Origin of the sequence: Mesorhizobium sp. B2-3-5, from assembly GCF_006442395.1 — a bacterium.
In the GTDB taxonomy this organism is placed as follows: Bacteria; Pseudomonadota; Alphaproteobacteria; order Rhizobiales; family Rhizobiaceae; genus Mesorhizobium.
Genome location: NZ_VFVX01000019.1, coordinates 1 through 56746 on the forward strand (window position 1 = coordinate 1; position 56746 = coordinate 56746).

The 56746-nt window shown below is 64.1% G+C and carries 54 protein-coding genes and 1 tRNA gene (1 of these 55 cut by a window edge); 29 read left to right on the forward strand and 26 right to left on the reverse strand.

The genetic code is table 11. From position 1 onward, the window contains the following. Positions 1-86: 86 nt before the first annotated feature. Both FJ958_RS20410 and FJ958_RS20420 read right to left on the reverse strand, forming a co-directional pair. Positions 87-1178: an ISAs1 family transposase gene (locus FJ958_RS20410; protein ID WP_246679674.1), complete on the reverse strand. Its 1092-nt coding sequence runs from the start codon at positions 1176-1178 to the stop codon at positions 87-89. Positions 1179-1422: 244 nt separating this feature from the next. Next, positions 1423-2193 carry an IclR family transcriptional regulator C-terminal domain-containing protein gene (locus FJ958_RS20420; RefSeq protein WP_140744985.1) on the reverse strand — a complete coding sequence of 257 codons (771 nt, stop codon included), beginning with the start codon at positions 2191-2193 and terminating at the stop codon, positions 1423-1425. A gap of 117 nt (positions 2194-2310) precedes the next feature. Here FJ958_RS20420 and FJ958_RS20425 point away from each other — a divergent pair, with 117 nt between their 5' ends. The 7 genes from FJ958_RS20425 (at position 2311) to FJ958_RS20460 (ending at position 10363) form a co-directional block, all read left to right on the forward strand. Continuing rightward, positions 2311-3168 (forward strand): CoA transferase subunit A, encoded by an 858-nt coding sequence (locus FJ958_RS20425; protein ID WP_140744986.1) that lies wholly within the window; start codon positions 2311-2313, stop codon positions 3166-3168. Next, positions 3165-3965, forward strand: coding sequence for a CoA-transferase subunit beta (locus FJ958_RS20430; RefSeq protein ID WP_140744987.1), 801 nt, complete (start codon positions 3165-3167; stop codon positions 3963-3965). Before FJ958_RS20425 ends, FJ958_RS20430 begins: the two co-directional genes overlap by 4 nt. A gap of 1 nt (position 3966) precedes the next feature. Next, on the forward strand, positions 3967-5172 hold the full coding sequence (gene pcaF / locus FJ958_RS20435) for a 3-oxoadipyl-CoA thiolase (protein ID WP_140744988.1): 1206 nt from the start codon (positions 3967-3969) through the stop codon (positions 5170-5172). A gap of 150 nt (positions 5173-5322) precedes the next feature. Beyond that, positions 5323-6354, forward strand: coding sequence for a BMP family protein (locus tag FJ958_RS20440; RefSeq protein ID WP_140744989.1), 1032 nt, complete (start codon positions 5323-5325; stop codon positions 6352-6354). A 177-nt stretch (positions 6355-6531) separates the two neighbouring features. Then, entirely contained in the window at positions 6532-8043 is a 1512-nt protein-coding gene (locus FJ958_RS20445) for an ABC transporter ATP-binding protein (RefSeq protein ID WP_140744990.1), read from the forward strand. 323 nt (positions 8044-8366) lie between these two features. Next, on the forward strand, positions 8367-9422 hold the full coding sequence (locus FJ958_RS20455) for an ABC transporter permease (RefSeq protein ID WP_140744991.1): 1056 nt from the start codon (positions 8367-8369) through the stop codon (positions 9420-9422). After that, entirely contained in the window at positions 9419-10363 is a 945-nt protein-coding gene (locus tag FJ958_RS20460) for an ABC transporter permease (protein ID WP_140744992.1), read from the forward strand. Before FJ958_RS20455 ends, FJ958_RS20460 begins: the two co-directional genes overlap by 4 nt. Before the next feature lie 210 nt (positions 10364-10573). On the opposite strand, the gene FJ958_RS20465 is transcribed toward FJ958_RS20460, so the two are convergent. Next, complete coding sequence (locus tag FJ958_RS20465) at positions 10574-11341, reverse strand: SDR family oxidoreductase (RefSeq protein ID WP_140744993.1); 768 nt, start codon at positions 11339-11341, stop codon at positions 10574-10576. Between the two features lie 284 nt (positions 11342-11625). On the opposite strand from FJ958_RS20465, the gene FJ958_RS20470 reads away from it, so the two are divergent. Together FJ958_RS20470 and FJ958_RS20475 are read left to right on the forward strand one after the other, a co-directional pair. Beyond that, complete coding sequence (locus FJ958_RS20470) at positions 11626-11781, forward strand: hypothetical protein (protein ID WP_140744994.1); 156 nt, start codon at positions 11626-11628, stop codon at positions 11779-11781. Between the two features lie 130 nt (positions 11782-11911). Further along, positions 11912-12853, forward strand: a complete 942-nt coding sequence (locus FJ958_RS20475) for an LLM class flavin-dependent oxidoreductase (protein ID WP_140744995.1) — start codon at positions 11912-11914, stop codon at positions 12851-12853. A 7-nt stretch (positions 12854-12860) separates the two neighbouring features. Here FJ958_RS20475 and FJ958_RS20480 read toward each other — a convergent pair whose 3' ends face one another. Further along, positions 12861-13547 carry an isochorismatase family cysteine hydrolase gene (locus tag FJ958_RS20480; RefSeq protein WP_140744996.1) on the reverse strand — a complete coding sequence of 229 codons (687 nt, stop codon included), beginning with the start codon at positions 13545-13547 and terminating at the stop codon, positions 12861-12863. A 236-nt stretch (positions 13548-13783) separates the two neighbouring features. Between FJ958_RS20480 and exbB the strand changes: the two genes are divergently transcribed. From exbB to FJ958_RS20495, 3 genes are read left to right on the forward strand one after another with little or no spacing between them, the layout of a single operon-like run. Beyond that, positions 13784-14692 (forward strand): tonB-system energizer ExbB, encoded by a 909-nt coding sequence (gene exbB, locus FJ958_RS20485; protein ID WP_140744997.1) that lies wholly within the window; start codon positions 13784-13786, stop codon positions 14690-14692. Positions 14693-14704: 12 nt separating this feature from the next. Next, positions 14705-15172 (forward strand): TonB system transport protein ExbD, encoded by a 468-nt coding sequence (gene exbD / locus FJ958_RS20490; RefSeq protein WP_140744998.1) that lies wholly within the window; start codon positions 14705-14707, stop codon positions 15170-15172. Further along, entirely contained in the window at positions 15169-16107 is a 939-nt protein-coding gene (locus tag FJ958_RS20495) for an energy transducer TonB (protein ID WP_140744999.1), read from the forward strand. Before exbD ends, FJ958_RS20495 begins: the two co-directional genes overlap by 4 nt. Before the next feature lie 68 nt (positions 16108-16175). On the opposite strand, the gene FJ958_RS20500 is transcribed toward FJ958_RS20495, so the two are convergent. From FJ958_RS20500 to FJ958_RS20530, 6 genes are all read right to left on the reverse strand, one after another. Next, the gene (locus tag FJ958_RS20500) at positions 16176-16493 is read right to left on the reverse strand and encodes a hypothetical protein (RefSeq protein ID WP_140745000.1); all 318 of its coding nucleotides are present in this window, start codon (positions 16491-16493) and stop codon (positions 16176-16178) included. Positions 16494-16506: 13 nt separating this feature from the next. After that, positions 16507-16752, reverse strand: a complete 246-nt coding sequence (locus FJ958_RS20505) for a hypothetical protein (RefSeq protein ID WP_140745001.1) — start codon at positions 16750-16752, stop codon at positions 16507-16509. Positions 16753-16755: 3 nt separating this feature from the next. Further along, positions 16756-17004 carry a hypothetical protein gene (locus tag FJ958_RS20510; RefSeq protein ID WP_140745002.1) on the reverse strand — a complete coding sequence of 83 codons (249 nt, stop codon included), beginning with the start codon at positions 17002-17004 and terminating at the stop codon, positions 16756-16758. A 67-nt stretch (positions 17005-17071) separates the two neighbouring features. Next, complete coding sequence (locus FJ958_RS20515) at positions 17072-18130, reverse strand: SagB/ThcOx family dehydrogenase (RefSeq protein ID WP_246679675.1); 1059 nt, start codon at positions 18128-18130, stop codon at positions 17072-17074. Positions 18131-18557: 427 nt separating this feature from the next. Next, positions 18558-19307 (reverse strand): helix-turn-helix transcriptional regulator, encoded by a 750-nt coding sequence (locus FJ958_RS20525; RefSeq protein WP_140745004.1) that lies wholly within the window; start codon positions 19305-19307, stop codon positions 18558-18560. Positions 19308-19617: 310 nt separating this feature from the next. Further along, positions 19618-19693, reverse strand: a tRNA-Ala gene (locus FJ958_RS20530). A 146-nt stretch (positions 19694-19839) separates the two neighbouring features. Here FJ958_RS20530 and FJ958_RS20535 point away from each other — a divergent pair. Continuing rightward, positions 19840-20130 (forward strand): YggT family protein, encoded by a 291-nt coding sequence (locus tag FJ958_RS20535; protein ID WP_140745005.1) that lies wholly within the window; start codon positions 19840-19842, stop codon positions 20128-20130. Continuing rightward, positions 20127-20438 carry a DUF167 family protein gene (locus FJ958_RS20540; protein ID WP_140745006.1) on the forward strand — a complete coding sequence of 104 codons (312 nt, stop codon included), beginning with the start codon at positions 20127-20129 and terminating at the stop codon, positions 20436-20438. Before FJ958_RS20535 ends, FJ958_RS20540 begins: the two co-directional genes overlap by 4 nt. Positions 20439-20464: 26 nt before the next feature. Here FJ958_RS20540 and FJ958_RS20545 read toward each other — a convergent pair whose 3' ends face one another. The 3 genes from FJ958_RS20545 to FJ958_RS20555 are packed head-to-tail and all read right to left on the reverse strand — an operon-like array spanning position 20465 to position 23217. Continuing rightward, positions 20465-21346, reverse strand: coding sequence for a MurR/RpiR family transcriptional regulator (locus FJ958_RS20545; RefSeq protein ID WP_140745007.1), 882 nt, complete (start codon positions 21344-21346; stop codon positions 20465-20467). Positions 21347-21376: 30 nt separating this feature from the next. Further along, positions 21377-22444, reverse strand: coding sequence for a sn-glycerol-3-phosphate ABC transporter ATP-binding protein UgpC (gene ugpC, locus FJ958_RS20550; protein ID WP_140745008.1), 1068 nt, complete (start codon positions 22442-22444; stop codon positions 21377-21379). Between the two features lie 2 nt (positions 22445-22446). Then, entirely contained in the window at positions 22447-23217 is a 771-nt protein-coding gene (locus FJ958_RS20555) for an SDR family oxidoreductase (protein WP_140745009.1), read from the reverse strand. Positions 23218-23401: 184 nt separating this feature from the next. Here FJ958_RS20555 and FJ958_RS20560 point away from each other — a divergent pair, with 184 nt between their 5' ends. The 4 genes from FJ958_RS20560 (at position 23402) to FJ958_RS20580 (ending at position 28234) form a co-directional block, all read left to right on the forward strand. Continuing rightward, positions 23402-24637: a sugar ABC transporter substrate-binding protein gene (locus FJ958_RS20560; protein ID WP_140745010.1), complete on the forward strand. Its 1236-nt coding sequence runs from the start codon at positions 23402-23404 to the stop codon at positions 24635-24637. A gap of 389 nt (positions 24638-25026) precedes the next feature. After that, positions 25027-25896 (forward strand): sugar ABC transporter permease, encoded by an 870-nt coding sequence (locus FJ958_RS20570; protein WP_140745012.1) that lies wholly within the window; start codon positions 25027-25029, stop codon positions 25894-25896. An 11-nt stretch (positions 25897-25907) separates the two neighbouring features. Continuing rightward, positions 25908-26732, forward strand: a complete 825-nt coding sequence (locus FJ958_RS20575) for a carbohydrate ABC transporter permease (protein ID WP_140745094.1) — start codon at positions 25908-25910, stop codon at positions 26730-26732. Between the two features lie 26 nt (positions 26733-26758). Continuing rightward, positions 26759-28234, forward strand: coding sequence for a M81 family metallopeptidase (locus FJ958_RS20580; protein ID WP_140745013.1), 1476 nt, complete (start codon positions 26759-26761; stop codon positions 28232-28234). A gap of 163 nt (positions 28235-28397) precedes the next feature. On the opposite strand, the gene FJ958_RS20585 is transcribed toward FJ958_RS20580, so the two are convergent. The 6 genes from FJ958_RS20585 to FJ958_RS20610 form a co-directional block, all read right to left on the reverse strand. Further along, positions 28398-30452, reverse strand: coding sequence for a M3 family metallopeptidase (locus FJ958_RS20585; protein WP_140745014.1), 2055 nt, complete (start codon positions 30450-30452; stop codon positions 28398-28400). An 89-nt stretch (positions 30453-30541) separates the two neighbouring features. Beyond that, positions 30542-30976, reverse strand: a complete 435-nt coding sequence (locus FJ958_RS20590; RefSeq protein ID WP_140745015.1) for a nuclear transport factor 2 family protein — start codon at positions 30974-30976, stop codon at positions 30542-30544. Continuing rightward, the gene (locus FJ958_RS20595) at positions 30973-31617 is read right to left on the reverse strand and encodes a carbonic anhydrase (RefSeq protein WP_140745016.1); all 645 of its coding nucleotides are present in this window, start codon (positions 31615-31617) and stop codon (positions 30973-30975) included. The genes FJ958_RS20590 and FJ958_RS20595 overlap by 4 nt, the downstream gene beginning before the upstream one ends. 146 nt (positions 31618-31763) lie before the next feature. Beyond that, complete coding sequence (locus FJ958_RS20600) at positions 31764-32534, reverse strand: DUF429 domain-containing protein (RefSeq protein WP_140745017.1); 771 nt, start codon at positions 32532-32534, stop codon at positions 31764-31766. Further along, a complete protein-coding gene (pdxY, locus tag FJ958_RS20605; protein ID WP_140745018.1) occupies positions 32531-33415 on the reverse strand; it encodes a pyridoxal kinase PdxY in 885 nt (294 codons plus the stop codon). The genes FJ958_RS20600 and pdxY overlap by 4 nt, the downstream gene beginning before the upstream one ends. 13 nt (positions 33416-33428) lie before the next feature. Further along, the gene (locus FJ958_RS20610) at positions 33429-33680 is read right to left on the reverse strand and encodes a hypothetical protein (protein WP_140745019.1); all 252 of its coding nucleotides are present in this window, start codon (positions 33678-33680) and stop codon (positions 33429-33431) included. Positions 33681-33843: 163 nt separating this feature from the next. On the opposite strand from FJ958_RS20610, the gene FJ958_RS20615 reads away from it, so the two are divergent. The 5 genes from FJ958_RS20615 to ppa all read left to right on the forward strand — a co-directional run bounded on the left by FJ958_RS20615 (position 33844) and on the right by ppa (position 37563). Next, positions 33844-34482 (forward strand): LemA family protein, encoded by a 639-nt coding sequence (locus FJ958_RS20615; RefSeq protein WP_140745020.1) that lies wholly within the window; start codon positions 33844-33846, stop codon positions 34480-34482. A 169-nt stretch (positions 34483-34651) separates the two neighbouring features. Beyond that, positions 34652-35503, forward strand: a complete 852-nt coding sequence (locus FJ958_RS20625) for a YgcG family protein (protein ID WP_140745021.1) — start codon at positions 34652-34654, stop codon at positions 35501-35503. Positions 35504-35512: 9 nt separating this feature from the next. Next, positions 35513-36151 (forward strand): TPM domain-containing protein, encoded by a 639-nt coding sequence (locus tag FJ958_RS20630; protein WP_140745022.1) that lies wholly within the window; start codon positions 35513-35515, stop codon positions 36149-36151. 172 nt (positions 36152-36323) lie between these two features. Continuing rightward, positions 36324-36830: a GNAT family N-acetyltransferase gene (locus tag FJ958_RS20635; protein ID WP_140745023.1), complete on the forward strand. Its 507-nt coding sequence runs from the start codon at positions 36324-36326 to the stop codon at positions 36828-36830. 199 nt (positions 36831-37029) lie between these two features. Further along, a complete protein-coding gene (gene ppa, locus FJ958_RS20640) occupies positions 37030-37563 on the forward strand; it encodes an inorganic diphosphatase (protein ID WP_140698732.1) in 534 nt (177 codons plus the stop codon). A 296-nt stretch (positions 37564-37859) separates the two neighbouring features. Here ppa and FJ958_RS20645 read toward each other — a convergent pair whose 3' ends face one another. Further along, positions 37860-38477: a TetR/AcrR family transcriptional regulator gene (locus FJ958_RS20645; protein WP_140745024.1), complete on the reverse strand. Its 618-nt coding sequence runs from the start codon at positions 38475-38477 to the stop codon at positions 37860-37862. A 74-nt stretch (positions 38478-38551) separates the two neighbouring features. Here FJ958_RS20645 and FJ958_RS20650 point away from each other — a divergent pair, with 74 nt between their 5' ends. Next, positions 38552-39835, forward strand: a complete 1284-nt coding sequence (locus tag FJ958_RS20650; RefSeq protein ID WP_181176453.1) for an MFS transporter — start codon at positions 38552-38554, stop codon at positions 39833-39835. A gap of 255 nt (positions 39836-40090) precedes the next feature. Continuing rightward, on the forward strand, positions 40091-41665 hold the full coding sequence (locus FJ958_RS20655; RefSeq protein WP_140745026.1) for an alkaline phosphatase: 1575 nt from the start codon (positions 40091-40093) through the stop codon (positions 41663-41665). A 30-nt stretch (positions 41666-41695) separates the two neighbouring features. Here the strand turns inward: FJ958_RS20655 and FJ958_RS20660 are convergent, their stop codons facing one another. Further along, positions 41696-41977: a hypothetical protein gene (locus tag FJ958_RS20660; RefSeq protein ID WP_140745027.1), complete on the reverse strand. Its 282-nt coding sequence runs from the start codon at positions 41975-41977 to the stop codon at positions 41696-41698. 196 nt (positions 41978-42173) lie between these two features. Between FJ958_RS20660 and typA the strand changes: the two genes are divergently transcribed. Then, positions 42174-44003 (forward strand): translational GTPase TypA, encoded by a 1830-nt coding sequence (typA, locus tag FJ958_RS20665; protein ID WP_140745028.1) that lies wholly within the window; start codon positions 42174-42176, stop codon positions 44001-44003. A gap of 60 nt (positions 44004-44063) precedes the next feature. On the opposite strand, the gene FJ958_RS20670 is transcribed toward typA, so the two are convergent. Further along, entirely contained in the window at positions 44064-44690 is a 627-nt protein-coding gene (locus tag FJ958_RS20670; protein ID WP_140745029.1) for a DUF1062 domain-containing protein, read from the reverse strand. 439 nt (positions 44691-45129) lie between these two features. Here FJ958_RS20670 and FJ958_RS20675 point away from each other — a divergent pair, with 439 nt between their 5' ends. Next, complete coding sequence (locus tag FJ958_RS20675) at positions 45130-45744, forward strand: LysE family translocator (protein ID WP_140745030.1); 615 nt, start codon at positions 45130-45132, stop codon at positions 45742-45744. Positions 45745-45846: 102 nt separating this feature from the next. On the opposite strand, the gene FJ958_RS20680 is transcribed toward FJ958_RS20675, so the two are convergent. Next, positions 45847-46170, reverse strand: coding sequence for a YciI family protein (locus FJ958_RS20680; protein WP_140613560.1), 324 nt, complete (start codon positions 46168-46170; stop codon positions 45847-45849). A 132-nt stretch (positions 46171-46302) separates the two neighbouring features. Then, positions 46303-46866, reverse strand: coding sequence for a peroxidase-related enzyme (locus FJ958_RS20685; RefSeq protein ID WP_140745031.1), 564 nt, complete (start codon positions 46864-46866; stop codon positions 46303-46305). Between the two features lie 137 nt (positions 46867-47003). On the opposite strand from FJ958_RS20685, the gene FJ958_RS20690 reads away from it, so the two are divergent. Beyond that, the gene (locus FJ958_RS20690) at positions 47004-51794 is read left to right on the forward strand and encodes an NAD-glutamate dehydrogenase (RefSeq protein WP_140745032.1); all 4791 of its coding nucleotides are present in this window, start codon (positions 47004-47006) and stop codon (positions 51792-51794) included. Positions 51795-52048: 254 nt separating this feature from the next. Beyond that, positions 52049-53428 (forward strand): MFS transporter, encoded by a 1380-nt coding sequence (locus FJ958_RS20695; RefSeq protein ID WP_140745033.1) that lies wholly within the window; start codon positions 52049-52051, stop codon positions 53426-53428. 21 nt (positions 53429-53449) lie between these two features. Here FJ958_RS20695 and purH read toward each other — a convergent pair whose 3' ends face one another. Continuing rightward, entirely contained in the window at positions 53450-55066 is a 1617-nt protein-coding gene (purH, locus tag FJ958_RS20700; RefSeq protein WP_140745034.1) for a bifunctional phosphoribosylaminoimidazolecarboxamide formyltransferase/IMP cyclohydrolase, read from the reverse strand. A gap of 92 nt (positions 55067-55158) precedes the next feature. Then, positions 55159-56746, reverse strand: partial view of a heparinase II/III family protein gene (locus FJ958_RS20705; RefSeq protein ID WP_140745035.1) — the 3' portion only. Its footprint extends 137 nt past the window's final position; 1588 of the gene's 1725 nt are visible here — the last part of the coding sequence; its start codon lies beyond the right edge, outside the window; its stop codon occupies positions 55159-55161.

A 56746-nucleotide genomic window follows, 5' to 3' on the forward strand; every position in this document is an offset into this window, starting at 1 on the left:
CACAATCCTCAACGCCATGATCAGGGACCAAAAACCATGGCAACCCGCTTGAAATCCAAGACAGTCGCTCTCCCCGTATAGCAGGGCTATCGCATATGAGTGATCGCCTTGATGAGATAGTCGTCGTTCCAGGCGCATTTCTTGATGCGATGGCTGATGGGAACTTTGGCAGCATCGGCGGCCTGAAGGATGTTTCTAGCGAGGCGATTGAGAAGGGCTGTGTTGGCGGGAGCATTATCCTTGCGGGCACGGCTGAGATCCTCATCGAGATGGACATCGAGCATCCAATGCAGGCTGTTCTCGATCTGCCAATGAGCTCTGGTGAGGTCGAGCGCCCGCTGAGGCGACATGAGCGTGGAGGCCATGAACAGGCGCATCAACGGCTTGGCCTGATCGCGTCGGCTGGTGATGCGGATGAAGGCCAGGTGGCCGGGCATCAACGGCTCGGCCGCCGGCACGATCTCGGCTTGCCGCCATTCGTTGCGGCCGTGGCTGGTCTCGGTCCGCTCGGCAATGGAAGGGGTCGCGTCGGCCAGTTGCAGGTTGGCACGGCGCAGCCAATGACGCCGGTTGCCCTTCAGCGCAAGCAGGTAATCGCCACCTCTTTGGGTAATGGCCGCAGCCATGCGGGTATGGCAGTGGAGCGCGTCGGCGGTGACCAATCTACCCGTAAGATCAATGAGTTCGACGACTTTGAGCGCGGCCTCGACTTCGTTCTCACCATCACTCGGCGAGACTGCCGCCAGGCACAGCCGGGTCTCGACCGCGAAGGCCGACACCGTCAACGGCGGACTGGCTGCCAAGCCCTTCTCGTAGGCCCGCCGCAAAGCCTTGCCGTCAAGCGATACCACCTCGGGCGTCTCTCGGCTGGCTCGGGCGAAAGCTGCGGCAAAGGCGGCAAAGGCGCGACCGAAGGCCTCCGGGTCGAGCAGGCGCAGCAGCCGCGAGAAAGTGTCGTGGCTGGGAGCTGCGTCATAGTCGATCAGCCGCGACAGCGCTGGCTTGCGCTCCTGTGCGAACAAGGCAAATTCCGTCGCATTGCTGGCACCGCACAGGCTTGCCGCGATCATCATCACGATCAGGTCGCCAAGCCGGTGCGTGGCGTTGGGCGCGCGGGGATCAGGCACCGCGCCAAAGTAGCTCTCAAGGCAGGAAATGGCAGTCGCTCCTTCGCTCAACTGCCTCTCCAAAGAATCCTTTCTCAGCCTAAACTCAACCCCAAAAGTGCCATATGCGATTCCCCTGCCCCGTATAGGGACGGGGAGAGGGGCGCTGTCCCTATGATTTCGCCAACCGCTGGCGTTGCGGCCAGCTACTTTCTCCCCGTTCTACGGGGAGAAATGCCCGGCAGGGCAATGAGGGGCGGCGCCGACATCGAAGATTGGCATTCCGCACCATTGAAATGCCGATCCGCGGAAGCCTTTAGACGACAAAGAAATCCTCGATACGCTGCCTGGCCCCAAGCAGCGCGGGCAGGATTTCCCGTTCCATCTCGGCAACCGAGAACCGCGCCGACTGCGTCGACACATTGATGGCCGCGACCGTGTTTCCCGAGCGGTCGCGGATCGGCACGGCGATGGAGCGCAGGCCGAGTTCCAGCTCCTCGTCGACGATGGCGAAGCCGTTCTTCCTCGCTTTGGCGATGGCCTTCGCCAGCAGGGGCCTGTCGGTGATCGTCTTGGCCGTTCTTCTCTCGATCGACGCGCGGCTGAGAAAGGTGTCCAATTCTTCAGGCGTCAGCCCGGCGAGCAGCATGCGGCCCATCGAGGTGCAATAGGCCGGCAGCCTGGTGCCGACATCCAGCGAGACGCTGAGGATGCGGCGGCCAGGAATACGGGCGACGTAGACGACATCCTCGCCCGAGAGGATCGCCGCCGAACAGGCCTCGTTCAACTGCGCCGCCACCGCGCGCATGATGGGGGCCGCGAAGCTCCATAGCGAGGCGCCGCCGAGCCATGTGCGGGCAACGGTCAGCAGACGTGGCGACAGCGAAAACACGCGGCCGGCCTGTGTGGCATAACCGGTCGCGACCAAGGTCAGCAGGAATCGCCTGGCGCCAGCCCGGGTCAGGCCGGCTTCCTCCGCCATTTCGGTCAGCGTCATGCCCGAAGGGTGGCGGGCGAGGATCTCCATGACGACGAGTCCGCGCTCAAGCGAGCCGACGTGATCACGGGAAACAGCCCCTTCGTTCATCTGACCTCCATACCAAAGGCTACCGTCGCCCGGATTGACTCCCGGCTCCGGTCAGCATAAGTATCGCATACAATACATCTGTTCGCAATGCGAACTTTCTGGAATGGAGCGCTGGCGATGGTCAAGTTCCTGCCGCTCAAACAGGCGGTGGCCGCGAACCTCAATAATGGCGACAGCGTCGCGTTCGAAGGCTTCACCCATCTGATCCCAACGGCGGCGGCGCATGAGGCCATCCGCCAGGGGTTTCGCGATCTGACCCTGATCCGGATGACGCCGGACCTGATCTACGACCAGATGATCGGCATGGGCATGGCGAAGAAAATCATCTTTTCCTATGTCGGCAACCCCGGCGTCGGCCTGCTGCGGCGTGCTCGCGATTCGATCGAGAACGGCTTCCCCAGGTCGATCGAGATCGAGGAACACAGCCATGCCGGCATGGCCAACGCCTATGAGGCAGGGGCGGCCGGCCTGCCCTGCGCGGTGTTTCGCGGCTATCGCGGCGCCGGGCTGGCCGATGTCAATCCGAACATCAAATCGGTCACCTGTCCGTTCACTGGCGAGGTGCTGGCGGCTGTTCCCTCGATCCGGCCCGATGTCACCTTCATCCATGCACAGAAGGCCGACCGCAAAGGCAATGTGCTGGTCGAGGGCATCATCGGTATTCAGAAGGAAGCGGTGCTGGCGGCCAGGCGCGCGGTGGTGACGGTGGAGGAAGTGGTCGACAATTTCGACGATCTGCACCCCAATTTGACGGTGCTGCCGCGCTGGACGATCACGGCGATCTCGGTCGTGCCCGGTGGCTCTCACCCCTCCTACGCACATGGCTATTATGCGCGCGACAATGCCGCCTATCTCGAATGGGACGAGATCGCCGCTGACCGTAGCAAGTTCCAGGCGTGGATGCAGGCGAATGTCATCGGCAAGAGCGCCGGTGATTTCGCGGCCCGCGTCGAACATCTGAGGAAAGCGGCATGAGCGGGAATGCATTGGGTTTCACCCCCAACGAGATGATGACCATCGCCGCCAGCCGCGCGTTGAAGAACGACGATGTCTGTTTCGTCGGCATCGGTGCGCCCTCCGCCGCTTGCAACGTGGCGAGGCTGACGCATGCACCCGACATCACGCTGATCTATGAGAGCGGCACGATCGGCACCGCGCCGCAAGTGCTGCCGCTGTCGATCGGCGATGGCGAACTGTCCGAAACCGCGGTCACCACCGTCGCGGTGCCGGAAATGTTCCGCTACTGGCTGCAGGGTGGCCGCATCTCGATCGGTTTCCTCGGGGCTGCCCAACTCGATAAGTTCGGCAACATCAACACCACTGTTATCGGCGACTATTTCCACCCCAAGACCCGGCTTCCCGGCGGCGGCGGTGCACCCGAGATCGCGACCTCGTCGAAGGAGATCTACATCACCATGGCGCAGAGCAAGCGCGGCATGGTCGAAAAGATCGACTTCTTCACCTCCTTCGGCCATGGCGAGGGCGGCGACCATCGCAAGCGGCTCGGCATCGACACAGCTGGGCCGACCTTGCTGATCACCGACCTTGCCATCTGGAAGCCGGACCCGGTGACCAAGGAGTTCACCGTTGTGTCGCTGCATCCTGGCGTCACCCGCCAGCAGGTGCAGGACACCTGTGGCTGGGTGGTTAAGTTCGCCGAGGCGCTTGACGAGACGCCGGCGCCAAGCGAACTCGAACTCAATACATTGCGCGACCTGCAGGCCCGCACCAAGGCGGCGCATGAGGGGACCGGAAAAGCAAAGGCTGCATGACATGGCCGAGGCCTATATCTGTGACTACATCCGCACACCGATCGGCCGCTTCGGCGGTTCCTTGTCCTCGGTGCGTGCCGACGATCTCGGCGCTATCCCGCTGAAGGCGTTGGCCGAGCGCAATACCGGCATCGATTGGCAAGCGGTCGACGATCTCGTCTATGGCTGCGCCAACCAGGCGGGCGAGGACAACCGCAACGTGGCACGCATGGCGCTGCTGCTGGCCGGTCTGCCGAAGGAAATCCCGGGCTCGACCGTCAATCGCCTGTGCGGCTCCGGCATGGATGCGCTGACCATCGCGGCGCGCGCCATCAAGGCCGGCGAGGCGGAGTTGATGATCGCCGGCGGCGTCGAATCCATGAGCCGCGCGCCCTTCGTCATGCCCAAGGCGGACACGGCGTTTTCGCGCAATGCCGAGATCCACGACACCACCATCGGCTGGCGCTTCATCAATCCGCTGATGAAGAAGCAGTATGGCGTCGATTCGATGCCCGAGACGGGCGAGAACGTCGCCGAGGATTTTGCCGTCTCGCGCGCGGATCAGGATGCCTTCGCCGTGCGCAGCCAGGACAAGGCCGTCGCCGCGCAGGCCAATGGCCGGCTGGCCAGGGAAATCACGCCGGTGACAATCCCGCAGCGCAAGGGCGATGCGATTGTCGTCTCGAAAGACGAGCATCCCCGCGCCGGAACGACGATCGAGGCGCTGGCCAAATTGCCCACACCATTCCGGCAAGGCGGCACGGTGACGGCCGGCAACGCGTCGGGTGTCAATGACGGGGCGGCGGCATTGGTCGTTGCCTCGGAAGCGGCGGCGAAGAAATACGGCCTGGCGCCGATCGCCCGCATCCTCGGCGGCGCCGCCGCCGGCGTCGCGCCGCGCATCATGGGCATCGGCCCGGCACCGGCGACGCAGAAACTATGCGCGCGGCTTGGCCTGACGCCACAACAGTTCGATGTCATCGAGCTTAACGAAGCCTTTGCCTCGCAAGGCATCGCCGTGCTGCGCCAACTCGGCATCGCCGAGGATGCCGGGCACGTCAACCCGAATGGCGGCGCCATCGCGCTCGGCCATCCGCTTGGGATGTCGGGCGCCCGCATATCCGGCACCGCGGCGCTGGAGCTTCGCGAGCGTGGCGGCCGCTATGCACTCGCCACCATGTGCATCGGCGTCGGCCAGGGCATCGCCATCGCGCTCGAACGGGTCTGATCGACCATATTCCCGGCCGGGCCAGCAGAGCGCTTGGGTCGGGTCCATCAAATTTGACCATGTGGACAAAAGTACGGACCCGTTCCATAGTTCCCCGTCTGATTTTTAGAACAGCCGGCTCGACACGGCTGTCGAACAGAGGGGACTGCAATGGAAAACCGGAAGAATAAATCTCGATCGGCACGCGACGGGCTGTCGCGGCGCAACGTGCTGGAACTGGGCGCGCTTGGTCTGGCAGCGGCGATGCTGCCGGGTGCCGCCTTCGCCAAGGACAAGAAGCTGAAGGTGGCGGCGATCTTCGCCACGCCGATCGAGGAACCATGGGACAACCAGATCCATGTCGCCCTGCAGAAGGCCGAGAAGGAACTGGGCATCGAATACAAATGGTCGGAGAAGGTGCAGACCGCCGATTTCAGCCGCGTCATGCGCGAATATGCGCAAGGCGGATACGAACTGGTGCTGGGCGATGCCTTCGCCGCCGAGCGCGAATCGCGCCGCACGGCCAAGCAGTTTCCCAAAACCGCGTTCCTGTTCGGCTCCGGCGCAGGCCCTGCCGAGCCCAATTTCGGTGTGTTCGACAACTGGATCCATGAGCCGGCCTATCTCTCCGGCATGATCGCCGGAAAGATGTCGAAGTCGGGCACGGTCGGCGCCGTGGCGGCGATGGGCATTCCGGAAGTGAACCGGCTGGTCAATGCCTTTTTCGCCGGCGCCAAGGAGGTCAATCCGAACGTCAAGAAGAAGGTCGCCTTCATCGGCTCCTTCTTCGATCCGCCCAAGGCCAAGGAGGCGGCTGTCGCACAGATCGATGCCGGCGCCGATGTCATCTATGCCGAACGATTCGGCGTCATCGAAGCGGCGGTGGAGAAGAAGGTGTTCGCCATCTCCAACATGTCCGACCAGTCGAGCCTCGGTCCCGATACGGTCATCACCGGCCCGGTCTGGGACATGTATCCGACGGTCGAGCAGGCGATCAAGCTGGTCAAGGCCGGGGTCTACACGGCGCAGGATTATGGCGATTTCTCGCGCATGGCCAAGGGCGGCTCCTATCTGGCGCCCTTCCACAAATTCGACAAGACACTGCCAGCCGACGTCAAGGATCTGGTCGAGAAGAAGAAGGCCGAGATCCTGGAAGGCAATTTCCGCGTCGATGTGGACGAGAACACACCGGTTTCGGATTGATATTTCACCCTCCCCCTTGTGGGGAGGGTCGATCCGCGAAGCGGATCGGGGTGGGGGTCTCGTAGGGCGCACCCCCACCCCGTCTCGCGATCTTCGCTACGCTGCGATCGCAAGCCGACCCTCCCCACAAGGGGGAGGGTGAAGAGCCACGCCAAGCCATTTCAACGGATGAAAACCTTGCCTGCCCCACTCATCGAAATGCGCGGCATCACCAAGAGCTTCGGCGCGGTGAAGGCGAACGAGGCTGTCGATCTCAGCGTCGCACCGGGCGAAATCCTTGGGCTGCTGGGCGAGAACGGCGCCGGCAAGACGACGCTGATGAATGTACTGTTCGGCGCCTACGCGCCGGACGCCGGGGAAATCCTGATCCAGGGCCGGCCGGTGCGGATCACCAGTTCGGCGGACGCGCTGGCCGCGGGTATCGGCATGGTGCACCAGCATTTTCACCTCGCGCCACGGCTGACGGTGCTGGAGAACCTGCTCATAGGCATTCCCGGCAAGTCGGGACGGATCGACAGCGCCGGCGGGCTGACGCGGCTGGCCGAGATCGGCCGGCAGCATGGGCTGACGCTCGATCCCGACGTGCCGGTCTCGGCGCTGTCGGTCGGCGAGCAGCAGCGGCTGGAAATCGTCAAGGCGCTGTTTCGCGGCGCCAAGCTCCTGATCCTCGACGAGCCGACCGCCGTGCTGGCGCCGAGCGAGGTCGACGGGTTGTTTTCGGCGCTGCGCTCGATGGCGGCGCAGGGCCTCGGCATCATCTTCATTTCGCACAAGCTCAACGAGGTGCGGGCGCTCACCCATCGCTGCACGGTGCTGCGGCATGGCCGCGTCGCCGGCCGTGTCGACGATCCGGCCAACACGACGTCCGCGGCAATGGCGCAGTTGATGTGCGGCCATGAGATCGTGCCGCCGGCAAGGGGATCATCGACGCCGGGCGAACCGGTGCTCACCCTCGACGGCATCTCCACCTCGAAGCATTCGGGCACGGCGCTGCGCGGCGTATCGCTTGCCGTCGGCGCCGGTGAAATCCTCGGCATCGCCGGGGTTTCGGGCAATGGCCAGCGGGCGCTGGCGGAAGTGATCTCCGGTATGATTTCGCCCGAGGCCGGCCGGATGATCATAGCCGGCAAACGAGTGACGCGCTTCACCCCGCGCGAGGTGCAGGCGCTCGGTCTCGGCCGCATACCGGAAGACCGCATGACAACCGGCCTGGTCACCAACCTGCCGCTGGCCGATTCCATGGTGCTGCCGCGCATCGGCACATCAGCGTTCAGCAGCAAGGGCCTGCTCAAGCCCGACGCGATCCGTGCCTTCGCCGAGGCGCAGATCAAGGCCTATGACATACGCTGCCCCGGGCCGATGACGCGCGCCGGGGCGCTGTCCGGCGGCAACCTGCAGAAGGCACTGCTGGCGCGTGAACTCGCCTTCGATCCGAAAGTGCTTGTTGTCTCGCAGCCGACGCGCGGCCTCGACATCGGCGCTGCCCGCTTCATCCATGAAAAATTCCTCGACATGCGGGCCAAGGGCTGCGGCATCGTCATCATCGGCGAGGATCTGGAGGAACTGGTGGTGCTCTGCGATCGCATCGCGGTGATGTATGAGGGCCGCATCGTCGGCACGCTTGACAGCGGCGCTGCCACCGTCGCCCGGCTCGGTCTCTTGATGACCGGCGCGGAGGGGAGGGCGTAGCATATGGGTTTGCCTCGTTTTTTCGTATCGTCAACCAGCCTCGCTTTGCTCGATGTCAAGTTTGAGCGCGCCTCGTTCCAAAGCAACGGCTTCATGCTGATTTTGGACGTTGGCGCCGCCCCTCACCTGCCTGCCGGTATCCTCTCCCCGTATAGGGACGGGGAGAGGGGAACCTTCATCGCCGCTTTCGCCAATGACCAACGTTGCAGGACAGGTGCCAGGGATGCGGCCAGCCTCCTTCTTCCCGTCCCTATACGGGGAGAAGGTGCCGGCAGGCGGATGAGGGGCGGCGCCAGTGCCTGGCGGGCGGAGGGCCATATTTGATGTTTCGCCTGGAAGTCCGCAACTCGACGCCCGCCTGGTTCAACCTTGCGCTGCCGTTGCTGGCGATCGCCGCCACGCTCATCCTGTGCAGCGGCCTCATCGCGCTGGCCGGTGCCGGCGTGCTCGAATCCTATGGCGTGATGTTCACGGCCTCGCTCGGCGACAGCTACGCGATCACCGAAACGCTGGTGCGCGCCGCGCCGATGATCTTCACCGGCCTGGCGGTCGCGGTCGCCTTCCGGGCCAAATTCTGGAACATCGGGGCCGAGGGGCAGTTGCTCGCCGGCGCGGTGGCCAGCTGCTTTGTCGGCGCGATCCCGATGCCGGGTCCGCTCGCCATGCTGTCGATGGCGATCGCCGGCGCCGCGGCCGGCGCCGCCGTCGCGCTCATCCCGGCGACGCTGCGGGTAAGATTCAAGGTCGACGATGTCGTCAGTTCGCTGCTGCTCAACTCCGTCATCTATTACGCGCTGATGGCGCTGATCGAGGGGCCGTGGAAGGACAGCTTCAGCGGCTATCCGATCTCGCCGCCGATCGAGGATTCGGCGAATTTCCCGGTGCTGATCGAAGGCACGCGGCTGCATCTCGGCGTTGTCGTGGCGCTGGTCGCGGCGCCGTTGATCTGGTTTCTGATCGTGCGCACCACGCTTGGATTCAAAATCCGGGTCACCGGCGAAAACCCTGAAGCAGCCAGATATGGCGGCATCAATGTGCAGCGCGTGCTGCTGTCGACGGCGCTGCTCTCCGGCGCATTGGCGGGGCTCGCGGGCGTCGGCGAGGTCGGCGGCGTGCATTTCCAGGTGATGAGCGACATCTCGCCGGGTTACGGCTATTCCGGCATCGTGGTCGCCATGCTGGCGCGGCTCAACCCGCTCGGCGTGGTGCCGGCGGCGATTTTTCTGGCCGCCGTGATGACCGGCGCCGAGGCGATGTCGCGGGCGACCGGTGTTCCGGCCTTCCTCAGCGATGTCATCCAGGGCACCGCATTGCTCGCCATGCTGGTGGCGCTGCTGTTCACCGCCTATCGCATCCGCCGTGTCGGAGCAGCCAGATGAGCGTGGTGCTGGAACAGATCTTTCAGGTCGGCTTTTTGGCAGCCATCATCCGCATCGCCACGCCGCTGGCCTTTGCCACCCTCGGCGAAATGTTCTCCGAACGGGCCGGCGTGCTCAATCTCGGCATCGAAGGCATCATGCTGCTCTGCGCGATGACCGGCTTCACCGCCACCAGCCTCAGCGGCAGCCTGTGGCTGGGGGTCCTGGTGGCAGTGCTGACCGGCATGCTGATGAGCGCGCTGCATGCGCTGTTCACCGTGGCGCTCGGCCTCAGCCAGCATGTCTGCGGCATCGGCGTGACCTTGTTCAGTTCGGGGCTCGCCTATTTCCTCTACCGGCTGATCTTCGGGCAGCAATCGGTGCCGCCGAGCATAAAGGGTTTTCAGACGCTGCCGATCCCGGTGCTGTCCGATATTCCGGTCCTCGGGCCGGCCGTGTTCAACCAGTTCGCGCTGGTCTACATGGCGATCCTGGCCATCCCACTGGCGGCCTTCGTGCTTTACCGCACGCCCTGGGGGCTGTCGGTGCGCATGGTCGGCGAAAATCCGCGCGCCGCCGATTCCGCCGGTGTCAGCGTGATCGCCACGCGCTTCCAGGCTGTCATCCTCGGCGGCGCCTTGATGGGCCTAGCCGGCGCCTTTCTGTCCATGGCGCAGTTCAACGCCTTCACTTTCGGCGTCGTGTCCGGGCGTGGCTGGGTGGCGATCGCGCTGGTCGTGTTCGGCCGCTGGGACCCATGGCGCTCGGCGGGCGCGGCGCTGCTGTTCGCCTTCGTCGATGCCCTGCAACTGCGCATGCAGGCAAGCGGGCTGGGGCATATCCCCTACGAAGCGTTCCTGATGCTGCCCTTCATCTTCACCATCGTCGCGATGGCGTTCATGTCGCGCAACGCGGTAGCGCCATCGGCACTGCTCAAGCCGTTTCGGCGGGAAGAGCGGTAGCGCGGGTCCAGCGCTTCGTTCACGCCACAGCGAGCAGAAGCTTTCGGCGCCGCGCTGCCCCTCATTGCCCTGCCGGGCATTTCTCCCCGTATAAGTGACGGGGAGAAAGGTCGCGTCGTCGATGTCTTCGCCAATCGCCAGCGTTGCACGTTGGGTGCCACCGTTACGGCCGGCAGGCAGATGAGGGGCAGCGCCGACATCGGCAGAAGTTCACATCGCCGTAAAGCCGTTATCGACAAACAGATGCGCGCCGTTGACGAAGCTGGACTCGTCGCTGGCGAGGTAAAGTGCTGCCTTCGCCACCTCTTCCGGCTCGCCGATGCGCCCCTGTTGCGCCGCAAGGGCTGCGTCCGAGACATCGACACCGAGCTTTCCCAGATCGGCGACCTCGCGCAGGCCGTGCGGCGTGCGTATGAAGCCCGGGCAGACCGCGTTGCAGCGGATATTACGGTCGCGGAACTCGACGGCGATGGCGCGCGCGAACATGTGGCAGGCGCCCTTTGTGGTGTCGTAGAGCACTTCGTTCGGCGTCGCCGCCACCGCCGAGATCGACGAGGTGCAGACGATCGAGCCGCCGCCCGCCGCGATCATGCCGGGCAGCACGGCGCGCGTCATCAGGAACATCGATCGGACATTGACGGCATGCAGCCAGTCCCATTCCTGCAGCGTCGTCTCCAGGAACGGCTTGATGACGATGGTGCCGGCATGGTTGAACAGCACGGTGACCGGGCCGAGTTTCTCGACTGCCCCTTTTACCGCCGCCTCGACCTGTGCTTCGTCGGAAACGTCGGCGACAAAGTGCTCGGCGATCTGGCCGCGCGCCCGGATCGCCGCCGCCGTCGTCGCCGCCGCTTCGCCGTTGCGGTCGATGATCGCCACCTTGGCGCCCTCGGCGGCGAACAGCTCCGAAGCCGCTCCGCCCATTCCCGTCGCGCCGCCCGAAACGATGGCGACCTTGCCGGCCAGTCTCGCGCCCACTCTTCAACCCCCATGTCGCGTTGGATAATGTCTTGTTGTGCGATGCTATCCCTGATGCGCGGAGCGGCCAATGCACGAATTGGGTCTGCAAGGACAGAGGATAGGTCCATTGAGGCTGGCGTTGCGGCGCCGATAATCCCACCGGAGGCCTTCCAGGCCTACCAATAAGCAAACCATCGCCAATTTTCGGCCGAGTGTGAGAAAATTATTCTGCAGCGTGCCCGAAAATAGCACTCGACAAAGTCTACAAGTTTTATAGATTAATTGATGAGACGGAGGTCGATATGTCCTATATCCAGAACGCTCAGACTGACAGCAGCGGCCAGAGGTTGGCCAATGCCCAGACCTTCCGCCCGGCCTATGCCGGTGCCTTCGCCTATGTCGTCTTTGCCCTTGCGTTCGTGTTCACCGGGGCCGTTGTCCTGGGCTTCATTCCCTGAGCGCTTTAATCGCCAGGGTTTAGCGGCCCGGCGCTTCCATGCATTCGCAGTCGATGAACCGGATTCCGGTCTGCCTTCGCGCGACCGGTGATCACCGCATCCAGTGAGTCCAGAAATGGAGGAAATGGCAATGCCGATCGCGTTCACGCATGTTCCAGGCAAGACGGCCGAGGCCGCGGTTCCTTTCTTCTACGACTTTGCCGAGACCGCGACCAAGCTCGGGCTGATCGAGGATGGTGGTTTCCAGAAGATCGTCGTCGACGATCCGGCCGGGCTGCTGACCAACATGGATCTCGCGGCCCAGGTGCTCAATCGCACGGCGTCGCTGGAAGTGGTGCTGACCCATTGGGCCGGCGTGATCGAACCGACGGCGGCGGCCCGCCAATTGGCATCGATCGACAGGGAGAGCGGCGGACGGCTGGCGCTCAGGATGATCAGCGAGCCGTTGAACGACGACGATGCCGAGGCGCGGCCGGTTGGGCATGGCGTCATCTGGCAGCGGATCGACGAATATCTGGTGCTGTTGAAGCGGCTGTGGTCGAATGACCTGCCCTTCGACCATGAAGGCGCTTTTTACAGCATCGAGGGCGGCTACGTGCCGCGCAAGGGTCCTCATGGCCTCGACCTCGTGATCCGCATGGGCGGGCAATCGGGAACGGCGCTGAAAGTGGCCGGCCGGCATGCCGATGTCTTCGAACTGTCGCCGGGCTCGATCGACGAGGTCCGGCACCTGATGGAACGGGTGCGCGGGGCCGCCGCCGAACATGGCCGGGCCGGCAGGCTGCGTTTCGCGCTTCCGGTCAGGATTCACTGGGGTAGCTCGCTCGCGGGTCATAGAGCGGCCGACCTTTCCGGGCCGCCGGCCCAGGCCGCCCTGTCGCTGCTTGCCTATGCCGGGCTCGGCATCGATGAATTCATGATCGTCGGCGTCGACACGCCGCGTGAGATCGCGACAATCGGCCGGGAGACGATCGCCCTGCTCCGCAACTCGCTGGCACGCCGCGAAGCCAGCGAATTCCAGCCTGGCGCTTACGCGCCGCGCACGGGGCTGGAGACGCGGGCGGCGAGCTGAAGCCTTTTTAATCCCCAAGTGTCCCGCGCCTGTCGCCGAGCCGCGACAGGCCGTCGATGACGGCTCTTGAATCAGCCAGAACGCCGAAGACGCCGTCCTCCACCGTCACCATGTGAAGCGCCGCCTCGTGGGCTCTCTGGTCGCCGCTCGCACAGGCGTCCGAGATCGTCAGGCACTGAAAATTGCGGTCGCAGGCTTCGCGCAGCGTTGTGTGGACGCAGACATCGGTCGTGCAGCCGGAAAACATCAGATGCGTGATGCCTCGGGCACGCAGCACAAGCTCGAAATCCGTATAGGTGAAGGCGCTGTTGCAGGTCTTGTCGACGATGATGTCGTGCGGCCCGACGTCGACCTCCGGGACGATCTGGAAACCCTGGCCCGAGCGCAAAAGAATGTCCGTGCCGTCCAGGCCGGCGCGCTTGCGGCGCCATTTCTCGTAAGGCGTCATGTCGGCCATGTCGGCACGATAGCCCTGCCTTGTGTGGATGACCGTGACGCCGGCGGCGCGGGCGGCGCCGATCAGCCGGTTCACGGCCGGCAGGATGGCCCGCAGCGGCGAGGGGTCGTATCCCTTTCTGGCGAAATAGCCCGCCGTCGAGAGAAAGTCCTGCTGCAGGTCGATGACGACCAGCGCTGTGTTTTCGGCCACCAGCCTGCCGTCATAGGGGTAGTCGAAGGGCGTTGCCTTGATCATCCGGAGCTCCCTGTTGCCCGAGTCATTCTAGCGATTCTCCATCAGGGCGGCGAGGCGCGGATACGGGCGTGTGGTGCCGATGACGCGATCGGCGCCCTTGGGTCACACATCGTCATGACCGGTTGAGTGTTGCAGTCATCTTAAATGTTGACTAGTAAAGTCATGTTTCTTAGTCAATCGGCATCCGCCTGCCGCTGCACGGAGCGGCAGGCCGCTGTGAGAACAAGGAAGAACCTTTGTCCAGACATGGTATGTTGGCGGCGTTGGTCGCATCGGTGATCCTGTCGGGCGGCAACGCCACGGCCCAGCAACAGCCGGCCGGCACCGCCTCCGTGGTCGAGGCACCTGCGACGCCTTCGGGCGTGGTGTCCGCTGCTCCAGCCGCATCAGCGACCGCCGCGCCGGTGGCTGCCGCACCTTCGGGGGCGATGGAACCCAGCCTGCCGCACGACCTGTCGCCATGGGGCATGTTCATGGCCGCCGACATGATCGTGAAGGCGGTGATGAGCGGACTGGCCTTCGCTTCCCTTGTCACCTGGACGATATGGCTGGCCAAATCGCTGGAGATTTTCGGCGGCAAACTGCGCATCCGCCGCGCCGTTCGGGCGATCGGCGATGCCGCCACCTTGAAGCAGGCGAGCCGCGCGCTGGGCCGCAGCGGCGGCCCTGGCGTCCTTCTTGTGCGGGCGGCGGAGGAAGAGACAGCCCTTTCGGCTGGCGCGCTCGATCAGGTCGGCGGTGACGGTCTGAAGGAACGGATCACCTCACGGCTGTCGCGCATCGAAGCGGCGGCCTCGCGGCGCATGTCGCGCGGCACCGGCGTGCTGGCAACGATCGGTTCGACGGCGCCCTTCGTCGGCCTGTTCGGCACCGTCTGGGGCATCATGAACGCCTTCATCGGCATCTCGCAGGCGCAGACCAGCAATCTCGCCGTGGTCGCGCCGGGTATCGCCGAAGCGCTGCTGGCCACCGCGATGGGGCTCGTCGCCGCCATACCGGCCGTCGTCATCTACAACATGTTCGCGCGCTCGATAGCCGGCTACCGGCAAATCCTCGCCGACGCCTCGGCGGGAGTCGAGCGGCTGGTCAGCCGTGATCTGGATTTCCGCACGGTGGCGCCGGCAAAGGCCTTGGCGGCGGAGTAGCGGAGCGGCGCCATGGGAAGCAGAATCCGCCAGACCATGGACGACGATCTCGAGGAAAATCACGAGATCAACGTCACGCCTTTCATCGATGTCATCCTGGTGCTGCTGATCATCTTCATGGTCGCCGCTCCGCTGGCGACGGTGGACGTCAATGTCGATCTGCCGGGCTCGACCGCCAGGCCCGCGCCGCGGCCGGAGACGCCACTGTTCCTGACATTGAAGGAGGATCTCACCCTGGCGATCGGCAACGATAGCGTGCCGCGCCAGGACTTCGCCGCGTTCCTGGATGGCAGGACCAAGGGCGACAAGCAAACGCGCATCTTCCTGCGCGCCGACAGGGCGGTCGGCTATGGCGATCTGATGAAGGTGATGAACCTTTTGCGCGGCGCCGGCTATCTGAAGATCGCGCTGGTCGGTCTGGAGACGGCGCCCGGGGCCGATGCGCAGGCATACGCACCGTCTGGAACGGCCGCGCCATGACACGTCCTGCCGCCTCGCCCGCGATGGCGCTGTCGCGCTTCGGTTGGCGCGATCTCGGCTCGTGGGCGGGAGCGGCGGCGCTGGTGCTGGGAGCCCATGTCGCGGTCGCCTATGTGCTACAAAGCTTCAGTCCGATGGAGACGGACGGTGGGCCGCCGCCGGCCGCGGTGATTGAAATGGCGCCGATGGTGATGACGCCGGCGGTGCCCGAACAAGCCGCGACACTGGGTGCGGCGATATCCGACCCGGCCGAGCCGACACCGAAGACGGAACCGGATCCTCAGGAGCAGGTCGACAGGGCGGAGCCGGTTGTCGCGCGGTCGGAAGCCACGCCGCCTGCCGATGCCGAACCTGTCCAGGCCGAGATGGCCGAGCGGGTCGATGAGACACCGCCGGATGAGGTCATCCCGGATATCGTCGAGGCCGTCGCACCCGACTTGGTCGTTCCGCTGCCGCAACCAAAGCCCGTGGAAGCGCCCAAGGAAAAGAAACCGGTCGAAGCCAAGGCGAATAAGCCGGTCGAAAAGCCCAAGCCACGACCGAAGAAGGCACGGGCCGAGCCGGCAAAGACGGTTGCCACCGCAAGCGCGGAGACAAAGCCCGCGGCCAAGGCGGCCGCGCCGAAATCGGCAGCCGGGGTTTCAGGTACCAGCCCGGCCAAGTGGGAGTCCCGGCTGACGGCATGGATCAACCGGCACAAGCGCTACCCAGGCGCCGCGAGATCCAGGCGCTCGCAGGGCAATACGAATGTGGCGTTCACTGTGGATGCCTCGGGGCAGGTGATATCGGCGCGCGTGGTCCGTTCTTCGGGCGATCCTGAGCTCGATCGCGCCGCGCTCGCCGTGCTGCGGGGCGCCACGGTGCCGGCGCCGCCGGCGGAACTGGGCCCGCGCGTCAGCCGCACGGCGCCCTTCGTGTTCAGTTTGCGCGACTAGAGAAATTCCAGGAAGGCGTGCAGTGGTTTCCGCCCGGAATTGCCTCAAAACAAGACGAGTGGAGTTGCTCAGCTCATCGCCTGGCACAGCGCTTCAACCTGTTCCAGGTAGAAGCGGCATTTCGAGCGCAGGATCCCGAGGTTGGCGTCGTTGGCGCCTTTGATGTCGATGGTTTGCATCATGAAATCGAAATGGGCGTGAAAGGCGTCTACCGCGCCCCAGAGGCTGTCGGCCTGCCAGCTGTCGGCCATGGCCATGGAAATCAACTGCCGGGCCTCGACGCGCGCCGAGTCCGCCAATGCCGGCCGGGCTGCGATCAGGGCATGGAGCCGGCCGAAGATGCTTTCCCTGGCGTCGACGGTCCGGATGGTTGCAAGCATGTTCATCTGCGGGTTCCCCTCAAATCTCTGCGCATGAATGTTCATTTTGCGGGCTGCCAGCGATCAAGGCGGCGATCATTGCCGGATCCGATCGCCGGCCCCCGATGTTGGCAGCCTCGGCGTCGGTCTGCTCGAACCAGTAGACCAGGCCGTCGCGGTCGAGGTCGGCGGCGGCTTTTTTCAGGAGCAGGCCTTGCAGCGCACAGAGTGTCCCCCACCGGTTCGGCCGCAAGCCCGCCAGCGCGCACAGGACTGACGGCTGCATCCGCTACGCTCGCCTTGGCTGAGCGTGGTCCTTTGCATGCGGCTTGGGATGCATCGGATTGCCGCTGAGTTGCGCATGCCTTGCCGGCCGGGCGCCGCGCAGAACATCGAATGCTTCGGCATAGGCCATGCCAAGCAAATAGGAGATCATGGGGAAACGGCCTGCTTCGGCCATCTGCACGAGCTCGTTGGTCATCGACGCGATATATTGAAGACTATCGATCTCTGACTGACGTAAGGACTGATTGGCCACGTGCTACTCCTGTATCTGATGGAACTCAGGGAACGCATTACCCGCCACACTGGACATACCGAGGCGGCTAATTGATGGACTGACCCGCCGCATGCCGGCTTGATTCCGGGGTCGAGAGGGTCAACGCATAGATGGGCGCGTCGGTGAGGCGGTCGAGGCCGAGAAGGCGCTTGATCGCCGAGTGGCTGAGAGCTGCCGTGGGACACGCCGACAGACCATGCTGGGTCGCCGCCAGCATCATGTTCTGGCCGATATGGCCAGCCTCGATCAGGACGACGCGGTAGGCGTTGGCATCCTCATATTTCCACATGGTGCGGTCGAACCTGGCGCACAGCAGGACCAGGCATGGCATGGTATCGGCCCATTCCTGCCCGCCGACCAGTTCCGAGATCTTCGGCAGGTGGTTGGCCGAGATCCTGCCGAGGTCGTGATCGGCGGCGGAATAATGGTAGACGCCGGGTTCCAGATCCTCGACGCCCAGCGCAACCACATAGGCCTCGTAGGGATTGCGCGCGCCGCCCGAGGGGGTCATGCCCAGCGGCAGGGCGCCGACGCAGTTGTTGGTTTCGCCGGTTATGCCCATGCCCGCGAACAGGCAGTCGGAGAGCTGCCGCGCGGTGATGGTGGGCGCGGCCGCGGCGCGGTTGGTGCGGCGACGCGCCATCAGGGCCAGTAGTTCGTTGTCATCCAGTGCGTTCGGCAGCCGAATGGCGCCCGTGGCATTTTTCAGCAGAAGGTCGGGCTGGGCGACATGACCGGCGCGTTCGATCTGCCGTGCCTCGGCCTGTTCGATGGTCATGAACTCGCTGTCCTGGACGCAGAAATGCATCAGCGCGGTCGGGATGCCCCAGTTCCACTGCCCGGAGAACTGCGTCTCCCGTTCGGCCAGCGGCGATCCGGCGGTGACCAGGGCGGAAAAATCCAGCAATTGCGGGACGACGGCATCAAGGTCGGATTTCGACCATCCACGGGCGCGCGCGATCTCCGCGGCAGAGGCCCATTCGTCCCAGGATGTGAGAAGACCAACCACCGCGGGGCTGCATTCGAAGACGCTTCGGGTCAGGAAATTGCAGGCCGTGACCTTGTTGGTCCCGGGGTAGAACACAAGTGTTTTTGAGGAGCGCATTTTCATGATGCTGAATGCCGTTTTTGAAAGCAAGGCGCCGACAGGGCGGACAGCCCGTCGGCGCCGAACGACTTCAGCGCTTGTTGTAGTGCATGCCCTGCGAGAAGAAGACGGTCTGCGTGCCTGCGGCAACCGTCAGCTTCGGGGCGTTGTTTACTTTCTTGGCCATTTCGTCCCTTTCCCGACCCCCAATGGGATCTGTTAAAAGATCCCCCAATAGCGGGATCCGCGAGAAGAAAGGTAAGTTCGGAAGAGTTAACGGTGTGTTAAAATTACAGTAAAGCTAGCGTGATCCAAAATATCTTTCTTTCCAAGAAAGTCTAAAAAAATCGATTTTACTCAGATATCGAGTAGGCAATCGTGGGCATACGCTTTTTCGGGATATTCTTGTTCTTATTCAGCGTAACCATCCGCTTGTCCGCCTAGTCTAGCCCAACCCGTCCTGGGTCAGGCTGACCACGAGCTGATCGATGCCCGGATCGTCAAGCCTGACGACGTGCGCCTTGCGGATCGCATGCCTTGACCGGATGCCGGACATATCTTGCCGCATGATGACCGATACGAATGCCGGGCCGGCCTCGGTCAGAAGCATGGCCTTGCCGACGAGCACTGGTTCCGAGATTGGAGCCCATTGCACGGAGATCAGCGATGGCTCGCCGGTCTGGCGACGGTTGACGCCGCTGAAGTAGATCCAGTTCAGGCGCGAGATCGCCACGCCGTAGTGGTTGCCGCGCGCCCGCGCCCATGTCGAGCCACGGCGCTCCGACCATCCGGTGACCCTGCGGAATGTGACCAACTCGGCCTCGCGACGCACGAAAGTCACCGACCGCATCAGGAGGTCGGGACGGGCCGGGATCGAAAAATAAGTGAAATAGGTGCCACCCGCGATCGACGGGGCGGGAGGGCGCATCATCTGGTTGAACAGGCTTTCGGAGATCGGTGGCAGGCCGGCAACCGCAGGCTCGGGCATGCCGGGGTCCTGGTACAGTTCGGCTTCGTGGATGCGGAAATAGTCGCAGATCAGCTTGGCCGTGGCCTTGTTCGGAATAGTCTGGCCCTGCAGGTAGCGTTCGAACTGCGTGCGGTTGATCCCCAATTCACGGCATACCGCGCTGACGGAGGCATGGTCCTTGCAGAGTCGTCTGAGATTTGCAGCGAGATTCTCGCGAATGGACACGTCTTTGCTTTCGCAGGCGAATTCTTCATTTCGACTCGAAATCCATATAGCGCCTTCGGTCGCCCCCGCCGAAACGCCCAGTCACAACGCACAGAAAAAACTGATTTGGTAACGCCAGTCTAATGGGGCGGCTTCCAAAAAAAATAGCGCCGATCCGACAGCGGCCATCGCCATAAGTCCAATTGACAATTGTCTTGCCCCGGAAATCCCGCGAAATCGCGTATGGCCTTTTGGGGGAGCATCGACGCCGCGCGTCGCAACGGATGCCGTCCGCGCCTTGCGGCAAAAAGCGGACAACCGATTATTCCGCTGGTGGAGCTGAGGAGGATCGAACTCCTGACCTCGTCATTGCGAACGACGCGCTCTCCCAGCTGAGCTACAGCCCCGTCCAGCGGATGGCGCATTTATCGGGCGCGGCGGATTTCTGTCAAGGCGGCGTTTTGCCGAAATCCTTCCCGCCTGCCATGGCAGCCGGCGGCCCTTGCCGGTTTCGCATGCAATGGCTACATGTCGGCAACAATTGGAGACCGGCATGCTCGCCCTCATTCAAACCATCGTCATGGCGCTCGACCTCTATTGGTGGGTCATCATCGCCTCGGCGATCTTTTCCTGGCTCTATGCCTTCAACGTCGTCAACTCGCGCAACCAGTTCGTCGGCAGCATCGGCAACATGCTCTACCGGCTGACCGAGCCAGCGCTGCGGCCGATCCGCCGGTTCATGCCCGACCTTGGCGGCATCGACATCTCGCCGATCATCCTGCTGCTGATCCTGTTCTTCGTCAGGCAGTTCATTCTCACCACCGTGGCGCCGCTGGTGCTGTGAGCGCGCCGTTCCGCGTCCGCGAAACCGGTATCGAGCTGTTTGTCCGCCTGACGCCGAAATCTTCCGTGGACAGGTTGGAAGGCGTCGAAACATCGGCGGACGGGCGCAGCCATTTTAAGGCGCGGGTCCGCGCCGTGCCGGAAAACGGTGCGGCCAATCAAGCGCTGGAGAAGCTGGTCGCCAGGGCGCTGGGGGTGCCGGGATCGGCCGTTTCAGTCGTTGCAGGCGGCACGGCCCGGCTCAAGACGCTGCGCGTTGTCGGCGAACCGGCGACGCTGGCCAAGAGCGTCGCGATGTTCGGCGCATAGGTCTCCTTGCCGCACGACCTTCGGTGTCAATCGCCCAGCGGCAGCCTGGGGTCGTCGACCTTCAGCGTGTTTACGCTCTGCTTGATGCGGCGCAGGTTCTCCAGCACCTTCGGGCCGCGCGTCTCGGCCACCGATGTCACGATCATGTCGACGATCGCCAGCAGGGCGTAGCGCGACGATGTCGGCTTGTAGATGTTGCCATCCTCAAGCGGCTGCAGATGGATGACCGTATCGGCGACCTTGGCCAGCGCCGAGTCAGGGGCGGTGACGGCCAGTGTCGTGGCGCCATATTGCTGGGCGACCTGCACAGCCTCGATGACCGAGCGCGCATAGCCGGACACCGAAAAAGCGACCAGGGTGGTCTCGGGCGTGGCAACGGCGGCATACATGCGCTGCAACTGGCCGTCGATCTGCGCCAGCACCGGCAGGCCGAGCCTGAACAGCCGGTTCTGCATCTCGGTCGCCATCATCGAGGAGATGCCGCCGGAGCCGATGCACAGAACATTGCCCGAAATCGCCAACCGCTCGGCGACCGCGACCAGCGTCGCCATGTCGAGATTCTCGCTGGCGCGCTGGATGGCTGAGATCGCCGCTTCGGTGATGGCGGAGGCGATGCGCTGCTCGCGGGCATCGCGGCTCAGTGGCTCCGGCGACAGATACTGGCCGCCGATGGCGATGGCCTGCGCCAGATAGAACTTGAAGTCGCGCAGGCCCTCGCAACCGAGATTGCGGCAGAAGCGCGTGACCGTCGGTTCGCTGACGCCGACGCGTGAGGCGATCTCCGAGATCGCCGCCTTGGAGGCGAAATCGAGATCGGAGAGCACAAGGCCGGCCAGGCGGCGGTCCGACTTGGTGCCGTCCTGCGACATCAGCTGCAGCCGCGTGATGATGTCGGCCGGCGTCTTCATGCTTGTGCCTTCGTCGTCATCCCGGTGTTTTCACAGCGGCAGGCCGGTTGCCTTGTCGAACAGATGGATGTTGCCTGGATCGACCGAAACCGGAAGCAGGTCGCCCGGCCTGATCGGCACCCTGTCACGGAACACGGCGCGCACCGTGTCGGCGCCAATGGCGCCATAGACGTGGGTCTCGGAGCCGGTCGGCTCGACGACATCCACCTTGAGTCCCATGGCGTCGGCGGCTTCGCCGATGATGAAATGCTCGGGCCGGATGCCGGCCTCCACCACGCTTCCCGCAGGCACCGGCTTACCGGCAAGCGCAAGCCGGCCGCCGCCAACCGACTCGAACCAGGTCTTCTCAGGCGTCGTCCTGAGAGCCCCGGAGACAAAGCTCATCGACGGCGAGCCGAGAAAGCCGGCAACGAACTTGTTGGCCGGCCTGTCATAGAGTTCGAGCGGTGCTCCGACCTGCTGGATCCTGCCGCGGTCCATCACGACGATGCGGTCGGCCATGGTCATGGCCTCGATCTGGTCGTGGGTGACATAGACGATCGTCGATTTCAGCCGCTGGTGCAGCGCCTTGATCTCGGTACGCATCTGCACGCGCAACTGCGCGTCGAGATTGGAGAGCGGCTCATCGAACAGGAACACCGAGGGTTCGCGCACGATGGCGCGGCCCATGGCCACGCGCTGGCGCTGGCCGCCTGAGAGCTGGCGCGGGTAGCGGTCGAGATAGGAAAACAGGTTGAGGACGCCGGACGCCTTCTTGACCTTTTCGTCGATCGCCGCGCGGTTCTCGCCACGGATCTTCGGGCCGAAGCCGATATTGTCGGAGGCCTTCAGGTGCGGGAACAGCGCATAGGACTGGAACACCATGGCGATGTTGCGCTGCTGCGGCGGCAGGTCGTTGGCGCGCGTGCCGCCGATCAGCAGATCCCCCGAGCTGATCGTCTCCAGGCCCGCCAGCATGCGCAGCAGGGTCGACTTGCCGCATCCCGACGGGCCGACCAGCACGACGAACTCGCCGCTTTTTATATCGAGGTTGATGTCCTCGAGGATCCTGTGCTGGCCGAAGGATTTCGACAGGTTGCGAAACAGGACGTCGGTCATGGTCACGCTCCCAATATGTCGTCGATGAACGGCAGGCAACCGGCGGTCAGCCCGGCATCGACGGGCATCACCACGCCTGTTACGCCCGAGGCGCGGTCGGAGGCAAGGAAAGCCACCGCTTCGGCGACTTCCTGTGCGTTGACGATGCGGCCGAGCGGATAGAGCCGCTTGAGCTTGCCGAGGATTTCCGGATCCTTGGCCAGGCGATGGTCCCAGGCGGCGGTGCGGATCGACCCTGGGCAGACGACATTGGCGCGCACGCCGCTGCGGCCAAGCTCGACGGCGATCGACTTGGCATAGGCGTTGATGCCGGCCTTGGCGGCGGCATAGGCGGGATTGCCGAAATGCGCGATGGCATTGACGGAGGAGATGAAGACGACGCTGCCCGATCCGCGCGCGGCCATCGCCTTGGCGATAGGGTCCGCGAACGTCATCACTCCGGTCAAATTGAGGTCGAGCTCATGCTCGATCCTTTCCGCCGTCAGCGCGGCAAGCGTCTCGGCGCGCGTCCAGCCGGCATTGTTGATCAGGATATCGGGTACGCCGTCCCTGTCGAGCACGGCGGTGATCGCCTTCTCCAGGGACGAGCGGTCAAGAAGGTTGAAGACATGGCGCGAGGCAAGGTGCGGGCTTGCCAGCGCCTCCTCGGATTGGTCGCAGCCGACCACCCGCGCGCCCCTTCCGGCCAGCAGTGCGACGATCGCCGAGCCAAGGCCGCCGCCTGCACCCGTGACGACGACAGTACGGCCCTCGAATTCGGCTTTCGAAACCACGGCGCTTGTTCCTCCCGCAGATCAGGCAGATGCCGGCAGGCTAATGAATGGAATGTAATTAAGCAACATAATAATCCGCTTGCATGCGGGGAATTCATCGATAATGTAGGAAAGTCACATAAATCTTGTGCCAGCGATCGGCGCAAGGAGCGCAAAAAAGCGCGGAACAAATGGGAGAGATCGGATGAGCCTTGCCAAATGGACTGTCGGCCTGATGGCCGGAATGAGCATGCTGGCCTTCGCGGCGCAGGCGAATGCGGGTGAAGTGCGCGTCACCGTCGCCGAGTACAGTGCCAAGACCGGGCCTTATTTCGAGGAGGTGAAGAAGGAGTTCGAGGCGAAGAACCCCGGCATCACTGTCAAGTTCGAAGTCGTGCCGTGGGATGTGCTACTGCAGAAGCTGACCACCGACATCACCGCCGGCACCAATGCGGATCTCTCGATCATCGGCACGCGCTGGCTGATCGACTTCGTCCAGCAGGATGTCGCCGAGCCGCTCGACAGCTACATTACGCCCGAATTCAAGGGCCGTTTTATCGAGACCTTCCTGTCGCCCTCGATCATGAATGGCAAGACCTATGGCCTGCCGATCGCAGCCTCGGCTCGGGCCATGTACTACAACAAGGAACTGTTCGAGAAGGCCGGCATCGCCAAGCCGCCGGCGACCTGGACCGAACTGCAGGACGATGCCCGCAAGATCAAGGCACTGGGTTCCGGCAGCTTCGGCTTCGGCTTGCAGGGCAAGGAGATCGAGACCGACGTCTATTACTACTATGCGATGTGGTCGCAGGGCACCGAGATCCTCAACAAGGACGGCACGTCCGGCCTGAGCACACCGGGCGCGCTTGCAGCAGCCAAGCTCTATAAGTCGATGATCGATGAGGGGCTGACCGAGCCCGGCGTCACCTCCAACAACCGTGAAGACGTGCAGAACCTGTTCAAGCAGGGCAAGGTCGGCATGATGATCACCGCACCGTTCCTGTCCAACCAGATCAAGGAAGAGGCGCCGAAGCTGAAATACGGCGTGGCGGCCATTCCGGCCGGGCCGACCGGCGCGCGCGGCACCTATGGCGTCACGGATTCCATGATCATGTTCAAGAACTCCAAGAACAAGGACGAGGCCTGGAAGCTGCTCGACTTCCTGTTCAAGAAGGAGCAACGCGCCAAGTTCACGCAAGGCGAAGGCTTCCTGCCGGTGAACAAGGAAGAAGCCAAGATGGACTATTATGTCAACAATGCCGATCTGGCCGCCTTCACCGCGCTGTTGCCCGACGCCCGCTTCGCGCCGGTCATTCCGGGCTGGGAAGAGATTGCCCAGATCACCTCGGACGCCATGCAGAAGATCTATCTCGGCAGCGTCGATCCCGAGACAGGCCTGAAGGACGCGGCGGCGAAAGCCAACGCAGTGTTGAAGAAGTAGGGGCCGTGCTCAAGAAATAGGGCGTATCTCCCTGCGCCCGTGGCGCGCCCCAGACTCAGGCAGGGCGCGCCACACATTTCGGTCCTGGGCACAAAGCGTCGAACGCCGACGGGGCAATTACTTCGTACAGGGGAATAGATCGCCGATGCCGGCGCCGCCCCTCATTGCCCTGCCGGGCGTTCGTCGTTCGAAAGCCAAGCAAAGCGGCGGCGAGAGCGCCCCTCTCCCCGTCACTATACGGGGAGAGGATGCCGGCAGGCAGGTGAGGGGCAGCGCCGGCATCGGCAAGGAATTCGAAGCCGAGCGAGTGTCCAGGAAGAACCAAGCGGGATTAGGCAAGCTGGCAAGCCAGCACTGCTGATGCCTCACAACGCGGTACAGGCCAGCCGATGCAAAATCGTATCTTGCCCTATCTCCTGACCTTGCCCAGCCTGTTCCTGGCGGCGGTCGTCATCTTCTGGCCGGTCTGGGACCTGATCCAGATATCGACCCACGACGTCAACCGTTTCGGGCAATTGCGCGAGTTCAGCGGCCTTGCCAATTTCTCGGCGCTGTTTGCCGATCCCGACTTCGTCGCCGCGCTGTGGCGCACCGGGCTGTGGACCGTGCTGGTGGTCGGCGGTGCGCTGCTGCTGTCCATCCCGGTGGCGATGATCCTCAACACCGATTTCCATGGTCGCGGGCTGGCCCGCGTCATCATCATGCTGCCCTGGGCGGTATCGCTGACCATGACGGCGGTTGTCTGGCGCTGGGCGTTGAGCGGCGAAAGCGGGATGCTCAATTCGGCGCTGATCGGACTCGGCCTGATCGACCACAACATCCAGTGGCTTGCGAACGCCGAAACGGCGTTTCCGATGCAGGTGCTGATCGGCATACTGGTGACGGTGCCATTCACCACGACGATCTTCCTTGGCGGCCTGTCGTCGATCCCGGACGATCTCTATGAGGCAGCGGCGCTCGAAGGAGCAACGCCAATGCAGCAGTTCCGCGAGATCACCTTTCCGCTCCTGAAGCCGTTCATCAACATCGCCATCGTGCTCAACACCATCTATGTCTTCAATTCCTTCCCGATCATCTGGGTGATGACGCAGGGCGGGCCGGCCAACTCGACCGACATCCTGGTCACCCATCTCTACAAGCTCGCCTTCCGCATCGGCAAACTCGGCGAGGCCTCGGCGGTGTCGCTGGTGATGTTCGCCATATTGCTGATCTTCACCATGATCTATGTACGGCTGGCGATGCGGGAGCAACGCGCATGACAAATGGGTTCATGACGGCCAAATTGAAGCGCACCATCATCGCCTGGCTGCTGCTGGCGCCGCTGATCGTGGTGACGATCTTTCCCTTCGCGGTGATGTTCCTGACCGCGGTCAAGCCGCGGACCGAAGTGCTGTCGCCGACATGGTGGCCGAGCGAGTTCCGGTGGTCCAACTTCTCCGACATGTGGGTGGCGACCGGTTTCGGCCAGGCACTGGCCAATTCGCTCTATGTGTCTGTTATCGCCACGGTCGGCGCCATCCTCATCTCCGTTCCGGCCGCCTATGCGATGTCGCGCTTTCGCTTTGCCGGCTACGGTGTCTTCCGCCAGTTCCTTTTGATCTCGCAGATGATCTCGCCGATCGTGCTGGTGCTTGGCCTGTTCCGGCTTATGGCGGCCTGGGGATTGGTCGAATCGACGACCGCGCTCGGTTTCATCTACATGGCCTTCAACGTCGCCTTCACCGTCTGGATGCTGCAAAGCTATTTCGACACAATTCCGCGCGATCTCGAGGAGGCGGCCTGGATGGAAGGGGCTGGCCGCTGGCTCACCCTGCGCAAGGTATTCCTGCCGCTCTGCCTGCCGGCGATCGCGGTGACCGCCATCTTCACCTTCATCAATGCCTGGAACGAATTCGTCGTGGCACTGACCATGCTGCGCAGCCAGGAAAGCTACACGCTGCCGATCCAGGTGTTCTCGCTGGTCGCCGGCCGCTATACGATCGAGTGGCACCACGTCATGGCCGCCACGCTGCTGGCGACGCTGCCGGTGGCGATCCTGTTCATCTGGCTGCAGCGCTATCTGGTGCGCGGACTGGCGCTGGGGGCGGTCAAATAGCGTAAGTAATTGTCCACGGAGCTTTCATGCGCATCTTTACCGCCTCACTGGCGACGGAAACCAACACTTTCTCGCCGGTGCCGACCGACCGGGCCTCGTTCGAAATGGCGTTCTACGCCGGACCGGGCAAGCATCCCGATACGCCGACGCTGTGCTCCTCGCCGATCGTCGCCTTGCGCCGGCGCGCGGCCGCCGAAGGCCTGACCGTCATCGAAGGCACCGCCACCTGGGCGGAGCCCGGCGGCCTGGTGCAGCGCCAGACCTATGAAGCGCTGCGCGACGAGATTCTGGGACAGCTCGAGGCGGCACTGCCGGTAGACGCGGTCATCCTCGGCCTGCATGGCGCCATGGTGGCGCAAGGCCATGACGACTGCGAAGGCGACCTGCTCGAGCGCGTGCGGGCAATCGTGGGACCTGATGTGGTGATCGCCTCCGAGTTCGATCCGCACAGCCATCTGACGCCGAAGCGCGTGGCGGCGTCCGACATCATGGCCTATTTCCTCGAATTCCCGCACACCGACTTCTACGAGCGCGGCGAGCATGTCGTCGAGCTTGGCCTTGCCGCCGCGCGCGGCGAGATCAAGCCCGTCATTTCGACCTTCGACTGCCGCATGATCCAGGTGCTGCCGACCAGCCGCGAGCCGATGCGTTCCTTCGTCGACCGCATCAAGGCGCTGCACGGCAAGGACGGCGTGCTGTCGGTCTCGGTCGTCCATGGCTTCATGGCCGCCGACGTGCCGGAAATGGGCACGCGCATTCTTGTCATCACCGACAATGACAAAGCCAGGGGCGATGCGCTGGCGGAGCGGCTGGGGCGCGAGCTCTACGCGATGCGGGAAAAGACGGCGATGACGATGCTCTCCACCGCCGACGGTCTCGATCGGGCGCTGGCCGTTCGCGCCGAAAATCCCGGCAAGCCCGTGGTCATCGCCGACATCTGGGACAATCCCGGTGGCGGCGTTCCCGGCGACGGCACTTTCGTGCTGCGCGAGATGCTGGCGCGCGGCCTGGACAAGGTCGGTGTGGCGACGATCTGGGACCCGATCGCCGTGACCTTCTGCCTGGCGGCGGGCGAGGGCGCGGTCATCGACCTGCGCTTCGGCGGCAAGGCTGGACCTCAGGCGGGCGAGCCGATCGACGCGCGCGTCAAGGTGCTGAAGGCGGTTCCTGAGGGCTGGCAGAGTTTCGGGCCGAGCCGGGTGACCCTCGGGCCGACCGCGCTGGTGCGCATAGAAGGCACCGAGGTCGACGTCATCCTGAACACCAACCGCACACAGACCTTCGAGCCCGACATCTTCTCCAACATCGGCGTCGATCCACTGAGCAAGGACATGCTCCTGATCAAGTCGACCAATCATTTCTACGCCGGCTTCGCGCCGATCGCCGCCGAGATCATCTATGTCACGGCGCCGAGTTCATACCCGAGCAATCCGGCGGTGACGGATTACAAGAAGCTGAAGCGGCCGGTGTGGCCAAGGGTGGCTGATCCTTGGGGCTGCTGATCTCCCCCCTTTAGGGGGAGATGTCGCCGAAGGCGACAGAGGGGTCGCCCGAACTGCTGCGACGCCATGCAACGGCAAAAGGAAAGGCCAGCGCTTCATGCGCGACGACCCCCTCTGGCCGCTTCGCGGCCATCTCCCCCTCGAGGGGGGAGATTAGCTGTTGCTATACGAGCCCCCGCTTGATCATCATCGCTTCAGGCGAAGGCATCTTGCCGCGAAACTCGGTGTAGAGCTCTTCCGGGTCCTTCGAGCCGCCGGCGGCGTAGATGTTCTTCCGCAGCCGTTCGGCCAGCGCCGGGTTGAACGGATCGCCGGTTTCCTCGAAGGCGGCGAAGGCGTCCGCGTCGAGCACTTCCGACCACATGTAGGAATAGTAGCCGGCCGAGTAGCCGTCGCCCGAAAAGACATGGCCGAAATGCGGGGTGCGGTGGCGCATCGCGATCGTGTCGGGCATATCCAACTTTACCAGCGTTTCGGCCTCATATCGAAGCGGTGCTTCAGGCGCGTCCGGCCTGGCGTGATACGCCATGTCCATCAGCGCCGAGGCGGTGAATTCCACTGTGGCGAAGCCGGCGCCAAAAGTGCGCGCGGCCAGCATCTTGTCGAGCAGTGCCTTCGGCATCGGCTTGCCGGTCTTCTCATGCAACGCATGCTTCTCCAGCACCGCCGGCACCGTCAGCCAGTGCTCGTAGAGCTGCGAGGGCAGTTCGACGAAATCGCGGCTGACCGAGGTGCCGGAGACCGAAGGCCAGGTGACATCGGTCAGCATGCCGTGCAGCGCGTGGCCGAATTCGTGAAACAGCGTTTTCGCCTCGTCGACCGACAGCAAGGCGGGCTCGCCCACAGGCGGCTTGGCGAAGTTCATGATGTTGTAGATCACCGGCTTCGAACCGTGGCCGAGCTTGTAACCGGACTTCAGCGCGCTCATCCAGGCGCCGGAACGCTTGGAGGGCCGCGCGAAATAGTCGGCCAGGAACAGGCCGCGCTCGCTGCCATCGGCATTCCTGACCACGAACACACGCGCGTCGGGATGCCATGCGGCAATGCCCTTCTTCTCTTCGAAGGTGATGCCGAACAACCGTGTCGCCACGTCGAAGCAGGCGTCGATGACGCGGTCGAGCTGCAGATAGGGTTTCAGTTCGGCCTCATCGAAGGCGAATTTTTCGGCGCGCAGCTTCTCCTGATAGAAGCGCCAGTCCCAGGCGGCGAATTTCTCGTTGCTGCCGGCCTCGGCGGCCAGCCGCTCCAATTCCTTCTGGTCGGCGGCGGCCTTCTGCAGCGCCTTTTCCCAGACCGGATCGAGCAGCGCATGGACCGCCTCCGGCGTCTTGGCCATCGTATCGTCGAGCTTCAGCGCGGCGAAGGAGGCATAGCCGAGCAGTTTCGCCTTTTCGGCGCGCAGCTTCAGCATGTCGCGCACCACGGACGTGTTGTCGGTGGCGCCGCCATTCTGGCCGCGCATGGTGAAGGCGCGGAAGGCGATTTCGCGCAGGTCGCGGCGTTCCGAGAAGGTCGTGAACGGCTCGTAGATCGAGCGCGACAGGGTGACGGCGTAACGGCCCTTCTGGCCGCGCATTTCGGCGGCCTCGGCCATCGCGCTCTTCAAGAAGTCCGGCAGGCCGGCAAGATCGGCCTCGTCCAGGAATAGCGCCCAGTCGCGCTCGTCGGCCAGCACGTTCTGGCCGAAATTCGTGCCGAGCGACGACAGTTCCTCATTGATTCTGGCCAGCCGTTTCTTGCCTTCGGCGTCCAGTTTCGCACCGGAGCGGACGAAACCTTTCCAAGTCTTTTCCAACACGCGCAGCGTCTCGGCATCGAGCCCCAGGCTCTCGCGGCGCTGGTAGAGATCGTCGATGCGGGCAAACAGTTTTTCGTTCATGGAGATCGCCGAGAAATGCCTGGACATCTTCGGCGAAATGTCGCGCTCCAGCGCCTGGATGGCCTCGTTGGTGTAGGCGCGTGCGCGGCACCAGAAGATCGACGAGACGTGATCCAGCGCCTCGCCGCCGAGTTCCAGCGCCTGAAGCGTGTTCTCGATGGTCGGCGCATCCTTGTTAGAGGCGATCGCGTCGATCTCCGCCTCGTGCGCGTTCAGCGCCGCGTCGAAAGCCGGCGAAAAGTCGCCGTCGCCGATATTGGCGAAATCGGGCAGGCCAAGCGGCCCCTGCCATGCGGTCAGCGGATGGGCGGCGAGGTCGATGGCTTTCGTGGAGGACATGGAGGGTCTTTCGCTGGCGTCGAAGGGAGGGTGTCACCGATGTAGGGCGCGGCTCGTGAGCCCGCAATATGACAGTCGGCCGGTCTGCCTCAGTAGCCGTCGCAGTTTTCGGCGATTGCCGCCTGCGAGCTGGCGGTGATGCGGTTGTCTTTCACTGCGAAGGTTTCCCGCATCAGCATGTCGTTGTCGGGGAAGTCGTAGCACGCGATCACGGTGGTGACGCCGCCCTCGCTCTTCTCGATGCGGTGGCGGATCGCGGCGCCGGCAACCGCGCTCTTCCATTCGTCGATCGAGGCGATGAATTCCTGCTTGCCCTGGATGATGCCGAGGTCGTCGAGTTTGATGCGGACGTCGTCGGCGAGCAGCTCGGAAAGTTCGGTGCGGTCGGCGACCAGCAGCGCCGAATACCAACGGCTGATGATGGCGCCGTCGTCAGCGCGTGCTGCCGAAATCGCAGCCAGCAGTGCGGCCGCCGTGAGACCGATCGACCGGATGTTCGACAGCTGGCGCGCCGTCCCGTTCATTCCAGCACCGGCCGTTCGAAATCGCCGGTCTCCTTGTTCATCGCCCAGAGTTCGCCGGTCGAAATGTCGAACCAGGCCCCGTGCAACGACAGCCGCCCCTTGCCCTCCAGGATCGAGACGCAAGGAAAGGTCCTGAGATTGGCGATGGAATAGCGGATCGAGATGCGCTCGAGCGCGGTCTGACGCTCCGTCGCCGTCATCAATGTGCTGGAGGCGACAGTTTCCGCGGCCGGCGCGATCAGGCTCATCCACTTGCCGATGAAGTCGCCGGGCGAGAGCGGCGCGGCCGTCGTGTCGAGCGCGGCACGGATACCGCCGCAACGGCCATGGCCCATGACGACGATGTTCTTGACCTTGAGGCTCTGCACCGCGAATTCGAGCGCCGCCGAGGTCGAATGGAACTCGCCGTCCGGCGCGTAGGGCGGCACCAGGTTGCCGACATTGCGCAGCACGAAGAGTTCGCCCGGCCCGGCATCGAAGATCGCCTCGGGCGCCGCGCGCGAATCGCAGCAGGCCACGATCATCGTCTCCGGCGCCTGCCCTTCGCGCGCGAGCTCGCGATAGCGGCCGCTCTCCGTCAGGTAGCGGCCATTCATGAAATTGCGATAGCCGGCGAGGAGGTGGTCGGGAAGATGAGGCATGGGCGGCTAAGGCCTTTCCGGTTGGAGGCGGCAGCTCGTTGCGGTCGAGAAAAGGCTCTAGCGGCAAAAGCCTGTTACGAGCAATGCAGAATTGCGCGGGCTGGCCATAAATGCCATGCGCCAAGGTCGGACGTCCGCCGACACTGTCATGCCCAGATCGCGACCGGTATTCCAAAACCGTCGGCAAGCGGCGGGTCCGGAAACGGCCTGGCCTTGCCGCCGGCGATGCGGCCGGCGATCAGCATCATCACCGCCGCATCGAGGACATCATCGGCGGCCGCACCGCGCGGCGGCGGCTGGCCGAGGAAGTCCATGTCATAGCCGTGGCGGAAGAGCAGTGCCTTGCGTTCCGCCATGCCGGCCGGATTGATGCTGCCCTTGATCTTCTTCGGCAACCTCATGGCCTGATCGTCATTCAACCGGCAGAAGGCCACTTCCGGATGCGATTCGAAGACACGTCCGCGCAAATCGGGCCGTGCGATCAGCAATGTATCGATCTCGCGGATCTTCGAAAAAATGCCAAAGGCCTGGATCGAAACGCCGCGCGGCGGATCAGAGGTAGCCTTGGCGACCTCGCTTGCCCTGATATGCGCGGCGTACCAGGCATCGATCGTGGTGAAGTCGGCGGTGTCCGCATAAAGCGCTGCGCGGGACGGGATCGAAAACACACTGGACTGGCGTGCCCCCAGCAACGGCCTGACCTGCGCCTCCGGTCCGCGCCCGCCCTTGTTCGAAAACTCGGGCAGGCCGATCGGCATGTCGACGGCGACGATCGCGTCGTCGGGAACTGCCGCAAGCAGCGCCGCGAAGCTGGCAAAGACCTTCACCGAAGGCGCCGCATCCGGATCGCGCCGCACCGCGATCCAGCCGGCCTTGCAGCCGTCGGCGCCGACAAGCACGACGGTGGCCGTGGTCAAGCCCGGCGGTCCCGCCCGGGATGCGTGAGGTGGCGAAGCTGGACCATCGCCATCGGGTGCGACAGGCTCTGCGCATCGGTCTCCAGCTGCAATTCGTCGCCGCCGCGCTTGGCGGTGCGCGCCAGGATCTCGTAGACCGCCGCCGTGGTCGACTGCAGCGCCTTGATCGCCGGCTGACCGGAGAGGATGCGCGCCAGATAGACGGCCGCCGTGAGGTCGCCCAGGCCGTTCGGCGGCTTGTCGATGAGACGATGCTCGGCGAGCAGCGCCTGGTTGCCGTCGAGCAGCAGATTGCCGGTGCCGCCAGTCATCATCGACTGTGCCGAAGTGACCAGCATCGTCGATGGCCCGGCATGGAGCGCGGCCGAGATCACGGATTTCAGGTCGGGCAGCGGCGCGCCGGTCATCCATTCCAGTTCGTAGCGGTTGGGCGTGGCGATGTCGGCGATCGGCATCAGCCGGTCGCGCATGGCGGCGGCGGTGGGCTCGGGCACATAGAGGCCGCCCGAATCGCCCATCACCGGATCGCAGATATAGACTGCGCCGGGTGTCCTTGCCTTTACCGCGGCGACCAGCGAAGCGACGGCCTCGGCCTGGCCGGCCTCGCCGAGATAGCCCGACAGCACGGCGCCGACCTCGCCCAGCCATGGCGCGCGCTCGAGGTTGGCCATCAGCGCCTTGAACTGGTCGAGCGACGGCACGATGCGCGTCGCCCGCCCGTGGCCGGGGTGCCAGGGCAGGATGACGGTTGGCACCGCCCAGACTGGAAACCCCAAGGTTTCCAGCGCAAAGACGGCGGCGCGGTTGCCGACCGAACCACGGGCGACATGACTCGAAATGACGATGACCGCACGCGGTGCGTCGGGTTTCTCGGCGCTCATTGATTTTTGATTCCTAGCTGCCCCGGGTGAGGAAAAGCACGAGCCACACCATCAGGCCCAGCGCCAGAAGCAGGCCGAGTATCCTGCCAATGCGCGTGCCCCAGACCTCGATCGGGTCCGCGCGGTCGGCGTCGCTTGCGGCGACGTGGTCGCGCACGCCTTTCGCGGTCCGTGCCACCAGCGAGGTGCCGGCCGGCTCGGTTTCCCGCCCGACGCGCTCGAGGATGCGGCGCGATTCGTTGTCGCTGTCCTGGCGTCCGGCCATGGTGATATCCTGTCTCCATGGCGACCTTATCGTGTTCGCCTCGCCAATTACAGGGGTTTACAGCCGGGGGTAACCGTGCCGACAACCCGTCCTTGTTGGGGCCGTTTTCTTGCGCGCCGATTGTGATAATGCTTCGCATACAACTTCCGTCGAGGGACCGTTCATGCTCGCCCAGCGCCTTGCTCCATCATCCATCTTCCGCACGCTTCCCGCCTTCCTGATGATGGCCATCGTGCTGCCGTTGCTGGCCGGCTGCGGCTACAACACCATCCCGACGGCGGAAGAAAACGCCAAGGCGGCCTGGAGCGAGGTGCTGAACCAGTACCAGCGGCGCGCCGATCTCATCCCCAATTTGGTGGAGACGGTCAAAGGCTACGCCGCGCATGAGAAGGACACGCTCGACGCGGTGGTCGAGGCGCGCGCCAAGGCAACGCAGATCACCGTGACGCCGGAAACGCTGAAGGACCCGGAAGCGTTCAAGAAATTCCAGGATGCCCAGGCAGGGCTGACCAGCGCGCTGTCGCGGCTGATCGCCGTGTCGGAGGCCTATCCCGACCTCAAGGCCAACCAGAATTTCCTGGCGTTGCAGGCGCAGCTCGAAGGCACGGAGAACCGCATCGCGGTAGCGCGGCGCGACTACATCCAGGCGGTCAGGGACTATAATCTGACCCTGAGGACGTTCCCGTCGGTGCTGTGGGCCACACTCTGGTTCCGCGGCAACGAGCCCTTCGCCAATTTCACCGTCGCCGAAGACAAGATGCAGCCGCCGAAGGTCGATTTCGGCACCAAGCAGGGCGGGTGAACGAGCAATTTAGCGGGTCTGGTCCGTGTCGACCTTGAGTTCCGTCACACCCCCCTCTGTCCTGCCGGACATCTCCCCCGCAAGGGGGGAGATCGGCTGTGATCACGGCTTTCGCCAATCTCCAATACTCAAGGGCGGGAGCCAGCGGCGAAACTGCCAATCTCCCCCCTTGCGGGGGAGATGTCCGGCAGGACAGAGGGGGGCGCGAAGGAACGCTTGCCTAAACACTCTTGGCCTTCTTCTCTGCCTCCTCCTTCTGCCCCTCACCGTCTTCGCCGCCGATCTCCCCGCTCTCACCGGGCGTGTCGTCGACAATGCTGGCATCATCGATGCCGCGACAAAAGCGGCGTTGACGCAGAAGCTTGCAGATTTCGAGACAAAGGGTTCCGACCAGATCGTCGTCGTCACTATTCCGAGCCTCGGCGGCGAGGAGATCGAGCCTTACGCCAACCGGCTGTTCCGCTTCTGGAAGCTCGGCCAGGCCAAGGAGAACAACGGCGTCCTGCTGCTGGTCGCGCCGAACGACCGCAAGATGCGCATCGAGGTCGGGTACGGGCTGGAAGGCACGCTGACCGACTTGCACACCAAGCTGATCATCGAGAACGATATGGTGCCAGCCTTCCGGGCAGGCGATTTCTCAGGTGGCATCAGCAAGGCCGTCGATGACATGATCATGGTGCTGGAGGGCAATCCGGAGGAACTGGAAGCGCAAGGCAAGCGCAACCAGCAGGCACCCTTCAATCCCGACAACCTGTTCTTCGCCATCTTCATCGGCATCTGGGCGATCATTTTCTTCGGCGGCATCGCGGCTTCTGTCCTGCCGCCGATCTTCGGCCAGAAGCTTGGGCCGGGCCGCTACCGCTGGCTCGGCATGACCTTCGAGCCTGGCCGGCGCTCCTCATCCGGTGGTGGCTGGTCTTCCGGAAGTTCCGGCGGTGGTTGGTCTTCGGGTGGCGGTGGCGGCGGTTTTTCGGGCGGCGGCGGCTCGTCCGGCGGCGGCGGTTCGTCAGGAGGCTGGTAAGGCAACGGCATGGCGACTCGACCGATCAGCCCGCAGGACCATGAACGCATCGCCGACGCGATCCGCGCCGCCGAGGCCAGCACCGACGGCGAAATCTACTGCGTCGTGGCGCGTGCCAGCGACGGCTATTTCTCCCCCGCCGCCTTGATGGCGACACTCGGCATGCTGATCGTCAGCCTCGCCGTCGCCTATGGGCTGGAGGCATGGTGGCTCGCCATCCGCCTGCCGCATTTCGTCATCGCCGAGCTTCTGGCGCTGGCCAGCGTGCTGGCGCTGTTGTGGGCGCTGCCTGGCCTGCGCATCCATATGGTGCCACGGCGGCTGCGCTATCAGGCGGCACACGCCAACGCGCTCAAGCAGTTCCTTGCCCGCAACGTCCATCGCACCACGGCGCGCACCGGCGTGCTGATCTTCGTCTCGATCGCCGAACGCTATGCAGAGGTGGTCGCCGATTCGGGTATCGACGCAAAGGTCGGCCAGCATGTCTGGGATAGCGTCGTGCGGGATCTCACCGCGCATGCCGGCGACGACCGGCTTGCCGACGGTTTCGTCAAGGCGATCGAGCAGGTGGGGTCAGTGCTGGCCGAGCACTTCCCGGTCACCCCGGACGATAGCAACGAGCTCGACGACCATCTGGTCGAAATCTGAAAAGCCCGCCCGCCGCGCTTCGGTTCTCGAAAACCACGTTATGCGCCTCGGCTGAACGCGATTTCAGATGGCCTTGCCCTGTCAGCAGTGTCTGGACCGGTTGCAAGAAAGCGATCGGCGGGCCGCCCTGACTCTTTGCAATCGGGCGATGCGGGTTTATGGTTAACAAATCATGAATACGCTGACGATCGACATCCGCAAAGCCGAACCGCGCGACGCCGGCGCCATCGCCGAAGTGCATCTCGAGGCCTGGCGCGGCGCCTATAGCGGCATCATTCCGCATCGCACGCTGACATCGATGATCAACCGCCGCGGCGCCGACTGGTGGGCGAATGCGATTCGCCGCGCCGCCACCGTCCTGGTCGTCGAGATCGGCGGCACGATCGCCGGCTATGCGACGATCGGCAAGAACCGCGCCCGGGAACTCAAGCAGCAGGGCGAGATCTACGAATTGTACTTGCGCCCGGAATATCAGGGCATCGGCCTTGGCCGGCGGCTGTTTTCGGCGGCCAGGACACGTCTCGCCGACCATGGCCTGAAAGGCATGGTGGTGTGGGCGCTGGAAGACAACCAGAACGCGCTGGCTTTCTATGCCGGTGCCGGCGGCCGCGACATTGCCGAAGGCGTCGAGATCTTCGAGCAGAAAGCGTTGAAGAAAGTCGCTTTCGTCTGGGAGTGACTGCCCAGAGATGGTCCCGGAAGGCGAAGCCTCAGGGACGCATCCCGCGCAAAAATCACGACGCTGAAACATCTTGTGCTGATTGTTGAACGCGTCGAACGCCGTCGCGTCTCACCTGACATACGTGAACACCATTCGCCGCATTGCGCCATTTTGCGCCGCCCGCTATCGGTCTCCCAACCGAGAGAGGGACAAAGCCATGCGCATCGAAGCCATAGCCACCGGAAAGAATCCGCCTGAAGACGTCAACGTCATCATCGAGGTGCCGATCGGCGGCGAGCCGATCAAGTACGAAATGGACAAGGAGGCCGGCACGCTGTTCGTCGACCGCTTCCTGCACACCTCGATGCGCTATCCCGGCAATTACGGCTTCGTGCCGCACACGCTGTCGGGCGACGGCGATCCGATCGACGTGCTGGTCTGCAACACGCGCGCGCTGGTGCCGGGCTGCGTCATCAATGTGCGGCCGATCGGCGTCCTGATCATGGAAGACAATGCCGGCCAGGACGAGAAGGTCATCGCCGTGCCGTCGCCGAAGCTGACGCTGCGTTACGAGAACGTCACCGAATACACGCATTTGCCCGAGATCACCCGCCATCAGGTGCAGCACTTCTTCGAGCACTACAAGGATCTCGAGCCCGGCAAATGGGTCAAGATCGAGGGCTGGCACGATTCCAAATACGCCAAGAAGATGATCATGGACGCGGTCGACCGCGCCAAGGCGAGCAAGTAGGCTAATTATCGACCCGGCCGAAGGGCGGCACATCGCCGATGACGGTGTGCCTGTCCTTGCCGCAGACGAAGCTGCGCGCCTTCTCGTCGGCGAGCTTGCGCGAGATGGCTGCCAAGCCCAATTGTCAGCGTCTGCGCCGCCCCTCATCCGCCTACCGGCACTTTCTCCCTTATAGTGACGGGGAGAAGGGGACGTCCGCTACCTCGGCGCTCTCTTTGCAACGCCGTCGATTGGCGAAATCGATGATGAGAGGATGCCGGCAGGCAGGTGAGGGGCTGCGCCAGCGCCTGAAAGTCTTATTTCTTCAGGCTTGCTTCGATCAGCAGGTCGGCGTTGCGGGCGACCGATTGCGCCGGGCCGCCGAGGCCGAACAGCTGGCCGCTGATATAGGCGCCCTCGATGAGCAGCAGCAGCCCGTCGCCCAGCGTATCGGCGTCTGGCGCGCCCATCGCGGCGGCCATGGCGCGCAGCCTGCGTCGCAGTTCCTGCTTGTTGTCCTCGCTTACCACGCGCGCCGGATGGCCGCGCTCGGGATATTCGACGGCCGCATTGGTCATGCCGCAGCCGCGATAATCCGGTTTCTGCGTGCGCTTGCCGACGCGGGTGAGGAAGGCGATGATCTGCGCGCGCGGATTGCCCGGATGTGCGTTGACGGCCTCGTCGAAGCGCTCCCAGAACTCAAGGTCGTATTGCCTGAGATAGGACGCGGCCAGTTCGTCCTTCGAGGGGAAACTGCGATAGAGGCTCGGTTTGGTGACGCCGGCACGCTTGACGATCTCGTCGACGCCGATCGCTCTTATGCCGCGCCGGTAGAACAGGTCATAAGCCACGTCGAGGATCTTCTTGGCGGCCTTCGGCGGCGCCGATGCATGACCGTCGCTGATGGTCAGTTCAATATTTTTGTCGGTTGGCATCGTGGGACTCGATTGACAATGTTACCGATCGGTACGTATACATGCTCCCATCTTGCAACGTACCGGTCAGTAACATGATAACTCAATCCCGTCCGTTTGGCCAGCGCTACGCTTTCGTCGTGGTCGGTGTCATCTTCCTCTGCCTGCTGATCGCGGCCGGGCTTCGTTCCGCGCCTTCCGTCATGATGCTGCCGCTCGAAAGCAGCTTCGGCTGGCGGCGCGACACGATCTCGCTGGCCGCCGGCGTCGGTATCCTGCTCTACGGTCTGACCGGTCCGTTCGCCGCCGCGCTGATGGAGCGGATCGGGCTGCGCCGCACGCTGCTTGCTGCGTTGGTGGTGATGTCGGCTTCGACGGCACTCAGCCTTTTGATGACCAAGCCGTGGCACCTGTTCATCACCTGGGGCGTCTTCTCCGGCATCGGCTCCGGTGCCGTCGCCAGCGTGCTCGGCGCCACGATCGTCAACCGCTGGTTCAAGACCAATCGCGGCTTGGTCATGGGGCTAATGTCGGCCTCGAGCGCCACCGGCATGCTGATTTTCCTGCCGTTGATCGCTTCCCTCGCGCAATCGGGCGGCTGGAAGCCGGTCGCAATCGCGGTCGCGGTCGCCACCGCCTGCCTCCTGCCCCTGGTCTGGCTGCTGGTGCCGGAGCGTCCGGCCTCGATCGGCATGGTTCGCTATGGCGCCGGGGCCGATGACGTGCCGCCGGTCTCGCCGGCATCGCAGGGCAACTTCCTGGCGCACACGCTCAACACGCTGCGCCGCGCCGCTGGCACGCGGGTATTTTGGTATCTGTTCGCCACTTTCTTCGTCTGCGGCTTCACCACCAACGGTCTGGTCGGTACGCATCTCATCGCCTTCTGCGGCGATATGGGCATCGGCGAGGTGCAGGCCGCCGGCCTGTTGTCGATGATGGGCATTTTCGATCTGATCGGGACGACGCTGTCCGGTTGGCTCACCGACCGGTTCGATCCGCGCAAGCTGCTCGGCGTCTATTATGCCATCCGTGGCCTATCGCTGATCTATCTGCCTTATTCCGGCTTCTCGGCGACCAGCCTGATCATCTTCGCGGTGCTCTACGGCCTCGACTGGATCGCCACCGTGCCGCCGACGCTGCGGCTCGCCAACGAAGCCTTCGGCGATCGCAGCGGGCCGATCGTGTTCGGCTGGATCGTCGCCGGCCACCAGGTCGGGGCTGCAACCGCCGCCGCCTTCGGCGGCACCATGCGCGAGTTGCAGGGCAATTACGAACTGGCCTTCCTGATCGCCGGCATGACGGCGATCGCCGCGGCGTGTCTCTCGCTTTTGATCAACACCAGCCGGCCGGCATTCGATCCCGAGCCGCAGGCGGCTTGAGCTGCCGATCTCCCCCCTTGAGGGGGAGATGGCCGCGAAGCGGCCAGAGGGGGTCGGTTCGACTAGACTCGACCCTTATCGCGGGCGGAAAAGGTTGGCGCTCTACGCGAGGCGACCCCCTCTGTCGCCTTCGGCGACATCTCCCCCTCGAGGGGGGAGATTGGCAGCTGTTATCAAAACTTCATGGTTTCGAAATGCGTCTGCAACACTGACGCCGGACCTTGGTGGCACCTTCAACGCCACCAGGAGACAGCCATGAACAAGCTTTCGATGACCCGCCGCGCCTTCGTCACTTCGGCCAGCGCGGCTGGTCTGCTCGGCGCCTCGGGTCTCGCATTGCCCTATTATTCCCGCGCCAGCCAGCGTCCGGCCTTCACCCATGGCGTCCAGTCCGGTGATGTCGACGCCGTCAGCGGCATGGTCTGGACCCGTACCGACCGCCCCGCGCGCGTCATGTTCGAAGTGTCCACGACGGAAAGCTTCGCCAATGCGACAAAGCTGGCACCGCTCGACACCTCGCCGGCCAGCGACTACACGGTCAAGCGGCTGCTCACCGACCTCGCCTCCGACCAGGACATCTTCTACCGCATGTCGGCGGCCGATCTTTCCGACATCAATGCCGTCTCCGACCCGATCGTCGGCCGTTTCCGCACCGCGCCGTCCTCGAAGCGCGACGTGCGCTTCGCCTGGTCGGGCGATACCGCCGGCCAGGGCTGGGGCATCGACGAGACCGGCATGAAGACCTATTCCACCATCGCCAAGCATACGCCGGACTTCTTCCTGCATTCGGGCGACACCATCTATGCCGACGGCGCGATGAAGGACGAAGTCGACCTGCCCGGCGGTGGCAAGTGGAAGAATGTCGTTCTCATCGACGGCAAGCGCAAGGTGGCCGAGACGCTGGACGAATATCGCGACCAGTGGAAGTACAACATGATGGACAAGAACGTGCTGGAACTCAGCGCCATCTGCCCGACCTTCTACCAGTGGGACGACCATGAGGTGCTGAACAACTGGTCGGATTCGAAGAACCTCAGTGCCGACGATCGCTACAAGGAGAAATCCATCCACGTGCTAGCGGCCCGCGCCGCGCGCGCCTTCCACGAGATGACAACCATCCGCTACGAGCCGTCGGAGCCGGGCCGCGTCTATCGCAAGATCGCCCACGGACCGCTGCTCGACGTGTTCTTCCTCGACATGCGCTCCTATCGCGGCCCCAACGGCCCCGACATGGAGGATACCATGACGCCGCAATCGCGCATGCTCGGCGAGCAGCAGACGAAATGGCTGAAGCGCGAGTTGACGAACTCGAAGGCGACCTGGAAGATCATCGCCGCCGACATGCCGCTCGGCCTCGTCGTCTGGGACGACGCGACCAAGAAGGCCGGCGCCGAAGCGGTCAGCAATGGCGACAGTGGCGCGCCGAAAGGCCGCGAGCTAGAATTCGCCGACCTGTTGCGCTACATCAAGAACGCCGGCATCACCAACACCGTCTGGCTCACCGCCGACGTCCATTACACGGCTGCGCATTACTACAATCCGGACAAGGCGCAGTTCCAGGACTTCAACCCATTCTGGGAGTTCGTCTCCGGTCCGATCCACGCCGGCACCTTCGGCCCCAACAATTTCGACATGACCTTCGGCCCCGAGCTGAAGTTCATCAAGGCGCCGACCGCGGAGCAGGGCCAGAACCTGCCGCCGTCAGCCGGGCTGCAGTTCTTCGGTCTGGTCGATATATCCGGCGCCACCGAGCAGCTGACGGTGCGGTTGATGGATCGTGACGACAACGAGCTTTACAAGGTCACGCTCGACCCTGTGCGGTCTGCGTGAGGCGACCTGGGACGGCTGTTGAAGCAGCCGTCAATCCGGGTAGCAGACCATCGGAATATGCGGCCAGACGGCGGCGTCGCAGTTGGCGGCGTCCTGCCTTTGCTTGAAGGCGGTGCTGACCGGGCCGGTCACCATGGGGTCAACGCCATCGGGCGCGTCGGCGAAGACCTGCTGGGCCGACGAGGTATCTGTCGGAAGAACAGGGCGTGCTTCCTTCAGCGCCGCGGCCGACTGCGCGGCGTTGGCCGCCAGCAGGACGGCAAAGGCCGCCGAAGCGACGAACGGCCAAAAACGGTTGAGTTTATCGGTCATGACGTTCGAACTGCCGGGCCCTCAAAAGGTTCCCGCCTTGGTTAACAAAACCATCTCACATGGAGATGCTTAAGATTTGATGATTATTTGGTATCGCGCTTCCTCTTTCGCAAATGCGAAAAACCCTGTATGAGCCGCGCAACCGAAAGAGGCGGCGCCTTTGGCCTGCTGCCTGCAACGCTCCCGAGACCAGAACATGAAACTCCGTAATATCGCGATCATCGCGCACGTCGACCATGGAAAGACTACCCTTGTCGACCAGCTTTTGAAGCAGTCCGGCTCTTTCCGCGACAACCAGCGCGTCGCCGAGCGCGCCATGGATTCCAACGACCTCGAAAAGGAGCGCGGCATCACCATCCTTGCCAAGGCGACCTCGGTCGACTGGAAGGATACGCGCATCAACATCGTCGACACGCCCGGCCACGCCGATTTCGGCGGCGAGGTCGAGCGCATCCTGTCGATGGTGGATTCGGCCATCGTCCTGGTCGATGCCGCCGAAGGCCCGATGCCGCAAACCAAGTTCGTCGTCGGCAAGGCGCTCAAGGTCGGCCTGAAGCCGATCGTCGTCATCAACAAGATCGACCGGCCGGATGCGCGCCATGTCGAGGTGGTCAACGAGGTGTTCGACCTTTTCGCCGCGCTCGACGCCACCGACGAGCAGCTCGACTTCCCGATCCTCTACGGTTCAGGCCGCGACGGCTGGGTGTCGGAAAATCCGGAAGGCCCCAAGGATCAGCAGCTCGCGCCGCTGTTCGACCTCGTCATCAAGCATGTGCCGGCGCCGACCGTTCATCCCGGCCCGTTCCGGATGATCGGTACCATCCTGGAGGCCAATCCCTTCCTCGGCCGCATCATCACCGGCCGCATCGAGAGCGGCACGCTGAAGGCCAACCAGCCGGTCAAGGTGCTGCACCATGACGGCACCCAGATCGAAACCGGCCGCATTTCCAAGATCCTCGCCTTCCGCGGCCTCGAGCGCCAGCCGATCGAGGAAGCCCAGGCGGGCGACATCGTCGCCATTGCCGGTCTGTCCAAGGGCACCGTCGCCGACACGTTCTGCGACCCCAGCGTGACCGAGGCGCTGCATGCGCAGCCGATCGATCCGCCGACCGTGACCATGTCCTTCCTCGTCAACGACAGCCCATTGGCCGGCACCGAAGGCGACAAGGTGACCAGCCGCGTCATCCGCGACCGCTTGCTGCGCGAGGCCGAAGGCAATGTCGCGCTCAAGATCGAGGAATCGCCCGACAAGGATTCGTTCTTCGTTTCCGGCCGTGGCGAATTGCAGCTCGCGGTGCTGATCGAGACGATGCGCCGCGAAGGGTTCGAGATCGCCGTGTCGCGTCCGCGCGTCGTCATGCAGAAGGGCGAAAACGGCGAACTGCTGGAGCCGGTCGAGGAAGTCGTCATCGACGTCGATGAGGAGCATGCCGGCGTCGTCGTGCAGAAGATGTCGGAGCGCAAGGCCGAGATGGTCGAACTGCGCCCCTCGGGCGGCAACCGCCAGCGCATCGTCTTCCATGCGCCGACGCGTGGCCTGATCGGCTACCAGTCGGAACTTTTGACCGACACGCGCGGCACCGCCGTCATGAACCGGCTGTTCCACGCCTATGAGCCCTACAAGGGCGAGTTGCCCGGCCGTACCAATGGCGTGCTGATCTCCAACGAGCAGGGCGAATCGGTCGCCTATGCCATGTGGAACCTGGAAGACCGTGGCCCGATGGTCATCGACCCCGGCGTCAAGGTCTATCAGGGCATGATCATCGGCATCCATTCCCGCGACAACGACCTCGAAGTGAACGTGCTGAAGGGCAAGAAGCTGACCAACATCCGCGCCGCCGGCAAGGACGAGGCGGTCAAGCTGACCCCGCCGATCCGCATGACGCTGGAACGCGCGCTGGCCTGGATCCAGGACGACGAACTGGTCGAGGTGACGCCGAAGACCATCCGCCTGCGCAAGCTCTATCTCGACCCAAACGAGCGCAAGCGCTTCGAGAAGTCGGCCAAGGCGGTCGGCGCGGCTTAATTTCCGTTCCTCCATTTGAAAAGGGGTGGGGCACACCAGTGCGCCGCCCCTTTTTCATTTTCATCCGAGGGCTGCCGCGATAATGGTCTGCCGATCAGGTTCGCCGGTCAGGTCGATACGCAATGTCGTTCCTTCGCGGGCCGGCTTGCGCAGGGCTTTTGCGCCGCCTGGATCGACGAGCAGCAATCGCCGCTCTTCCAGCGCCTGAAGCCTTGATCGCGAGATGCCGAGTTCGTTGGCGAGCAGACGGTCGAGCCGGAGCGACGTCGGCATTTCCAACCCAAGCCAGAGTTCCAACGCTGTCGCGGTTTCCGTTGTCCCTCCAACCGCCCGCTTGAGCACGGCGACGTCGGGAAACTCCTCGACACGTCCCACCTTGTCGCGCAGGGCGTCGATGTCGAAGGCGTGGCGCCGCGCCAGCCCCGGATCGTTGCTTTCGAGCGCCCGCAAGAGCATCGGCTCGATGTCGCGGCGGTTGCGGCGTTCGAAAATGCCGAAATTCCAGGAATTGTCGCAGTCGATGCAGCGATAGATCAGCCACACGTCGATGCGCTTGCCGTTGGCGTTGACGCGGAACTTGCCGCTGCTGCGATAGGCCTTCAGGCCGCCGCAGCGATTGCAGTTGATAAGCGGTCGAGGTGCGATCCCAGGCGCGATCGTCCATTGGATGCAAGTGGTAGAAGACATGCCGGTAAGCCCTTCCCGGGGGGAAGTTCTTCAGGTCGGCTCTGTCGAGATGCCCATGCGGGCGCGGCGTGGCGGTAGGCTGCGGAGATCGGAAGTCAGGTGTCGCTGGTCAAAAGCGCGCGACTGCGGTTCAGCAATGCCAAACCGGTCTCGAACCGCCGCCCAGAGAACACATGAACATAAAACAGGCACCGCGAATGCGGCGCCATGCAGTGTGGTCGGGGGAGTTGACGAGACCGGCGGTTACTGAGGCAAAGTGAAGCTCGAAATGGGTGTCGGGGCGGCTCTTCTAGCGGCGCGATGCGGGCTCGGCAAGGGGGCCCTGCGAGCCCAAGCCTTGCATGTCTGCACCTATGGCCCGCATTGTCTTACCTTTGCCAGAGCCGCAGCTGTCGGGTTATCATGGTTGATCGACCCTGAAATAAGCGGAAATCCTGCCATGCACCTCACCTCGCTCCTGATCTTCGCCGCTGCCTTGTTCGTTGCCGCCGGTTCGCCAGGTCCATCGATCGCGGCGCTCGTCGCACGCGTCATCTCGAAAGGATTCCGCGACGTTTTTCCGTTCCTGCTCGCCATGTGGATCGGCGAGGGCATGTGGCTGTCGCTGGCGGTGTTCGGGCTGGCTGTCGTCGCGCAGACCTTCCACCTTGCCTTCGTCATTGTGAAATGGGTCGGCGTTGCCTATCTCGCCTATCTCGCCTGGAAGATGTGGACAGCTCCGGTGGATGCCAAGGAAGGCGAGATGCCGCGCGAGGATTCGCCCGCCAAGCTGTTCCTCGCCGGCATGGCGGTGACGCTCGGCAATCCCAAGATCATGATGTTCTACCTGGCATTGCTGCCAACCATCATCGACCTCGCCTCGGTCAGCGTCATCGGCTGGGCCGAACTGACGGCGACCATGGCGGTGGTGCTGATCGCCATCGATCTCGCCTGGGTGCTCGCCGCCTCGCAGGCGCGCAAGCTGCTGAGGAGCAAGCGCGCCATGAGGATCGCCAACCGCGTCAGCGCCACGACGATGGCCGGGGCCGCGGCGGCGATCGCGGCGCGGTCGTAAGCATCATCCGAGCCGAAGCACCGCGTCGGCGAAAAGTGGAAATCGTCTTCTTCTGCTTCGCAGACTTTCGGCTCGGAAAGATCATGCTCAACAGAAGAAGCGTCACATCATTTCGATGATCGGCGCGATCTCGATGCTGCAGTTGGGCATGGCCAGCATCGGGCAGCCCTTGGCCTTGTCGGCGGCATCGTCGATGTCCTTGGCCTCGATGATCGAATAGCCGCCCGTCGGATTGCTGCCGCCATTGTTCTCGACCTTGCCGCCCGGCAGCACGGTCTTGGACATGCCGACCGGATTGCCGCCGTCGACCACGGCCGAGCCCAGTTTGCCGAACCAGCCATTCCAGGCGTCCATCGCGGCTTTCCGCTCGGCTTCCGTCGCCGGCATCTTGCCGGAGCCATGATAGACGTAGAGAAACTTCGCCATGTTCTTCTCCCTTGATCAGCGGCATCGAACCAGCATGCGGCCATGCCGCCCGGCGATCATCGGACCAAAAAGGCCGACACGCAATGAGAATTAGGCAGCTCTAATATGCGGTTCTGATGGGAACCCGGCTCGTCACCGCGCCATGGCGTGGTATTCGTCATTCGGGCGCATGTCGATCGCCGCTGCCACCCGGTTCGACATGTTGAAGAAGGCAGCCGTCGAAGCGATGTCCCAGATGTCGCGGTCGCTGAAGCCGGCCTTGCGAAGCGTGGCCCGGTCGGCCTCGACGATCTTGGCCGGCTCCTCGGTCAGCTTGACGGCGAAGTCAAGCATCGCCGTCTGCTTCGGCGAGAGATCGGCGGCGCGGAAATTCATCACCATCATCTCGCCGAGCGAAGGGTCGCCGGACAACTGGCGCACCGCCGCGCCATGAGCGGTCAGGCAGTAGTAGCACTGGTTGATGGAGGAGACGGCGACCGCGATCATCTCGCGCTCCAGCTTCGACAGGCCGGAATCGCCGAGCATCAGATCGTTGTACATGTCGGTGAAGGCGCGCAGTTTCTTGTCATCGAAGGCATAGGCCTTCAGCACGTTGGGAACCAGCCCGAGCTTCTCCTCGCATTTGGCGAAATAGGCTTTTGTCGGCTCGCTCAGTTCCCCCGTATCGAGATCAAGCGCGGTGATTTTGCCGGTCATGGTTTGTTTCTCCTCGTCGGGCGATGCCTTGCCGCCGAATTCCCAGAATTCTTGGCAAGCCGTCAAACCTTTGTCGCCAAATGGCGGTCATCTGCTACCATAGTCACAAAAGCATACGACGGGAGGCAAGAAGCGTCATGGCCAGCGTGAAATCCGCAGCTAAGTCGAAGAAGAGGGCAACGGCGGCGGCGAAGACGGAGGACAGGCCAGCCAGGCTTGCCGATTACCTGCTCGCCCGCGCGCCGGCGGAAGACATCGCCGCCTATCAAGTGGGGGACCTGGAACGCGCCGCCGACCTCGCCGGCCAGGCGGTAGCCCGTCACAAGAAAGGCGAGTGCGTCGTCGCCGTCGAGAGCGATCCGGGCGTCGCCCGAGAAGGCCGCCCGGTCACGGTCATCACGGTCGTTAATGACAACATGCCGTTCCTGTTCGACTCCATCCTTGGCGAGATCACCGAGACCGCCGGCGAGCCGACCCTGGTCACCCATCCGGTCATCACCGTGCGTCATGGCAAAGGCGGTGTCGAGGAAATCCTCGGCGACGGCAATTTCGCCAGGGACGACGGCAGCCACGACCGGCTGAGCGTCATCCACGTCCATATCCCGCGGCTGACCGCGGAGGCGGCAAACGCCTTGACCGAGCGGCTGCGCAAGATGCTTGGCCAGGTGCATGCGGCCGTCAACGACTGGAAACCGATGCTGGCCCGGCTCGATCAGGCGATCTCGGAGTTCCGCTATTCGGCTGTGCCGCTCGACAAGAAGAATGTTGCCGAGGCGATCGCCTTCCTGGAGTGGCTGCGCGACGACAATTTCACCTTCCTCGGCATGCGCGAGTTCAAATATACCGGCGGCGAGGAAAGCGGCACGCTGGAGCGCGCCGACAAGCCCGGCCTTGGTATCCTGTCCGATCCCGACGTGCTGGTGCTCAGACGCGGCACTGAAGCGGTGACGACGACGCCTGAGATTCGCGCCTTCCTGCACGGGCCGGAGCCGCTGATCGTCACCAAGGCCAATGCCAAATCTTCCGTGCACCGCCGCATCTATCTCGATTACATCGGCGTCAAGACCTACACCACCAAGGGCGCGTTGTCGGGCGAACTGCGCATCGTCGGCCTGTTCACTTCGACCGCCTACACGCGCTCGGTAATGAAGATCCCGTATCTCAGGTCGAAGGCGGAAACCATTATCGCCAAGTCCGGTTTCGACCGGCACGACCATTCCGGCAAGGCGCTGATCAACGTGCTGGAGAGCTATCCGCGCGACGAATTGTTCCAGGTGCCGGTGCCGATCCTGAGGAAGCACGCCGCGGCCATCCTCGGCCTGATCGAGCGGCCGCGGGTCAGGGCGCTGGTGCGCGCCGACCAGTTCGACCGCTTCGTCTCGATCCTCGTCTTCGTGCCGCGCGACCGCTACGACAGCGTGGTGCGCGAGAAGGTCGGCGCCTATCTCAAGACCGTGTTCGAAGGCCGGCTGTCGGCCTATTACCCAGCCTTCCCGGAAGGCGGGCTGGCGCGTGTCCACTTCATCATCGGCCGCTCCGGCGGCAAGACGCCAAAAGTCGAGCAGGCGACGATCGAGGCGGCGATCCGCGACATCGTCCGTACCTGGGAGGACGCCCTTTCCGAGGCGGCGGAGGCCAGCGGCAGCGACCCGGCGTTGAAAGCCATCGCCGCAAGGCTGCCGGAGAGCTACCGCGATTCGTTCAGCGCGGCGGTGGCGCTGGTCGATGCCGGGCGCATCGCCAAGATCAGCGCCGCCAATCCGATCGCCATCGACTATTATCGCCACGGCGAGCAGAAGCCGCAGCAGGCGGCGCTGAAGATCTATCACCATGGCAGCCCGGTGGCGTTGTCGCGGCGTGTGCCGGTGTTGGAAAACATCGGCTTCCGGGTGATCAGCGAGCGTACGTTCGAGGTCGGCGACGACGTGACCGGCATGGTCTTCATCCACGACATGGAGCTGGAGAACAGCTACGGCAAGCCGATCGATCTTGCCGATGGCGGCGCGCTGTTCGAGGACGCGTTCCTGTCGGTCTGGCGCGGCGACGTCGACAATGACGGTTATAACGGCCTTGCCCAGACCGCCGGCCTGTGGTCTGAAGAAATTACCATCCTGCGCGCCTATGGCCGCTATCTGCAGCAGGTCGGCATTCCGCAAAGCCAGGATTTCATCGCTGCCGCACTCAACCGCTACCCGGAGATCGCGCGCGGCCTGCACGAGCTTTTCATCGCCCGGCTTGGGCCGACGGCGGAGACGGAAGGCGCCGTGGCGGCAAAGCACCTCAAGGCCAAGATCAAGGATGCCTTGGAAGATGTGCCCAACATCGATGACGACACCATCATCCGGCGCTACCTGAATTTGGTGGAAGCCTCGCTGCGCACCAATCATTTCGTTGCCGATACGAAGCAGAAGGGTCAATCGCTGGCGATCAAGCTCGACTCGCAAGCGGTCGAGGGATTGCCGGCGCCACGGCCGTGGCGGGAGATCTTCGTCTACGGCTCCGAGGTCGAGGGGCTGCATCTGCGCTTCGGGCCGGTGGCGCGTGGCGGCCTGCGCTGGTCGGACCGCGCCCAGGACTACCGCACCGAAGTGCTTGGCCTGGTCAAGGCGCAGCAGGTCAAGAATGCCGTTATCGTGCCCGTCGGTGCCAAGGGCGGCTTCTTCCCCAAACGCCTGCCGGCGGGGGGCAGCCGCGACGCGATCTTCGAAGCCGGCACCTCGGCCTACAAGAACTTCGTCTCCAGCCTGCTGTCGATCACGGACAATATCGGGCTGGACGGTGTCATTCCGCCGGCTGGCGTGGTGCGTCGCGACCAGGACGACCCCTATTTCGTCGTCGCCGCCGACAAGGGCACGGCCACCTTCTCCGACACCGCCAATGCCATTAGCGAAAGCCATGGTTTCTGGCTGGACGATGCCTTCGCCAGCGGCGGCTCCGCCGGTTATGATCACAAGAAGATGGGCATCACCGCCAAGGGCGCCTGGGAAGCGGTCAAGCGGCATTTCCGCGAAATGAACCGCGACATCCAGACCTCGCCCTTCACCGTCGTCGGCGTCGGCGACATGTCGGGCGACGTGTTCGGCAACGGCATGTTGTTGTCACCGAAAACGCGGCTGATCGCCGCCTTCGACCATCGCGACATCTTCATCGATCCCGATCCGGACATGGAGGCCTCGATGGCCGAGCGCCAGCGCATGTTCGCGCTGCCACGGTCGAGCTGGCAGGATTATGACAAGACCAAGCTGTCGGAAGGCGGCATCATCGTCTCGCGCAGCCAGAAGTCGATCACCTTGCCGGCCGCGGCTGCGGCGGCGATCGGCCTTGCCAAGACGACCGCCACGCCGGTCGAGATCATGACCGCCATCCTCAAGGCGCCGGTCGACCTTTTGTGGTTCGGCGGCATCGGCACCTATCTGCGGGCCTCGACCGAGACCAATGCCGATGTCGGCGACAGGGCCAACGACGCCATCCGCGTCACCGCGCTCGACGTGCGCGCCAAGGTGATCGGCGAGGGCGCCAACCTCGGCGTCACCCAGCGCGCGCGCATCGAGTTCGGCATGAATGGCGGCCGCTGCAATTCCGACGCCATCGACAATTCGGGCGGCGTCAACTGCTCCGACGTCGAGGTCAACATCAAGATCGCGCTTGCATCCGCCATGCGCAAGGGATCGCTGACCCGTCCGGCACGCAACAAGCTGCTGGCCGAGATGACCGACGAGGTCGGCGGGCTGGTGCTGTCCAACAATTACGAGCAGACGCTGGCGCTTTCGATCGCGCGCAAGCGCGGCCTCGCCGACATCGCGCATCAGGCCCGGTTCATGTCCGCGCTCGAAGCGCGCGGCCTGCTCGACCGTGCCGTGGAAACGCTGCCGTCCCCGGCGGCACTTGCAGAGCGTGAGGCACGCGGCGAGCCGCTGACCAGGGCCGAGCTCGGCGTGCTGCTCGCCTATGCCAAGATCGTTCTGTTCTCCGACATCGTCGCCAGCGACGTGCCGGACGACGCGCATTTCGACCGTGATCTGATGGGCTATTTCCCGGACCGGATGGCGAAGAAATACGCCACCGAGATCCATGGTCACAGGCTGCGCCGCGAGATCATCGCCCGTGTCGTCGCCAACGACCTCGTCAATCGCGGCGGCCCGTCCTTCGTCAACCGGTTGCAGGAGGCAACGGGCCGCACCGCCGCCGATGTGGTGCGCACCTTCGCCGTGGTGCGCGACGGCTTTGCGCTGCCGGCGCTCTACCGCGAGATCGACATGCTCGACAACCAGATCGACGGCCAGGTGCAGCTCGATCTCTACCAGATTGTGAGCCGGCTCATCTATATGAGCAGCGGCTGGTATCTGAAGAACGATGCCGGCACGGCGCCGCTCGGCCAGCGCATCGCCGAATTGCAGGAAGCGCGCAAGGCGCTGGAACCCAAGCTCGTTCCCCTGCTGCCGGCGTTCTCGCGCGAGCGGATCGAGGAGAAGCGGCACGGGCTGTTCAAGGCCGGTGCGCCAGAAAGGCTGGCCGAGCAGCTGGCCTTGAGCGAAGTGGCGGAATTGATCCCCGACATCGCGTTGACGGCGCGCACGGCCGGTGCCGACATCGTCGCGGCCGCCAAGGCGTTCTTCGCCGTCAGCGATGCCTTCCGCATTCCGCGTGTCGAGGACGCCGCGCGCTCGATCACGCCGTCGGATTATTACGACCAACTCGCGCTGTCGCGCGCCACCGACACGATCGGCGCGGCGCGGCGCGGCATCGCGGTCGCCGCGCTCACCAGTCATGCCAAGGCGGCCGATCCGGTGGCCGCCTGGCTGGAAGCCGGCGGCGAGCGGGTGGCGCGCATCCGCGAGCGGCTGCAGGCGCTGACCGAGGGCGGCGACATCACCGTGTCGCGGCTGTCGGTGGCGTCCGGGCTGATGAGCGATCTGACGGGGATGTAGGATCGCTTACCCTCCCCCTCGTGGGGAGGGTCGCTGCGAAGCAGCGGGGTGGGGGCGGCGGCGCCAGACCCCACCCGGACCTTCGGTCCGACCTCCCCACAAGGGGGAGGTAGGGGTCAGCGCCTGTTTCCCGTTCACCGGAATTAGGGGCGGAAGCCGGTGAGTAGAGGCGCGACGCTTGTCATTTGCATGAGCATCGGAAACATGCAGACATGGCGCCCGACACGGGCCGAGCGGGTGCCAGGGGAGTCAGCATGGCGGTAGAGACAATGCAGCGGGCGTCCGGGCGCGGCATCTGGGGATGGATGTTCTTCGACTGGGCGGCGCAGCCGTTCTTCACGGTCGTCACCACCTTCATCTTCGGTCCCTATTTCGTTTCGCGCATGGCTGCCGACCCCAACACAGGCCAAGCGGTCTGGGGCTACGGCATCGCCGCGGCCGGGCTGGTCATCGCCGTGCTGTCGCCAGTCCTCGGCTCGATCGCCGACCAGACCGGGCCGCGCAAGCCGTGGATCACCTTCTTCGCCGCCATCAAGATCACCAGCCTTAGCTTGCTCTGGTTCGCCGCGCCCGGCTCGAACCTGTTCCTGATCGTGGCACTGTTCTCGCTGGCGTCTGTCGCGGCGGAATTCTCCACCGTGTTCAATGATTCGATGATGCCGCGGCTGGTGCCGAAGAGCGAGATCGGCCGCATCTCCAACACGGCCTGGGGCCTCGGCTATCTCGGCGGCATGATCGCGCTGATCTTCGTCGTCACCTGTCTGGCCGGCTCGCCGGAGACCGGCAAGACGATCATCGGCATCACCCCGCTGTTCGGGCTCGATCCGCATCTGGGCGAAGATGCCCGCGCCACCGGGCCGCTGTCGGCCGGCTGGTATTTCCTGTTCATCCTGCCGATGTTCTTCTTCACGCCGGACGCCATCAAGGGCATACCAATCGGGCCGGCGGTGCGCGAGGGCCTATCCGAGCTGAAATCGACGCTGGCCGAGGTGCGCCGGCGCGGCGGCATCTTCCGTTTCCTCGTCGCACGGATGATCTATCAGGACGGGGTCAACGCGCTGCTGGCGCTCGGCGGCACGTTCGCGGCGGGCATGTTCCACTGGTCGATCACCGAGATCGGCATGTTCGGCATCATTCTCAACATCGTCGCCATTTTCGGCTGCTGGATCGCGGCGCGGCTGGACACCGCGCTCGGCTCCAAGGCGGTGGTGATGATCGCGCTGGTGATGTTGTCGGTCGCCACCATCGGTATCATCTCGACGGGGCCGGGCTTCACCCTGCTCGGCCTGATACCGCTCTCGACAACCGATTCGGGCGGCCTGTTCGGCACGGCGGCTGAAAAAGCTTATATCCTGTACGGCCTGTTGATCGGCCTGGCTTTCGGACCGGTGCAGGCGTCGTCGCGCTCCTACATGGCGCGCAGCGTCACGGCGGCGGAATCCGGCCGCTATTTCGGCATTTATGCGCTGGCCGGCCGGGCGACCAGTTTCCTGGCACCGTTCCTGGTGGCGACCATCACCGCGCTCAGCGGTTCGGCGCGGCTCGGCATGGCGGTGATCATCCTGTTCCTCGGCATCGGCATGGCGATCCTGGTGAGGACGCCGTATCCGGCGGATCGGCCGGCGGGGCAATGAGGGGCGGCGCGACCTTCTGGATTAGTGCCTGAAATGCCGCACGCCGGTAAACACCATGGCGATGCCGTGTTCGTCGGCGGCGGCGATGACGTCATCGTCGCGCATCGAGCCGCCGGGCTGGATGACGGCGGTGGCGCCGGCTTCGATGGCCGACAGCAAGCCATCGGCGAAGGGGAAGAACGCGTCCGAAGCGACGACCGAGCCCTTGGTCAGCGGCTCCGAAAGACCAGCGGTCTCCGCCGCATCGAGCGCTTTGCGGGCGGCGATGCGTGAAGAATCGACCCGGCTCATCTGGCCGGCGCCGATGCCGACCGTGGCGCCGTCCCTGGCATAGACGATGGCGTTCGACTTGACGTGCTTGGCGACGCGGAAGGCGAATTTGAGGTCGGCCATTTCGGCCGGGGTCGGCGCGCGCTTGGTCACCACCTTCAGCTCGAGATCGTCGACGACGGCATTGTCGCGGCCCTGGACGAGCAGGCCGCCGGCTACGGACTTGACCATCGTGCCCGCCGCGCGCGGATCCGGCAGGCCGCCGGTGACCAGCAGGCGCAGGTTCTTCTTCGCCGCGACGATCGCCGCCGCCTCGTCGGTCGCATCGGGCGCGATGATCACTTCGGTGAAGGTTTTCACGATCTCCTCGGCGGCTTCGGCATCGAGGGTGCGATTCATGGCAACGATGCCGCCAAAGGCGGAGACCGGATCGCAGGCCAGCGCCTTGGCGTAAGCTGCCCTCAGCGACGCGCTCTCGGCGACACCGCAGGGGTTGGCATGCTTGATGATGGCGACCGCGGCGGACCGTGCCGGGTCGAATTCGCCCGCCAGTTCGAAGGCCGCGTCGGTGTCGTTGATGTTGTTGTAGGAGAGCTGCTTGCCCTGCAGCTGGCGCGCCGTGGCGACGCCTGGCCGCTTGTCGCCATTGACATAGAAGCCGGCGACCTGGTGCGGGTTCTCGCCGTAGCGCATCACCTCGGCCAGCCTGCCGCCGAAGGCGCGCCATGTCGGATGCTCGATCTCCAGCGCTTCGGCGAACCAGCTAGAGATCGCCGCGTCATAGGTGGCGGTGCGGGCAAAGGCCTTGGCCGCCAGCTTCTTGCGAAAATCCAGCGACAGCGAGCCGATGTTCATTTCCAGCGCGTTCAGCACCGAGGCGTAATCGCTGGGATCGGTGACGATGGCGACATAGGCGTGGTTCTTGGCCGAGGCGCGGATCATCGCCGGGCCGCCAATGTCGATGTTCTCGACGATCGCCGCATAGTCGGCGCCGGAGCGGCGGACTTCCTCGAACGGATAGAGATTGGAGACGACGAGGTCGATCGGCTCGATGCCGTATTTGCGCATCGCCGCGGCATGTTCGGGATCGTCGCGCACGCCGAGCAGCGCGCCGTGCACGGAAGGGTGGAGCGTCTTGACGCGGCCGTCCATGATCTCGGGGAAGCCGGTGAGTTCGGAGACGTCGCGCACCGTCATGCCGGCCTCGGCGATCGCCTTGGCGGTGCCGCCGGTCGAGACCAGCTCGACACCGGCCGCCGCCAATGCCCTGGCGAAGTCGATCAGGCCGGTCTTGTCGAAAACGGAGAGCAAAGCGCGCCGGACGGGTACGAGGTCCGGCGCGGGGATGTTCTTGGCGGCGATGGCCATGGGCGCGGCCTTTCACGGCTGGAGGGGCAAGCCCGCGCCGTAGCATATGGCATCAGGAAATCAAGCGCCAAGCTCAGTGGCGGCCAGCACGGTCAGTTGTTTTCGGCGTAGCCGGCGATGCGGGTGCGCGTCAGCTGCCAGTGGATCTCGGACACATCCGAAGCCTTGAAGGCGAGCACGATCTGCCGGCTGCGGCGCGGCCCGCCAAGGCCAGCGAAATAGATCGATTCCTCGACTTCGGGCGCCACTTCGCTTGACGTGAACACCCAGGTATCGGCCTGGTCGGCGGCCAGCACCAGGCGGTCGTGCTCGTCCTGCAGCAGGTTGATGTCGGGATGGACATGGAAGCGCACGGTGATGAAGTCACGGCCATTGTTGCGGATCGCGGCATTGCCGGGCCGTTGGAACCGGTCCCTGCCGGACAGCACATTGCCGTTCGACGACAGCTTCAGTTCGCGCTCATGCAGGAAGCCGAAACGCTGGACATAGCCGTCATGGCGGGCGACGAAGCCATGAACGCCCTTCTGGTCGGTGCGCTTGCATTGCACAAGCTGCGGGCCGCCTATCAGCGGCGAACCGAGCAGGTCGTTGACCCGCAGCGAATGGCTGAAGCGAGCCGACGAGGTGTCGTTGATGGTGGCGGTGGAGTGCGCGGCGGTGGCGCGCGCCAAAGGCCGGAACTCGGGGGCGCCATAGGTGTCGATGCCGGCATTGACGATGTAGTGCTGGCGGCCGGAGGACAATTCGAAGGCAAGACAGCCGGCGTGTGCCGCATTGGACACGTCGACCGGCGGCGGCAGGCCAGTGTCGGCAATGACGGTGGTGCCGCCCATGGACAGGCGCTCATAGCCCGAATGCGGTGCATGCAGCAGCGGCGCGCCTGCGGTGTCGTCGTGACGAAGGATGGTGGCGATGCGGTCGTGGATGGTGGCGCCCATGCCGTTGAAGCGGGCGAGGCTGCCATCCTGATGGCGGAAGAAGCGCAGCGCCGGCAGCATGCGGTCGATGGCGCCGATCAGCGCCTGGGGCGGGGCTTCCGCCTGGTTGGCGTAGGTCTGGCGCAGCGGCAAGAGATCCGCGAGGATTTCCAGCACCGTCATCGGATTGCGTGAGATATGGCCGCCATCGGCGAGAATCTGGCGGTTGAGTTCCTCGGCGAGGTTGCGGGTGGCGCCGCGCAGCGCCGAGGCCGGCGCCGGCAGCGAGAGTGCCGCGAAGGCCAATGCGATGCGGGCACGCAGCCGATCCTTGCCGTCGGGCATTTCACGCGCCATCGACCTGAGATAGCGGATCTGCATGGCCAGCGATTTCAGGAAGGCGCGATAGAAGGGAAACTCGGCACCCTGCAGCACGACGGAAGAATGTTGCAGCCAGGCGATGATGCGCTTGGCCGCCGTCCCGGGCTCCCAGGCAACGCCAGCAATATGGCTGCCATGCATGGCGATCCAGTCGGAAACCAGGGCGCGGGCGTTGGCGGCGGCAAGCTCGGTGCCGGCGGCCCGCATGTGGCGCAGCCAGCGAAAGCCATGCAAAGTCTTCTGCCAGCCGTGATTGGGCACATTGATCTGGAACGGCGACTTGCCGCCGGTTTCGACCAGATGCCCGGACAAGGGATAGCGGCCGTAATAGATCTCGAGCGCGATCTGCGGGTCGGCGAGGCGCAGGTCCGGTGGCGCGATC

Coding starts and splice junctions, on each gene's coding strand:
- FJ958_RS20420 (WP_140744985.1), bottom strand. CDS start 2,193: ATGAACGAAGGGGCTGTTTCCCGTGATCACGTCGGCTCGCTTGAGCGC.
- FJ958_RS20425 (WP_140744986.1), top strand. CDS start 2,311: ATGGTCAAGTTCCTGCCGCTCAAACAGGCGGTGGCCGCGAACCTCAAT.
- FJ958_RS20430 (WP_140744987.1), top strand. CDS start 3,165: ATGAGCGGGAATGCATTGGGTTTCACCCCCAACGAGATGATGACCATC.
- pcaF (WP_140744988.1), top strand. CDS start 3,967: ATGGCCGAGGCCTATATCTGTGACTACATCCGCACACCGATCGGCCGC.
- FJ958_RS20440 (WP_140744989.1), top strand. CDS start 5,323: ATGGAAAACCGGAAGAATAAATCTCGATCGGCACGCGACGGGCTGTCG.
- FJ958_RS20455 (WP_140744991.1), top strand. CDS start 8,367: ATGTTTCGCCTGGAAGTCCGCAACTCGACGCCCGCCTGGTTCAACCTT.
- FJ958_RS20460 (WP_140744992.1), top strand. CDS start 9,419: ATGAGCGTGGTGCTGGAACAGATCTTTCAGGTCGGCTTTTTGGCAGCC.
- FJ958_RS20470 (WP_140744994.1), top strand. CDS start 11,626: ATGTCCTATATCCAGAACGCTCAGACTGACAGCAGCGGCCAGAGGTTG.
- FJ958_RS20475 (WP_140744995.1), top strand. CDS start 11,912: ATGCCGATCGCGTTCACGCATGTTCCAGGCAAGACGGCCGAGGCCGCG.
- FJ958_RS20480 (WP_140744996.1), bottom strand. CDS start 13,547: ATGATCAAGGCAACGCCCTTCGACTACCCCTATGACGGCAGGCTGGTG.
- exbD (WP_140744998.1), top strand. CDS start 14,705: ATGGGAAGCAGAATCCGCCAGACCATGGACGACGATCTCGAGGAAAAT.
- FJ958_RS20495 (WP_140744999.1), top strand. CDS start 15,169: ATGACACGTCCTGCCGCCTCGCCCGCGATGGCGCTGTCGCGCTTCGGT.
- FJ958_RS20500 (WP_140745000.1), bottom strand. CDS start 16,493: ATGAACATGCTTGCAACCATCCGGACCGTCGACGCCAGGGAAAGCATC.
- FJ958_RS20505 (WP_140745001.1), bottom strand. CDS start 16,752: ATGCAGCCGTCAGTCCTGTGCGCGCTGGCGGGCTTGCGGCCGAACCGG.
- FJ958_RS20515 (WP_246679675.1), bottom strand. CDS start 18,130: ATGCGCTCCTCAAAAACACTTGTGTTCTACCCCGGGACCAACAAGGTC.
- FJ958_RS20535 (WP_140745005.1), top strand. CDS start 19,840: ATGCTCGCCCTCATTCAAACCATCGTCATGGCGCTCGACCTCTATTGG.
- FJ958_RS20545 (WP_140745007.1), bottom strand. CDS start 21,346: ATGAAGACGCCGGCCGACATCATCACGCGGCTGCAGCTGATGTCGCAG.
- ugpC (WP_140745008.1), bottom strand. CDS start 22,444: ATGACCGACGTCCTGTTTCGCAACCTGTCGAAATCCTTCGGCCAGCAC.
- FJ958_RS20560 (WP_140745010.1), top strand. CDS start 23,402: ATGAGCCTTGCCAAATGGACTGTCGGCCTGATGGCCGGAATGAGCATG.
- FJ958_RS20570 (WP_140745012.1), top strand. CDS start 25,027: ATGCAAAATCGTATCTTGCCCTATCTCCTGACCTTGCCCAGCCTGTTC.
- FJ958_RS20575 (WP_140745094.1), top strand. CDS start 25,908: ATGACGGCCAAATTGAAGCGCACCATCATCGCCTGGCTGCTGCTGGCG.
- FJ958_RS20580 (WP_140745013.1), top strand. CDS start 26,759: ATGCGCATCTTTACCGCCTCACTGGCGACGGAAACCAACACTTTCTCG.
- FJ958_RS20585 (WP_140745014.1), bottom strand. CDS start 30,452: ATGTCCTCCACGAAAGCCATCGACCTCGCCGCCCATCCGCTGACCGCA.
- FJ958_RS20590 (WP_140745015.1), bottom strand. CDS start 30,976: ATGAACGGGACGGCGCGCCAGCTGTCGAACATCCGGTCGATCGGTCTC.
- FJ958_RS20595 (WP_140745016.1), bottom strand. CDS start 31,617: ATGCCTCATCTTCCCGACCACCTCCTCGCCGGCTATCGCAATTTCATG.
- pdxY (WP_140745018.1), bottom strand. CDS start 33,415: ATGAGCGCCGAGAAACCCGACGCACCGCGTGCGGTCATCGTCATTTCG.
- FJ958_RS20610 (WP_140745019.1), bottom strand. CDS start 33,680: ATGGCCGGACGCCAGGACAGCGACAACGAATCGCGCCGCATCCTCGAG.
- FJ958_RS20615 (WP_140745020.1), top strand. CDS start 33,844: ATGCTCGCCCAGCGCCTTGCTCCATCATCCATCTTCCGCACGCTTCCC.
- FJ958_RS20630 (WP_140745022.1), top strand. CDS start 35,513: ATGGCGACTCGACCGATCAGCCCGCAGGACCATGAACGCATCGCCGAC.
- FJ958_RS20635 (WP_140745023.1), top strand. CDS start 36,324: ATGAATACGCTGACGATCGACATCCGCAAAGCCGAACCGCGCGACGCC.
- ppa (WP_140698732.1), top strand. CDS start 37,030: ATGCGCATCGAAGCCATAGCCACCGGAAAGAATCCGCCTGAAGACGTC.
- FJ958_RS20645 (WP_140745024.1), bottom strand. CDS start 38,477: ATGCCAACCGACAAAAATATTGAACTGACCATCAGCGACGGTCATGCA.
- FJ958_RS20650 (WP_181176453.1), top strand. CDS start 38,552: ATGATAACTCAATCCCGTCCGTTTGGCCAGCGCTACGCTTTCGTCGTG.
- FJ958_RS20655 (WP_140745026.1), top strand. CDS start 40,091: ATGAACAAGCTTTCGATGACCCGCCGCGCCTTCGTCACTTCGGCCAGC.
- FJ958_RS20660 (WP_140745027.1), bottom strand. CDS start 41,977: ATGACCGATAAACTCAACCGTTTTTGGCCGTTCGTCGCTTCGGCGGCC.
- typA (WP_140745028.1), top strand. CDS start 42,174: ATGAAACTCCGTAATATCGCGATCATCGCGCACGTCGACCATGGAAAG.
- FJ958_RS20670 (WP_140745029.1), bottom strand. CDS start 44,690: ATGTCTTCTACCACTTGCATCCAATGGACGATCGCGCCTGGGATCGCA.
- FJ958_RS20675 (WP_140745030.1), top strand. CDS start 45,130: ATGCACCTCACCTCGCTCCTGATCTTCGCCGCTGCCTTGTTCGTTGCC.
- FJ958_RS20680 (WP_140613560.1), bottom strand. CDS start 46,170: ATGGCGAAGTTTCTCTACGTCTATCATGGCTCCGGCAAGATGCCGGCG.
- FJ958_RS20685 (WP_140745031.1), bottom strand. CDS start 46,866: ATGACCGGCAAAATCACCGCGCTTGATCTCGATACGGGGGAACTGAGC.
- FJ958_RS20690 (WP_140745032.1), top strand. CDS start 47,004: ATGGCCAGCGTGAAATCCGCAGCTAAGTCGAAGAAGAGGGCAACGGCG.
- FJ958_RS20695 (WP_140745033.1), top strand. CDS start 52,049: ATGGCGGTAGAGACAATGCAGCGGGCGTCCGGGCGCGGCATCTGGGGA.
- purH (WP_140745034.1), bottom strand. CDS start 55,066: ATGGCCATCGCCGCCAAGAACATCCCCGCGCCGGACCTCGTACCCGTC.